Source organism: Sphingomonas changnyeongensis (assembly GCF_009913435.1).
Classification (GTDB): Bacteria; Pseudomonadota; Alphaproteobacteria; order Sphingomonadales; family Sphingomonadaceae; genus Sphingomonas_B; species Sphingomonas_B changnyeongensis.
This window is the reverse complement of sequence record NZ_CP047895.1, coordinates 939284-996762: the sequence shown is the minus strand read 5'-3', so window position 1 is coordinate 996762 and position 57479 is coordinate 939284. Positions and strand designations below refer to the sequence as shown.

Genomic DNA, 57479 nt, shown 5'->3' with positions numbered 1-57479 from the left:
TTTCTCGCTGCTCCACCCGAAAACGCGCATCCCGCCGCACACCGGCGTCACCAATGCGCGCACCATCGTCCATCTGGCGCTGATCGTCCCCGAAGGCTGCGGCTTTCGCGTCGGCGGCGAGACCCGGCAATGGGTCGAGGGCCAGGCCTTCGCCTTTGACGACACGATCGAGCATGAGGCGTGGAACGACAGCGATCAGCTGCGCGCGGTGCTGATCTTCGACGTGTGGAACCCCCATATCGGCGCGGGCGAACGCGCGCTGATCAACCGCTTCTTCACCGCCGCCGACACCAGCGGCATGGACCCGTTCCCCGAGGAACATTGAGCGCATCAACCGGCCCGACGGCACGGGCACGCGGATCAGCCCGGCGGCAGATCCGCGGCGGCGACCAGCCGGTCGCGCAGCTGGCCGAGCGCGGTGCGCAGCGCCTGCAGCTCGTCGACCGGGCAGCCGGTCGCGGCAAAGATGTGCAGCGGCACCTGCCCGGCCCGGTCCGCCAGTGCGCGCCCGGCATCGGTCAATGCCACGCGCACCTGCCGCCCATCGGCCGTGCCGCGCCGCCGGATGACCAGCCCGGCGCGTTCCATCCGCTGGAGCAAGGGGTAAGCGTGCTCGTCTCCAGCATCAGCCGCTCGCCGATCGCCCCGACCGTCTGGTCATCCTCCGCCCACAGCACCAGCATCACCAGATATTGCGGATAGGTCAGCCCCAGCCGGTCGAGCAGCGGCTTGTAGAGCCGGTTGAACGCATGGGCGGTTGAATAGACGGCAAAGCACAGCTGGGTGTCGAGCGCGAGCGCGGCACGCGCCGGATCGCCGGCGGGCGGGACGGGATCGGACGGTTCGGATGCGGCCATGCCCCATGCTATCGCCGCCCGCCCGGCTTGGCGAGCAATGGGCAAAACACAGCGGCAGGGCACAGCCGGCGGGCACGCCTTGAAATATATCGTGCACGATATATCTTGGATGCAGTGGGAGTGAAGCCCGCCCCCGTAACCAAGGAGACCGTCATGACCATCCTCTACACCGCCCATGCCAGCGCCACCGGCGGCCGCACCGGCAGCGCGCGCAGCGACGATGGCGCGCTCGACGTCCGGCTCGACACGCCGCGCGCGCTGGGCGGTCAGGGCGGGGCCGGCACCAATCCGGAACAATTGTTCGCCGCCGGCTATGCCGCCTGTTTCCTGAGCGCGACCCGCTTCGTCGCCCAGCAGCAGGGGATCGCCGTTGCCGGGGATGCGGCGGTCGCCGCCAGCGTCGGCATCGGTCCCCATGCGACGGGCGAAGGTTTTGGCCTGACGGTCGCGCTGTCGGTCACCCTGCCCGGCATGGAGCGCGCCGCCGCCGAGGCGCTGGTCGCCGCCGCCCACCGCGTCTGCCCGTACAGCAACGCCACGCGCGGCAATGTCGAGGTCAGCCTGACCGTTGTCTGATCCGGCGACGATCGCCGGCGCTTTTGCTGCGCGCGGCTTTTTAACGGCCGCGCGCAGCGCTATCTCCGGGCGGCGATGTCCCGCGCCCGCATCCTCCTGACCAACGCCGCCCTTGGCCCGCTCGATTACCGGGTGCCGGCCGGCATGGCCGCGCCGCCGGGCACGATCGTCATCGCCCCGCTGGGGCCGCGCCAGCTGACCGGGGTGGTGTGGGAGGCCGAGCACATGCCCTCGGCCGGCGAAGTCGGCGACAACCGGCTGCGCAACCTGATCGCGCGGCACGATGCGCCGCCGCTGCGCCCCGAGCTGCGCCGGCTGATCGAATGGACAGCCGATTATTATCTCGCCCCGCCGGCTGCCGTGCTGCGCATGGCGCTGCCCTCCGCCTCGGCGCTGGATGGCGGGCGCACGGTGCTCGAATACCGGCTGACCGGCGCGGTGCCCGACCGGCTGAGCGCGCAGCGCGAACGCGCGCTCGCCCGGCTGGCCGGCCGGCAGGGGCTGGTGCGCGAACTCGCCGCCCATGCCGAGGTGTCGGACGCGGTCATTCGCGGCCTGATCAAGGCCGGTGCGCTCGGCCCGGTCGAGGTTGCGCTCGACGCCCCCTATCCCGCCCCCGATCCCGATCATGCGCCGCCGCTGCTGTCACCGGTGCAGGCGGACGCGGCCGGGCGGCTGGCCGCCGCCGTCAACGCCCGCGCCTTCCAGCCGGTGCTGCTCGACGGGGTAACCGGATCGGGCAAGACCGAGGTGTATTTCGAGGCGATCGCGGCGGCGCTGCGCGCCGGGCGGCAGGCGCTGGTCCTGCTGCCCGAAATCGCGCTGACCGAGCCGTTCCTCAAACGCTTCGCCGCCCGGTTTGGGGTGATGCCGGTCGCCTGGCATTCGGATCTGCGCCAGTCGGAACGGCGGCGGGCATGGCGGGCGATCGCCGAGGGCCAGGCACAGGTCGTGGTCGGCGCGCGTTCTGCCCTGTTCCTGCCCTATGCCGATCTGGGCGTGATCATCGTCGATGAAGCGCACGAGACCAGCTTCAAACAGGAAGAGGGCGTGGCCTATCACGCCCGCGACGTCGCGGTGATGCGCGGCCGGTTCGAAGCGATCCCGGTGATCCTCGCGTCCGCCACCCCGGCCATCGAGACGCGCCATCAGGTCGAACTGGGCCGGTATCAGGAGCTGCGCCTGCCCGGCCGGCATGGCGGGGCCGAACTGCCGGCGATCACCGCGATCGATCTGATCGCCCAGCCGCCGCCGCGCGGCAGCTGGCTGGCGCCGCCGCTGGTCGCGGCGCTTGGGGAAACGCTGGCGCGCGGCGAACAGGCGCTGCTGTTCCTCAACCGCCGCGGCTATGCGCCGCTGACGCTGTGCCGCAGCTGCGGTCACCGGTTCCAGTGCCCGAACTGCACCGCCTGGCTGGTCGAGCACCGGCTGGTTCACCGGCTGCAATGCCATCATTGCGGGCTGGTCGCCCAGCCTCCCGCAATCTGCCCCGAATGCAAGGCCGAGGACAGTCTGGTCGCCTGCGGCCCCGGCGTCGAGCGCATCGCCGACGAGGTCGCGGCGCTGTTTCCCGATGCGCCGCGCGCCATCGTCACGTCGGACACGCTGTGGTCGCCGGCGCGGGCGGCGGAGTTTGTGCGGCGGATGGAGGCGGGCGAGATCGCGGTGGTGATCGGCACCCAGCTCGTCACCAAGGGCTATCATTTCCCCGATCTGACGCTGGTCGGGGTGGTCGATGCCGATCTGGGGCTGGCCGGCGGCGATCTGCGCGCGGCGGAGCGGACGTTCCAGCAGATCGCGCAGGTCGCGGGCCGCGCCGGGCGCGGGGCCAAGCCCGGCCAGGTGTTCATCCAGACCCATGACCCGGCAGCCCCGGTGATCCAGGCGCTGGTCAGCGGCGATGCCGACAGCTTCTATGCCGCCGAAACCGAGGCGCGGCGGCTGGCGGGCGCGCCGCCCTTTGGCCGGATGGCGGCGATCATCGTGTCGTCCGAACAGGCCAATGCCGCCGTCGAGACCGCCCGGATGATCGGCCGCGCCGCCCCCGATGACGGCCAGATCCATGTGTTCGGGCCGGCCCCCGCGCCGCTCGCCATGCTGCGCGGCCGCCACCGCCACCGGCTGCTTGTCCATGCGCCGCGCAGCGCCGACCTGCAGGGCATGATCCGCAGCTGGCTGGGCGGGCTGAACTGGCCGGGGAGCGTGCGGGTCGCGGTCGATGTCGATCCATACAGCTTTCTTTGACCCCGCTCCCGGCCTAGAAGTGGGCGCGCAACCCTTGGAAAAAGGCTGATCTACAATGCGCCACCTGTTTGCCGCCCTCGCCCCCGTCGCCATGATGGCGGGCATCGCCGCACCGGCAGCAGCCGCCGATTTCGCCTCGGACCGGATCAGCGTGACGGTCAGCGGCAGCGGCCCGGACGTGATCCTGGTGCCGGGCCTGACGTCCAGCCCGCGCATCTGGGCGGACCTGACGGCGGCGCTGCCCGGCTATCGCTATCATTTCGTGCAGGTGCGCGGCTTTGCCGGGACGCCCGCGGGCGGCAACCAGAGCGGCGAGGTCGTCGCGCGCGTGGCCGATGAGGTCGCCCGCTATGCCGCCGAGCAGAAGCTGACCGCCCCCGCACTCATCGGCCATTCGATGGGCGGCACGATCGGCATGATGGTCGCGTCACGCCATTCCGGCCGGATCGGCCGGCTGATGGTGGTCGACATGGTGCCGTTCATGGGCACGTTCATCGGCGGCCCGACCGCGACGGTCGAGAGCATCCGGCCGATGGCGCAGCAGATCACCGCGCAGATGGCCAAGGCCCCGCCCGAACAGCGCCGCCAGAATGCGGTGATGACGCTTGCCACGATGATCAAGACCGAGGCCGCCCGCCCCGGCCCGATCGAGGACAGCGAGAAGAGCGACCCCGCCGTCGTCGCCAGCGCCTATGCCGAGCTGATGCTGACCGATCTGCGCCCCGAACTGGCGCGCATCGCCGTGCCGACCACGGTTCTGTATGTGAAGCCGCCGCAGCTGCCGATCACCGACGCGCAGATGAACGCCTTTTACCAGACCCAGTTTGCCGGCATCGCCGGGGTGAAGCTGGTGCAGGTGCCCGACAGCTATCACTTCATCATGCTCGATCAGCCGCAGCGCTTCCGCGAGGACGTAAAGGCGTTCCTCGCCAACTGACGGCGCGGGTGACGACGATGCTCCCCCGGCGGCGCGGGTGGCGGGCGGTGCGCCCGGCCCTTATGCGCACGCTCCTGCTCCCGCTCCTGCTCGGCCTGATCGCCGGCGCACCGGCGCGGGCGCAGGACAATCTCGATGTGCAGGCGGCAAGCCGCAGCGTCGTGCGCGTCGTCGTCGTCGGGCTGGAGGGCGGCAGCCCGAGCGGCATCGGCACGGGCAGCGGCGTCGCCGTCGCGCCGGACCGCATCCTGACCAACGCCCATGTGCTCGCCGAAGCGGCGGAGGGCACGGCGATCATCGGCATCGTGCCGTCCGAGGGACGCCAGCGTTTCACCGGCCGGCTGATCGCCATCGACACGCGCCGCGACCTGGCGCTCATCCAGCTGACCGAGGGCAGGGTCGAGCCGGCGACGATCGCGACCGGGGCGGTGCCCGACGGGGCGGCGGTGGCGGCGGTCGGCTATCCCTATTCGGTCGACCGGGCACGCGAGCTGTCGGCGGAAGGCTTTGTCACCCCCCAGGCCCCGGTCAAAAGCTGGGGACGGGTGTCGTCGGGCGCGTCGTCGCAGCGGTTCGACACCGTGCTCCACGACGCGTCGATCGGGCGCGGCAACAGCGGCGGCCCGCTGGTCGACAGCTGCGGCCGCGTGGTCGGCATCAACAGCTTCGTCAGCAACTCCGAAGGGATTGACGCGGTGTTCGGCTTTGCCGTGTCGGCGCGCGAGCTGGTGCCCTTTCTGCGCGAGGCCGGGGTCAAGCCGCGCACCACCGCCATTGCCTGCCGGTCGGCGACCGAGCAGGCGGCGCTCGACGACCAGCTGGCGCGCGAGGAGGCCGAGCGTGCGGCCGCCGAACGCGACCGGGCGGACACGGCGGAGGACCGCGACGAAGCCCGCCGCCAGACGATCCGCGACCGGATCGCCGCCGAGCGCGAGGCGCGGATCGGCGTTGCAATGCTGGCACTGGCCTTTGCGACCTTCGGGGCCAATGCGGCGCTGATGCTGGCGATGCGGCGCGACCGGCGGCTGGCGCTCGCCACGCTCGCCGGCACGGGGCTGATGCTCGCCGGCGGGGCGATCGCCTGGGGCACGCGGCCCGATTTCGACGAGGTCGATGCGCGGCTGGCCGCCGAACGCCGCGCCGCCGCGCCGCCGGCCCGCGCCGCCGCGATGCCCGGCGGCACCGGGCCGCGCCAGTGCCGGCTCGATCTGGCCCGCAGCCGGGTGACGATTTCAGACCCGGCCGATTTCGCGCTCGACTGGAGCGGAACCGGCTGTGCCGACGGGCGCAGCCAGTTCGCCGAGGTCGAGGGCACATGGCTGCGCGCCGATCTGCCCGCGGGCCAGGCGGCGGCCGATATCAGCAGCTTTGATCCCGCGACCGGCCAGTACCGGATCGAACGCTATTTGCTGTCGGCCGATCAGGCAGCGGCGGCGCGCGCGCTCGCCGCCCGCTACCCGGCGCGCGCCTGCAGCCCCGAAACGGTGGGCATGGTCGCGACCCTCGCGACCGCGATCCGCGACGTGCTGCCGCCCGCGCCCAATGAACGGCTGCTCTATCGTTGCGATCCGCAGCAAGGCGCTGGACCCGCAAAACCGCCAACCGGCCGCTAGCGCGGTTTCCAGTCAGATGGACTGACCTGACGGTTCGGAAAACGCGGGCAAACCAACAAATCAGAGCGGTCAAAGCCTGCGGTCCGAGGCCGCGGGACTTTTGGCGCTATTCAGGATCGGGCGCCGCGCCCCGCTCCAGCGCCAGCAGGGCGCGTTTGCGGTCCAGCCCCCAGGCATAGCCGCCCATGCTGCCGTCGCCGCGCAGCGCGCGGTGGCAGGGAATGAGGACCGCGACCTGATTGGCCCCGCACGCGCTGCCCGCCGCGCGCGCCGCGCCGGGGCGGCCCGCGCGGGCGGCGAGGGCCGCATAGCTGACCGTTTGCCCCGGCGGCACGCGCGACAGTTCGCGCCACACTGCCTGCTGAAAGGCGGTGCCGGCGATATCGAGCGGCAGATCAGGCGCGGCATCCGGCCGGGCGACCGCCGCCACTGCCGCGGCGACCAGCCCGTCAAGCGCCGCGCCGCCCGGCTCGATCACCGCATTTGGAAACCGGGCGCGCAGCCCGGCCTCGTCCTCTTCGAAGGCCAGCCGGCAGATTCCCCGCCCGGTCGCGGCGAGCAGCATCGGGCCGAGCGCGGTGTCAGCGACGGTGAAGCGGATCGTGACACCGCGCCCGCCGTCCCGCCACGCCCGGGGCGTCATGCCCAGCCGGTCCCCGGCCTCGGCATAAAAGCGGCTGGGCGCGGCATAGCCGGCCTCGTAAATCGCATCGGTCACGCGGGTGTCTCCGGCAAGGGCGGTTTCGGCGCGGCGGGCGCGCAGCGCGCGCGCATAATCGGCCGGGGTAACCCCGGTCGCGCGCCGGAACAGCCGGTGGAAATGCGCCGGCGAATAGCCGACCGCGGCGGCGAGCGTGCCAAGCGCGGGCGGCGCATCGGCGGCCGCGATCAGATCAATGGCGCGGGCCAGCGCCGCCGCATCGCGCGCCACCTCGTCCGGCCGGCAGCGCAGGCAGGGGCGCAGCCCCGCCGCCCGTGCCGCCTCACCATCGGCAAAGAAACGGACATTGGCCCGGCCCGGATGGCGCGCGGCGCAGCTTGGCCGGCAATAGATGCCGGTCGTCATCACGCCGGTCACGAACCGTCCGTCAAAGCCCCGGTCACGGCGCAGCACCGCCGCCCAGGCCAGATCCGCATCGATCCCGCCCGGCGCGGCGGCACCGGGCGTGTCGGGCAGGTCGGCAGGCGGGTCTGGCAGCGGGGCCGCGCGGTCGGGCATGGCCGCCAGCTTGTGCGCCGCCGCCGGCGCGGTCGCAAGCTGCGAGGCTGGAAGGCCCGGGGACGCGGGGCGCTGGAGGATCGGGCAGGTATCGGGTGCGGGCATGGCGGCGGGCCTTGGTCTGTCGGATGGCCATCATGCCCCGGCGGCGCGCAAGCCGCGTCCCGCCGCTTGCGGTCAAACCCTCGCGCTCAGGCCGCCCTGACCGACGCCATCAGATCCTGAACCTCGCGGCTGAGCAGATCCGACTGGCGGGCGATTTCCTCCGACAGCGCCGACAGGTCATCGGCATTGCGGCGCGCGACCAGGGCGCGGTTCTGCAGCTGGCCCATGCCGGCGGCGACATTACTCGTTCCCTGTTCGACATCGGCGATGGCGGTCGAAATCGCGGCACTCGCCCCGCTTTGCTGGGTCACGGCATCGGCGATCCGGCAGGCGGCCCCGTCCAGCGCCTCGACCAGCCGCTGCACATCGCCGCTCGACTGGACGACGCCGCGCGCCATCCCGTCAATCTCGCGCAGCCGCGCATTGATCTGCGCGGCGGCGGCCTGGGTCTGGCGGGCGAGCGCCTTCACCTCGTCGGCCACGACCGCAAAGCCGCGCCCCGAATCGCCGGCCCGCGTCGCCTCGATCGCAGCGTTGATCGCCAGCATATTGGTCTGGCTGGCGATCGCGCCGATCAGCGACAGCACATCGGCCACCTCGCGCAGCAGCGCATCGAGTGCGGCGGCGCGGGCGCGATTCGCCGCCGTCTGGTCGCGCACCACGGCGACATGGCCGCGCGTCTGATCGGCCTCGGCGCTGATTTCGCCCATCGCCTCGACGAGCGCGGCGGCGTTGGTTGAAATCACCCGCATGCCGGCCGCCGTGTGCCCGGCCATGTCGGCGGCCATCCGCGCGCTCGCCTCGGTATCGTCGGCGCGCTGCAGCGTGCCCGATGCCGCCTCGCGCATCTGCCGCCCGGCGGCGGCCAGCGTGCCGACAATCCGCGCCAGATCCTGTTCGAACCGGGCGAACACCGCATCGAGCCGCGCCGCCCGCGCATCGCGCGCCAGCAGCGCCGCGCGCTCGCGCTCCGCCAGATCACGGGCCATGCGCTCGCGCTGCTTCTCCAGCCGCCGCGCCTCGATCGCGCGGTCGCGCGCATAGGCAAGCGCGCGGGCCAGTTCGCCAATCTCGTCATCGCGGTCGAGGAACGGGATCGGCTGGTCGCGCGAATCGATCCGCCGCGTCGCCTCGGCAATCGCGGCCAGCGGGTCGCTGATCCGCCGCCGTCCCACGCCCGCCGCCCACCAGGCGACGCCGGCCGCCCCGGCGAGCAGCGCCGACACGGCGATGCCCGCGATCAGGAAAAACCGGTTGAGCCGCGCCTTTTCATGCGCGGCATCGGCGCGCAGCGCGGCGATCAGCAGCCCGCTCGACACGGTCAGCGGATCGATCCCGGCGTAAAGCTCGCCATTCACGAAGAAGTCGAGATCCTCCATCTGCCCCCGGCGCAGCGTCCTGAGCAGCGCATCGGTCGCGGCGCGGGCGGTGACGATATCCTCGGCCACCAGGCGGACGGCATTGCGATGGGCGCGCGGCATCGGCCGGGCGGCAAAGCGCCGCCACTGCGCATCGATGCGCGGCAGCGAACTGTTGATCGCGCTGATCGCGCCGGCAGGGGCCAGCAGCCCGCCTTTGACCTTGTGGGCCAGCGCCAGCGCATCGGTATAGCCGTCAACCACCGCCTGCAGCTCGCCAATCGGCTCGATCCGGTCGTCGACCAGGGTGTAGAGCGTGTGGCGCGCCGTCAGCGTGCCGGCCGCCAGCGCGAGCGCGAGCAGCGCCTGCAGCGCGATCATCGCCGCGGTCAGCCGGGCGATTCGCCCGCGGATGGACCGGTCGCGCACGAGTCTGGTCAAGATTGCGTTCACCGCATTCATGCCCCGTCCCTGCCGCGCCAATGGCCAACAAAGGGTTATCCGGGCGTGACGCTTTGATGAAACACGCCCGATGATGCGGGGAAGGCCAGCCGCGCCCGGCTGCGCGAGCGGCTTGCATCGCGGGGGGCGCTTTGCTAACCGCGCCGCGACCTCGCCGGGCGCGTCCGCGCGCACCCTTTGTCGCGGGGAAGCTATCCTGTCTTGGAGGACATTGAGCGCGTGGAGACATCCGGCGGCATTGGGGCCAGCCTCGCAGGGCGCTATGCGACGGCATTGTTCGAGCTTGCGCGCGAACAGGATCGCATCGGCCCGGTCGAAACCAGCCTGGCGACGCTCAGCGACGCGCTCGACCAGTCGGCCGATCTGCGCGCGCTGACCACCAGCCCGGTGCTGTCGCGCGCCGACGCGCTCAAGGGCGTGGCCGCCATCGCCGCGCCGCTCGGCCTTGATCCGCTCGCCGCCAGCTTCCTCGGCGTCCTCGCCCAGAATCGCCGCCTGGCCGAACTGCCGGCGGTGATCCGCGCCTTCGGCATCCTCGCCCGCCAGCATCGCGGCGAAACCAGCGCCGAGATCGTCTCGGCCCATCCGCTCGACGACGCGCAGGTGGCAAGCCTCAAGGCCGAACTGGCCCGGCGCGTCGGCCGCGACGTCTCGGTCTCGCTCAAGGTCGATCCCGCGCTTCTTGGCGGTCTGGTCGTGCGCATCGGCAGCCAGATGATCGACAGCTCGATCCGCACCCGTCTCTCCTCCCTCGCGCACGCGATGAAAGGCTAATCATGGATATCCGCGCCGCAGAAATCTCGAAGGTCATCAAGGACCAGATCGCCAGCTTCGGCACCGAGGCCCAGGTCTCGGAAACCGGCCAGGTGCTGTCGGTCGGCGACGGCATCGCGCGCGTCTGGGGCCTGGACAATGTGCAGGCCGGCGAAATGGTCGAGTTCGCCAACGGCATCCAGGGCATGGCGCTCAACCTTGAAGCCGACAATGTCGGCGTCGTCATCTTCGGCTCCGACGCCGGCATCCGCGAAGGCGACACCGTCAAGCGCACCGGCACCATCGTCGACGTGCCGGTCGGCAAGGGCCTGCTCGGCCGCGTGGTCGACGGCCTTGGCAACCCGATCGACGGCAAGGGCCCGATCGAGTTCACCGAGCGCCGCCGCGCCGATGTGAAGGCCCCCGGCATCATCCCGCGCAAGTCGGTGCACGAACCGGTGCAGACCGGCCTGAAGGCGATCGACGCGCTCGTTCCCGTCGGCCGCGGCCAGCGCGAACTGATCATCGGCGACCGCCAGACCGGCAAGACCGCCGTCGCCATCGACACGTTCATCAACCAGAAGACGGCCAACGCCGGCACCGACGAATCGAAGAAGCTGTACTGCATCTACGTCGCCGTTGGTCAGAAGCGCTCGACCGTCGCGCAGATCGTGCGGATGCTCGAAGAAAACGGCGCGATGGACTATTCGATCGTCGTCGCCGCGACCGCGTCCGATCCGGCCCCGCTGCAGTTCCTCGCGCCCTATACGGCGTGCGCGATGGGCGAATATTTCCGCGACAACGGCATGCATGCGCTGATCGTCTATGACGATCTGTCGAAGCAGGCGGTCGCCTATCGCCAGATGTCGCTGCTGCTGCGCCGTCCGCCGGGCCGCGAAGCCTATCCGGGCGACGTGTTCTACCTGCACAGCCGCCTGCTCGAGCGCGCGGCCAAGCTCAACGACGACAATGGCAATGGCTCGCTGACCGCGCTGCCGATCATCGAGACGCAGGCGGGCGACGTGTCGGCTTACATCCCGACCAACGTCATCTCGATCACCGACGGCCAGATCTTCCTTGAAACCGACCTGTTCTTCGCGGGCATCCGCCCGGCGATCAACGTCGGCCTGTCGGTCAGCCGCGTCGGCTCGTCGGCGCAGACCAAGGCGATGAAGAAGGTGTCCGGCTCGATCAAGCTGGAGCTGGCCCAGTATCGCGAAATGGCGGCCTTCGCCCAGTTCGGCTCGGACCTCGACGCCTCGACCCAGAAGCTGCTCAACCGCGGTGCGCGCCTGACCGAGCTGCTCAAGCAGCCGCAGTTCAGCCCGCTGCCGTTTGAAGAGCAGACGGTGTCGATCTTTGCCGGCACCAGCGGCTATCTCGACGCGATCCCGGTCGATGCGGTCACCCGCTATGAAGCCGCGATGCTCGCCGACATGCGCGCCAACCATGCCGGCATTCTGGCGGCGATCCGCGACAGCCGCGATCTGGGCGACGATGTGAAGACGAAGCTCAAGGCCGCGCTCGACCAGTTCGCGAAGACCTTTGCGTAAACTCTGAACGGGAGGGGCGTTCCCTCCCGTTTGCGGCAGGCGGCCGGGGCGACAGCGCACCCGGCCGGCCCGCCAGACCGGAAGCTTGACCAGATGGCCAGTCTCAAGGCGCTCAAAATCCGCATCGGCTCGGTGAAGTCGACGCAGAAGATCACCAAGGCGATGAAGACCGTCGCCGCCGCCAAGCTGAAGCGCGCGCAGGACGCGGCCATGGCCGGCCGTCCCTATGCCGAACGGCTGGGCGCGGTGATGGCCTCGCTTGCCGGGCGGGTGACGATCAGCGCCGCCACGCCGCGCCTGCTGGCGGGCACCGGGCGCGACGCCGTGCACCTGATCGTCGTCGCGACGTCGGAACGCGGCCTGGCGGGCGGCTTCAACACCAACATCGTCCGCCTGGCGCGCCGCAAGGCCGAAGAGCTGATCGCCGCCGGCAAGACGGTCCGCTTCTACATCGTCGGGCGCAAGGGCCGTGCGGCGATCCGCCGCTTCTTCCCGTCGATGATCCTTGCCGATCACGACATGAGCCATGCGAAGACCGCGCGGTTCGACGATGCGCAGGCGATCGCGCGCGACCTGATCGCCCGCTTCGACGCCGGCGAGTTCGACGTCGCGCACCTGATCTTCTCGCGCTTCCAGTCGGCGCTGGTGCAGGAACCGGTCGCGCGCCAGATCATCCCGGCGGCGATCGACACCGGCAATGCGGCGGCAGCCACCGGCGCGTCGGCGGCGGTCGAATATGAGCCGGACGAGGAAGCGATCCTCGCCGATCTGCTGCCCAAGAATGTGGCGATCCAGATCTATTCGGCGCTGCTTGAAAACCAGGCCGGCTTCTTCGGCGCGCAGATGACCGCGATGGACAATGCGACGCGCAACGCCGGCGACATGATCAACCGCCTGACCATCCAGTATAACCGGACCCGCCAGGCGGCGATCACGACGGAGCTGGTCGAAATCATCTCGGGCGCGGAAGCTCTATGATGCAAGCTTTGAAAGTCGCGCCGCTGTTCGCTGTCCTGGCGTTTGCGAGCCCTGCGTCTGCGGAAAGCGATGCACGCGCCGTGGAAGCGATGCGGCTGTTCAAAGCTTTTTGCGTCGTCACCGAGGGCTCGTCGGCGAAAGCCAATTTGGTTCTGGGCGTTACCAATCCTATTGCGGCGAAACTTCCGGACGCGGTCGTTACCGGCATATACGGAGTGCCGGGGGGCTTAGGCTGGGCCATCCGGAGCCCATCCGATGGCATTTTTCTTTTGGGCTATAACCCTGCCGGGATCTGCGAAGTTCGGATCGCTGAAGCAGCGGAAGGTTCCGTTGTAGCCGCTTACGAGGCGCTGGTTGGAGAGTTAGCCGGAAACGCCGAGCCGACGGTAGGACAAAGCCGAAAACAAGGGGATGCCACACTGACATTCCGATCGGCTCAGCTCAAAAGTTCGGGGCGCACCTCAGCGATTGCTCTTACGTCGTCCGACAGACGTATAGGTGAGCACCAACACCTGATTACATTCGCGTTCGTGAAACCCCAAAACTGATTTAGGATCGCGGCGCCCAAGCGCTGTAAGCTGTAAGGAAAGTCGTAATGCTCGAGCCCCAAGCGATGAACAGAAGCGTGGCCCCGGCTACTAACACCGGCCGCATCTCGCAGGTGATCGGCGCCGTCGTCGACGTCGCCTTCGATCAGCAGCTGCCGGCGATCCTGTCGGCGCTCGAAACCGACAATAACGGCCAGCGCCTTGTGCTCGAGGTCGCCCAGCATCTGGGAGAAAACCTCGTCCGCACCATCGCGATGGACTCGACCGAGGGTCTGACCCGCGGCCAGCCGGTGACCGACACCGGCGCGCAGATCCGCGTTCCGGTCGGCCCCAAGACGCTCGGCCGCATCATGAACGTGGTCGGCGAGCCGATCGACGAGCGTGGCCCGATCGGTGCCGACACCCATGCCCCGATCCATGCCGAAGCGCCGGCCTTCATCGATCAGTCGACCGAGGCGAGCATCCTCGTCACCGGCATCAAGGTCATCGACCTGCTCGCGCCCTATGCCAAGGGCGGCAAGATCGGCCTGTTCGGCGGCGCGGGCGTCGGCAAGACCGTGCTCATCCAGGAACTGATCAACAACATCGCCAAGGGCCATGGCGGCACCTCGGTGTTCGCGGGCGTGGGTGAGCGCACCCGCGAAGGCAATGACCTGTATCACGAGTTCCTCGACGCCGGCGTCATCGCCAAGGACGCCGACGGCAACCCGACCAGCGAGGGGTCGAAGGTCGCGCTCGTCTATGGCCAGATGAACGAGCCGCCGGGCGCGCGCGCCCGCGTCGCCCTGTCGGGCCTGACCATCGCCGAATATTTCCGCGACGTCGAAGGCCAGGACGTGCTGTTCTTCGTCGACAACATCTTCCGCTTCACCCAGGCGGGTTCGGAAGTGTCGGCGCTGCTCGGCCGCATCCCCTCGGCGGTGGGCTATCAGCCGACGCTCGCCACCGACATGGGCGCGCTGCAGGAACGCATCACCTCGACCAACAAGGGCTCGATCACCTCGGTGCAGGCGATCTACGTGCCCGCGGACGACCTGACCGACCCGGCGCCGGCCACCTCGTTCGCGCACCTCGACGCGACGACCGTGCTCAGCCGCGCGATCTCGGAACTGGGCATCTATCCGGCGGTCGATCCGCTCGATTCGACCAGCCGCGTGCTCGAACCGCGCGTCGTCGGCCAGGATCATTACGACACCGCGCGCGCCGTCCAGTCGATCCTGCAGAAGTACAAGTCGCTGCAGGACATCATCGCCATCCTCGGGATGGATGAGCTGTCGGAAGAGGACAAGCTGACCGTCGCCCGCGCGCGCAAGATCCAGCGCTTCCTGTCGCAGCCCTTCCACGTCGCCGAAGTGTTCACCGGCATTCCGGGCAAGTTCGTCCAGCTGGACGACACGATCCGGTCGTTCAAGGCGGTGGTCAACGGCGAATATGACCATCTGCCCGAAGCTGCCTTCTACATGGTTGGCGGCATCGACGAAGCGGTCGAAAAGGCCAAGAAGCTGGCTGAAGCGGCGTGATTGCGCTCGCTGTCGCGCTCGCGGCGGCGGCCGCTCCGCCGCCCGAGCAGGCGGCGGGGACGGCGCTGATGCAGTGTGTCGGCCATGCCCTCGGGAACGCGCCGATCGTCGCCGAGAACGCAACGGCGATGGCAAGCAACGGTTTGATCTTCAGTCCGGAGCCGCCGCCGCAACTTAAGGTGATGAAGAGCACGCTCTACGGGTCCGCCCAGTTCGCCGGCGCGCCCTCCACCGAGGGTCAGGCCTGGGCGGTCGGCTACGACAGCGGCGTCTGCATGGTGATGGTGTTCGGCACTGAGCCTGCTCCAGTCGAGAAGCGTCTGACGGACATGTTCGCGATCCCCGGCACTTGGAAGCCGGAGCCGGTCAAGCAGCAGGACTCGCAATCACGCAAGACGCGGTTCGGCTGGGATCTGAAGGATCGCCGGCTTACCGCGCGGATGACGGTCCAGCCCGAGCCGGAGCCGGTCAAGGGCTTCATCATGGTGACGATCGCTCCAGAAGAGAAGAAGTGACATGCCCCTGCATTTCGAACTCGTGACCCCGGAAAAGCTCGTGCGGTCCGAAGACGTCCATATGGTGACGGTGCCCGGCACCGAGGGCGATTTCGGCGTGCTCGAAGGCCATGCGCCCTTCGTCTCGACGCTGCGCGACGGCGTGTTGCTGGTGTTCGCCGCGCCGGGCGCGGAGCCGGTGGCGATCCCCGTCGAAGGCGGCTTTGCCGAGATCAATGATCGCGGGCTGACGGTGCTCGCCGACCGGGCGGGCTGAACCCGGCGATAAGCGGGGCCGCGCGGCGGCCCCGCACGCGCCATTGCTTTCGTACGGACATCCGGGCGGCCTATCTGTCCCGTGGCGGTGCAGTGCCGCCGGCGGTCATCAAAGCTTAACCATTTTCCTTGCCAGCGGCCCGATCGCTCCGCACCTTTTCTCCTGAAAACAACAAGGAGAGGAGGACGAACATGATCCGTGCCCTGAAGATGGCGGCCACAGCCTGCGCGGCACTGCTGGCGGCACATGGTTCTGCCGCTACGGCAAACCCGCGATTCTCGGCGCTCTATGTGTTCGGCGACAGCCTGGTGGATGCCGGCAACATCGCCGTCGTTACCGGCGGCGCGACGCCGAATCAGGCGGTGGGCTATTTCCCCGGCCGGTTCACCAACGGCTATAACTATGTCGACTATATCAACTACCAGCTGTTCGGCACGGCCACGACCGCGTCGCTGCGCGGCGGCAACAATTTCGCCTTTGGCGGCGCGCGCATCGTCAGCGACACGACCGACACGATCCCCGACCTGACGCCGCAGCTGGGTGCCTATGCCGCCCGGCAAGGTGCGGCCGCGGGCGATGCCGACGCGCTCTACATCCTGAACATGGGCGGCAACGATATCTTCGCACTGGGCCGCTTCGCTGCCGGCAATCCCAATGCGCTCAATCCGGTCGGCAATGCCGAAGCCTATATCGAGGCGCTGGTCAGCATCTATGCCAATGCGGTGACGACGCTCGACCAGCTGGGGGCGCGCAACATCCTGATCACCGGCATCCCGAACTCGACCGACCCGCTCGCGCTGAAGGTCGACCAGCTGCTTCAGGCGCGGCTGGACGGGCTGACGCTCGCGTCCGACACCAATCTGATGCGCTATTCCTATATCGACTTTTTCGGCCGCGTGGCGAACGATCCGGGGTCGCTCGGCCTGCCGACCATGCGCACCGACACCACCTGCATCCAGGCCCGTGCCCAGGCGACCGGCTGCGCCGGCATCTTCTCGTTCGACGGCGTCCACCCGACAGCGGCCGTCCAGTCGGCGCTGTTCCGCGACATGGTCACCCAGTTCAACCTCGCCCCGGTGCCCGAACCGGCAAGCTGGGCGATGATGATCGCCGGGTTCGGCGTGGTCGGCACCGCGATCCGGCGGCGTCGCGCCGGCATGACGGTCGCGTCCGCACGCCTCGCGCGCGCGCACGCGTAGAGGCCCCTTGCCCTCCCCCGCCTTGCCTGCCTGACCCCGGTTAGCACTTCCGTAAAAGTTTCCGGCTTATTCACCGGGACAGATATGGAAGGTGACGCACAGGGATGAGCGCTTTTGGCAAACGCGGGGGAGCGGCCGGCCTGCCCAGCCGTCCCGCCTTCGGGGTCGCCCGGCCGATGCAGGGCGGCGCGCCCGCACCCGCGCCGCGCCCGGTCGACACGCCGCCCAGCGCCGAACAATTCCCGCCGCTGCCCGGCATCGATGGCGACACCGCCGCGCCGGTGCAGATGGATGCGATGGCCCGGCTGGCGAGCCGCGAGGCATCGTCCGGCGAGGCCGCGGCGTCCCGCCAGGAAGGGTTCGAAGCCTCCATCCACCGCATCAAGGAGCAGGTGCTGCCGCGTCTGCTCGAACGCGTCGATCCCGAAGCCGCCGCCGCCCTGTCGAAGGACGAGCTGGCCGAGGAGTTCAGCCCGATCATCGGCGAGGTGCTGGCCGAGCTGAAGCTGACGCTCAACCGCCGCGAGCAATTCGCGCTCGAAAAGGTGCTGGTCGACGAGCTGCTCGGCCTCGGCCCGCTCGAGGAGCTGCTGGCCGATCCCAACATCTCCGACATCATGGTGAACGGCCCGGACCAGACCTTTGTCGAGCGCAAGGGCAAGCTGGAGGTGGCCAATATCCAGTTCCGCGACGAGGAGCATCTGTTCCAGATCGCGCAGCGCATCGTCAATCAGGTCGGCCGCCGCGTCGACCAGACCACCCCGCTCGCCGACGCGCGCCTGAAGGATGGCAGCCGCGTCAACGTGATCGTGCCGCCGCTGTCGCTGCGCGGCACGGCGATCTCGATCCGCAAATTCTCCGCCAAGCCGATCACCCTCGACATGATGGCGGGCTTTGGCTCGATGAGCCCGAAAATGGCGACCGCGCTCAAGATCGCGGGGGCCTGCCGGTTCAACATCGTGATTTCGGGCGGCACCGGATCGGGCAAGACGACGATGCTCAACGCCCTGTCCAAGATGATCGATCCGGGCGAGCGCGTGATCACCATCGAGGACGCAGCCGAGCTGCGGCTGCAGCAGCCGCACTGGCTACCGCTTGAAACCCGCCCGGCCAATCTTGAAGGCCAGGGCGCGATCACCATCCGCGATCTCGTCATCAACGCGCTGCGTATGCGCCCGGACCGGATCATCCTGGGCGAAATCCGCGGCTCGGAATGTTTCGACATGCTCGCGGCGATGAACACCGGCCATGACGGGTCGATGTGCACCCTGCACTCCAACAGCCCGCGCGAGGCGCTGGCGCGTATGGAGAACATGGTGATGATGTCCGACATCAAGGTGCCGAAAGAGGCGATCAGCCGCCAGATCGCCGACTCGGTCGACCTGATCGTGCAGGTGAAGCGCCTGCGCGACGGTTCGCGCCGCGTGACCAACATCACCGAGGTGATCGGGATGGAAGGCCCGGTGATCGTCACCCAGGAACTGTTCAAGTTCGAATATCTGGACGAAACCGCCGACGGCAAGATCATCGGCGAATATCGCGCCATGGGCCTGAGGCCCTACACGCTTGAAAAGGCGAAACAGTTCGGGTTCGAACAGCCGTTCCTCGAGGCATGTCTGTAAACTTGACGGGTTGAACCGCGAAGGTTTGCCGGGCCGTGTGCGTTCAGCCATGCGGAGGTGACATGACCCGGACCATCGCCCCTGCCCTGATCCCCCGCCTGATCCCTGGCCTGATCCTGGCGCTCACCCTGGCGGGCTGTGGCGGCGGCGGCGCGCCTGCGCCTGCGCCCGCTCCGGCACCCGCACCGCCGGCTGTGCCGCCGCCCACCCTGCCCCCGCCCGGCCCGACGCCCGCCCCACCCCGGCCCCTATCCGGCGGGGCTGAGCGCGGCGACCATCCGGGTCGACGGGGTCGAGCGCAGCTTCCTGATCCATATGCCGCCATCGGGCCGGCCGCGCGCGCTGGTGCTGGTGCTGCATGGCGGCGGCGGCAACGGCCTCAATGCGGCGACCCAGTCCGCCCAGTCGGTGTTCCGCACGGTTGCCGACCGGGCCGGTTTCGCCGCCGTCTATCCAAGCGCGATCGACGGCAACTGGAACGACTGCCGCAGCGACGCCCCGGCGGTCGAGGAACAGGCGCGCGACACCGCCTTTCTCGACGCGCTGATCGCGCGGCTGCAGAGCGAGCTGGGGCTGGGCGCGGGCGCGGTGTTCATGACCGGGCATTCCAACGGCGCGCTGATGACCTTCCGCTATGCCTTTGAACGCGCCGACCGCATCGCCGCCATCGCGACCTCGGCCGGCCAGCTGCCCGAACGGCCCGAGGCCGGGCTGTGCACCACCGGGCCGCAGCGCGCCGTGCCCGCGCTGATGACGATGGCGACCGGGGATACGGTGCTGATGCCCTATCCGGGCGGCTGTGTTGCCGATGCGCCGCTGTGCGTGCGCGGGCGGGTGATTTCGGCGGTGGCGACGCGCGACCGCTTTCTCCAGATCAATGCGCTCGCCGGCGTCACGCCGATCATCCGCACGGTCGAGCGCGACACCGGCGATGGCGGCCCGGCGGTCGAGCATGTCTATGCCGGCACCGCCCCGGTGATCTGGTGGCGGCTCGACGGCGGCGGGCACAAGGTGCCAAGCCTGTCGGTCCGCCAGGACGCCGACACCGCGCCCCAGAATCGCGACATCGAGTTCGCCGAGGAGGCCTGGGCGTTTTTCGACCAAAGGATGCGCTGACCGACGAACCGCACGGGCCCGACTTGCAACTGTCATGGCGAGCCACCAATGTCGGCCACACAGCGACAATGGAGGAATGCCGATGCGAGCGAAGATCATCGCGGCCCTGCTTGCGGCCGTGGCCCTGGGCGGGGCGGGCGCAACCATGGCCGGGGCAGCGGGCAAACCCGCGTCCGGCGTCGAGCGCAAGGCGCTGGAACAGGCGGCGGCGGGCGCGCATCGCAGCGCCGCGAACCGCGCCCGCGACCAATATCGCCACCCGGTCGAGACGCTGAGCTTTTTCGGCGTCAAGCCGACCGACACGGTGGTCGAAATCTGGCCGATGGGCGGCTGGTACACCGAGATCCTCGCCCCTATCTGGCGGCAAGAGGCAGACTGATCGGCGCCCAGCCGCTGCGCGCCGCCGACCGCTATGCCAAATTCCTCGCCACCGATGCGGCGCTGTACGGCAAGGTCGGCCAGGCGAGCTTTCCGGGCTTTCTGGGGGGCACGCCGGTCGCGCCCGGCACCGCCGATGTCGTGCTGACCTTCCGCAACGTGCATAACTGGCGGATGGGTTCGGGCGATCCGGCCAAGGCCGATTATGCCGAAAAGGCGTTCCGCGAGATGTTCGAAATGCTCAAGCCCGGCGGCGTGCTCGGCATTGTCGAGCACCGGCTGCCCGAGGCGGCGGACGCCGCGCGCGAACAGTCGAGCGGCTATCTGAAGACGTCGACCGTCCGCCGCCTGGCCGAAGCCGCCGGCTTCCGCTTTGCCGGCGCGTCCGAGGTCAACGCCAACCCCGAGGACACCGCCGATTACCCCAAGGGCGTGTGGACGCTGCCGCCAAGCTTTGCCGAAGGCGACACCGACCGCGCGCGCTATGCCGCGATCGGCGAGAGCGACCGCATGACGCTCAAGTTCGTCAAGCCCGCCAAATGACCGCCCGGCCGGGCCGCGCAGACCATGTCGCGGCCCGGCCGCTTGCCCGATGATCAGCTGGGACGATTTCGCGCGGGTCGACATCCGCGCCGGCACCATCGTCGCCGCCGAACCCTTTCCCGAAGCACGCAAGCCGGCGATCCGGCTGGTGATCGATTTCGGACCCGAACTGGGGCGCAGGAAATCGAGCGCCCAGATCACCCGCCATTACGCCCCCGAAACGCTGATCGGCCGGCAGGTGCTGGCCGTGGTCAACTTCCCCCCCGCGCCAGATCGGCCCGATGATGTCGGAAGTGCTGACGCTCGGCCTGCCCGATGCCGACGGGGCGATCGTGCTGGTCGCACCTGACAGACCGGTCCCCGACGGAGGGCGGTTGTTCTGAACCGCAACCCTCTTTAGCAGATGGGCCCAGCGACAAGCGGAACGACAGGGGGGATGAACCGCGTGGCAAGCCTGGCAGCCCGACCGGACGAGGAAATGAGCACCAGCGATGTGCGGCTGGTGATCACCGCCTCCGCGCTCGGCACCGTGTTCGAATGGTATGATTTCTTCATCTACGGCACGCTGGCCGCGATCATCGGGCGGACCTTCTTTCCCGCCGACAGCGAGGTCGCGCAGCTGCTGCTCGCGCTGGCGGGCTTTGCGGTCGGCTTCGGCGTCAGGCCGCTGGGCGCGGTGCTGTTCGGCTATCTGGGCGACCGGCTGGGGCGCAAATACACATTTCTCGTCACCATCACGCTGATGGGGCTGGCAACAGCGGCGGTCGGCATGGTGCCATCGGCCGCGACCATCGGCGTGGCGGCGCCGGTGATCCTGCTCCTCCTCCGCGTCGTCCAGGGGCTGGCGCTGGGCGGCGAATATGGCGGTGCGGCCATCTATGTTGCCGAACATGCAAGCGCCGCGCGGCGCGGCTTTTACACCAGCTTCATCCAGGGGTCGGTCGCCGGCGGCTTCATCCTGTCATTGGCGGTCGTGCTGGCGACCGAGATGGTGCTGGGCGAGGCGGCGTGGAACGCCTGGGGCTGGCGGATCCCGTTCCTGTTCTCGCTCGTGCTGCTCGCCATCTCGCTGTGGATGCGGCTGAAACTGTCGGAAAGCCCGGTCTTTCGCGCGATGAAGGAAGCCGGGGAGACGGCGCAGAACCCGCTCAAGGAAACCTTCACCTATCCGGGCAATGGCCGTCGGCTGTTCGTCGCCCTGTTCGGGATCGCGGCGGGGCTGACGGTGATCTGGTACACGGCGATGTTCCAGGCGCTCTATTTCCTCCAGAACGCGATGAAGCTCGAACCGGCTGTCGCGCAGCTGCTCGTCGGGCTGGGTGCGGCGGCGGGGCTGATCTTCTTCGTGCTGTTCGGCTGGCTGTCGGACAAGGTCGGCCGCAAGACGCCGATCCTGGTCGGCTATCTGCTGACGCTGCTGTTCCTGTTTCCGATCTTCACGATGATGGGCAATGCCGCCAATCCGGGGCTGTCGGATGCCGCGCGGCGCGCGCCGATCGTCGTCGGCGGCGCGGATTGCCGCTACAACCCCTTTGCCAAGACCCAGGCGACGCCGTGCGGCCAGGCGCTCGACATGCTGTCCAAACGCGGCGTTCCCTATTCGACCGACGCCAGCCTGACCGGCGTGATCATCGGCGATGCGCGGATGAGCGCGGGCGACTATCCGACCGCCGCGGAGCTGGACAAGGCACTGGCCGAGGCGGGCTATGATCTCGGCCGGGTGCGGCCGGGCACGACCGACATCCTCGTCATCCTGGCCGGCATCATGGCGCTGAGCGCGCTGTCGGGCATGACCTATGGCCCGGTCGCGGCGCTGCTGACCGAGCTGTTCCCGGCGCGCATCCGCTACAGCTCGATGTCGATCCCCTATCATATCGGCACCGGCTATTTCGGCGGCTTCCTGCCCTTTGTCAGCCAGCTGATCATCGCCAAGACCGGCGATCCCTATTCGGGCCTCTGGTATTGCTGGGCGGTGGTGGCGATGGCGGCGCTGGTGACGGCGCTGTTCCTGAAGCGCGGCGATCTCGACCTGCATGGGTGAGGAGCGGGCGGGCCGGGCCGGGCTGACACCGGCCGGCCCGCTCCGGGCTGTTGCGTGGCCGCATTTTCCCGGTCGCCGGGTGATTCCACCCGGCTTCAAAATGCTCTAGCCCCGGGGGTGTGACGATCGCTGCCCCGCTCCGCCTGCGCCTCGACGGCGCTGCCCTTGTCGCCAACTGGCGCTGGCTCCGCGCGCGGGGCGGCGCTGCGGCCTGTGGTGCCGCGATCAAGGCCGATGGCTATGGCCTTGGCGCGCGCGCGGTGATGGAGCGGCTGGCGGCCGCCGGGTGCCGCGATTTCTTCGTCGCAACCTGGGCGGAGGCGGCGGCGCTGATGCCGCTGCCCGCCGGGGTCGCGCTGTCGGTGCTGCACGGGATCAGGGCCGAGGATATGGCGCTGGCGGCCAGCGTCGATGCGCGGCCGGTGCTCAACAGCCCCGAACAGGTGCAGCGCTGGCGCGCCGCCGGGGGCGGGGCATGCGATTTGATGGTCGATACCGGGATCAGCCGGCTGGGCCTGTCGCCGGCTGACGTGGGTGCCGGGCTGCTCGACGGGATCGCGGTCGACACGCTGATGAGCCACCTCGCCTCGGCAGATGAGGACCGGGCGTCGAACGCCGCGCAGCGCGCCGCTCTGCACGATGTCGCGCCGCATGTCGCGCACCGGCGGCTGAGCCTCGCCAACTCGGCCGGCATCTGTCTGGGCCCCGATTATGCGTTCGACCTGACCCGGCCGGGCCTCGCGCTTTATGGCGGCGTGCCGCGCGGCGAGGCGGCGGGTGCGATCGCGCAGGTGGCTTTCCCCGAGGCGCAGATCATCCAGCGCCGCCTTGTCCCTGCGGGGGCAGGCGTCGGCTATAACGCGCTGTGGACCGCCCCGGTCGACAGCGAGATCGCGATCCTCAACCTCGGCTATGCCGATGGCTATCCGCGCGCGCTGACCGGGCATGGCGTGGCGCTGGCCGGAGACCGGCGGCTGCCGTTGCGCGGTCGGGTGTCGATGGATCTGGTCGCGGTCGATGTGACCAACGCCCCCGACCTGCGCGAGGGTGACTGGCTGGGCCTTGATTTCGCCTTGCCCGCGACCGCCCAGGCGGCGGGGATCAGCCAGTATGAGCTGCTGACCGGCCTTGGCGGGCGTTTCGCGCGCATCTGGGCCTGACCTGCGTCCCGCTCACGGGCGTGATTCCGCTTTGCTGCACGGCAGCCCGGTGCTGCCCACTGCCTTGTTTCAGCTTCGCCATAACGGCGTGAGATGCCGGCCGACGGGCCGGTGCGGCGCATCTGATCCGCAAAACAGAAAGGGCCGGTCAAACGACCGGCCCTTTCCATGTTCGGCGTGAATGCCGGATCAGAACTTATGGATCAGCTGGAGCGCCGCGCGCCGACCCAGCGTATCATAGGCACCGATCGCCGCACCCGCCAGCGGATAGGGCGGATCGATGTCGAACAGGTTGGTCACCGTCAGACGGATGACGCTGTTCTCACGCAACTTGTACGACAGCGTGGTGTTCCACAGGATCTGTTCGTCGAAGCGGATACGATCACGGGTCTCGAACACGTCGAGAATATTGATCGCCGCCGCGCTGACGAAGTTGGCCTGGATATCCCAGCCGAACCGGCCACGGGTGTAGCCAAGGTTCAGCTGGCCCTGCCAGCGCGAGTTGCCCAGTTCGGCAACGCTCGGATCCGGCACGATCCCGTTGATGTTGAAATCAAGCCGGTCGAGATGGAACAGGGTAGCGTTGATGTCGAACTGACCGACCTTGTCGATGCTGAAGTTGTAGCCGATCTCGGCGGTCGCGCCGCGGAAATCGATCCGTTCGCCATTGACGAAGCCTGTGCGGATGCCCGGGGTCTGCGGATCGCTGACGATCTGGCCATTGGGCAGACGGGTGATGCGCTCGCAGAAGCTGTTCGCCCGGGTGACATCGGTCGTATCGAAGTTGGTGTTGTCGAAGCACCCGGATGCAATCTGGGCCGCGGTCAGATTGGCGATCGGGCCACGGATCGTGATCTGCTGCCAGTCAGCAGCCAGGCGAAGGCCCGGCACACCGCGCGGCTGCAGCACGACGCCGACCGTCCAGCTGTTCGACCGTTCATTGTCGAGATTGGGATCACCGCCGGAGATGCCCGGGATGGTCGCATCGTTCGCCGACGACTGGAAGCTCGCCGGGTTGAGGTTGAACTGCCGATAGAAGGCCGCACAGTTCGCCCGGCGCACATCCGGCCGCGCACCGCCATTGACGTTGCGCGAGTCGCACGGATCCGGAACCGCCGTGAAGATGTTCGAGATCGGCGTGAACAGCTCGGTGATCGCCGGGGCGCGCAGCGAACGGGTGAAGTTCCCGCGGATCTGCATGTCGCGAACCGGTTCCCACCGGCCGCCCAGCGTATAGGCGGTGAAGCCGCCGTTCACCGTATTGTCGACGTAGCGGATCTTCCCTTCAAACTCGAGGCGGTGGAAGAACTTGATGTCGTTCTGCGGCGAGATCAGCGGCACCAGCACTTCGCCGAACACTTCCCGGGTCGAGAAGCTGCCCTGGTTGCCGAGGATCGCCACCGCGCGGCCGCGACCGGCGATCTGGAACGCATCCGGGCGGAACGCGCCGCTTTCGACACGGTGCTCGAAGCCGGCGACGACGCTGACATCCCCTGCCCAGAGCGAGAACGGCGAGCCGCTGACGTTGATGTTGTAGACCTGCTGTTCGAGCACGGCGCGCGTGCGGGTGCGGGTCGTCACATAATCAAGCGCGGCCTGCGACGGGATACCTTCGCCGAACACGTTGAGCGGCACGCACGCGGCATCGGCGATCGGGGCCACCCCGCCCGGCGCGACGTTGCGCGTCGGCGTCGGATTACAGACGATCTGGCCCTGCGCGTTGGTGGTCACGTTGATCGCATTCGAGAAACGCTGCTGATCGAGAACCGTCTGGGTGTAGGTGCCGGTCGAGCGGCCATAATTGGCCGAGGCTTCCCAGTAGAACTTACGACCGCCGATCTCGAACGAGCCGTCAAAGCCGCCAACGATGCGGTACAGCTGGTTGCGACCGCGAGCGTTGTTTTCGACGATGTCGCGCGACGCACGGGTCAGACGAAAATCGGTGACGCCCAGCGCCGCCAGCCGCGCCCGATCGTCCGGGTGCAGGCGCGGGTCATTCGCGGAGAAGGTCAGCGGGCCCGACAGACCGCCGAACAGGTTCGACTGGTAGATCGGCTGGTCGACGAGCTCGAGCGAATCGGCCCGGTAGAAGGTGCCTTCACTGAAGAACCGGATATTGTCCGCCACTTCGTAATGCAGCTGCGCGGTCGCGGTGTAACGCTCGAGCGGGCTGAGCAGCGGCAGGGTTTCATTCAGGTTGAAACCATCGCCGCCGCTGGCATTGTTGTTGCCGAACGGCGTGCCAGGATTGAAGTCGAAAAGACGGCCCTGGCTGTTGAACGCCAGATTGGTGGTGCCGGCCGCACCGAAGCCGCGCGGCGCACCGGTCGCAAGGTTGAACGCGCCCGTCGCCGGGAACAGCAGGCCGCCGCCGGTGAACACGCTGAACCGGTCGTCACGGATGTAGACCGAGTTCGGGATATTGTCGTTGTTGCCGGTGTTGAACGGCGTGTTGAAGAGACGGCCGTCATTGCCCGGCGTACGGCCGGCGGCAACCGACGATGCCAGCGGGTTCGGGCGCGCGGTCAGCCCCTGCGCGAAACGACGACGCTCGGTCGAGATCAGGCCGTTCGCCTTGTCATAGCTGCCCGAGATCATGAAGTTGCCGCGATCATCGGCGCCGAAGTTGAACCCGGCCAGAGCCTGGAACGAATAACGCTCGGCGTCACCGCGCTGGGTAATGCCGCCCAGGGCACGAACCTCAAAACCCTGGAACTTTTCACGCAGGATGATGTTGACCGTGCCCGCGATTGCGTCCGAGCCATAGGTCGGCGCACCGCCGATGCTCAGATTGTCGATGCGGTCCACCATGATCGACGGAATGACGTTCAGGTCGACCTGAAGCCCCGCCGCCGCCGGACCGAAAATGGTCGGGGCGTTCGACGACACGAAGCGACGGCCGTTCACCACCGTCAACGTGCGGGCCGAGCCGAGGCCGAACCGGTTGACGAAGTTCTGGCCGACGCCGAAGCCGGACTGACCGCCTTCCGGCGTGACGCCGACACCAAAGCCCGGCAACTCGTTGAGCGCGTCGGCGACGTTGGTCAGCGCGCGGCTGTCGAGATACTCGGCGCTGATGACGAGCGCCGGCTCGAGCGTGTCGAATGCGGTCGAGCGACGGATACGCGAGCCGGTGACCGTGATCACTTTTTCTTCTTCGGTCGACGCCGCCGTCGTAGTGGCGTCACTGACCTGCGCCTGCGCTGGCGCGGCAACTGCGATCAGAGAAATACCGGCGAGCGCAGTGGCCGCCAGAAAGCGATAAGATGACATAAATCCCCCGGTCTTGAGCAGCGCCGAAGCGCTTGAACCGCCGTTTACGAACGAAAATTTCACGGACATTGCAAGATCGTGAATCCAAAGGAATTCACAAACTGTTCATAACCCGCCCGGGTGTTGCATTTCCGCAACGCAAAACGCCCCGGCCGCGCGGGGGCGCGACCGGGGCGACGTTCAGAAACAACAACTTAGGTTAAGGCCGATCGCAAATCACAGCGATCAGCACCGGCAATGAGTCAGCGCTCCACGCAAAGCGCGACGCCCATGCCGCCGCCGATGCACAAGGTGGCAAGCCCCTTTTTCGCGTCGCGGCGCTGCATTTCATGGAGGAGCGTGACGAGGATTCGCGCCCCGCTGGCCCCGATCGGGTGGCCGATCGCGATCGCGCCGCCATTGACGTTCACCCGCTCCGGATCCCAGCCCAGTTCGCGGCCCACCGCCAGCGCCTGGGCGGCAAAGGCCTCGTTCGCCTCGATGAGATCAAGGTCGCCGATGCTCCATCCCGCGCGGGCAAGCGCGCGGCGGCTGGCGGGGGCGGGGCCGATCCCCATCACCGCCGGGTCGACGCCCGAAGAGGCCCAGCCGGCGATGCGCGCCAGCACCGGCGCACCGCGCCGTTCCGCCTCAGCCCGGCTCATCAGTACCAACGCGGCCGCGCCGTCATTGATGCCCGATGCATTGCCGGCGGTTACGGTGCCGTCCTTCTTGAATGCCGGGCGCAGGCCCGACAGGGCGTCGGCGGTCACGCCGTCGCGGATGAACTCGTCCCGGTCGACCACCACATCGCCCTTGCGGCCCTTGACGGTGACGGGCGCGATTTCGCCCGCAAAGCGGCCATCGGCGCGGGCGCGTTCGGCCTTGTTCTGGGACTGGGCGGCGAACGCATCCTGCTCGGCACGGCCGATCTGGTAACGCTCGGCCAGATTTTCAGCCGTGATGCCCATGTGATAGCCGTTGAACACGTCGGTCAGGCCGTCCCTGATCATCGTGTCGACCAGCTCGACCGCGCCCATTTTCGCCCCGGCGCGCAGCGCCTGGGCATGGGGCTGAGCGACATGTTTTCCTGTCCGCCCGCCACCATGATCGTTGCATCGCCGGCGGCGATCATCTGCGCAGCCGTCGCCACCGCGCGCAGGCCCGAGCCGCAGACCTGGTTGACGCCCCAGGCCGGTACTTCCTGCGGGATGCCGGCGGCCATTGCCGCCTGGCGGGCCGGGTTCTGCCCCTGGGCTGCGGTCAGCACCTGGCCCAGGACGACTTCGGACACATCCTCTCCGGCGACGCCCGCATCGGCAAGCGCGGCCATGATCGCAACGCGGCCCAGTTCATGCGCGGGGGTGGCGGCAAAGCTGCCCATGAAGCTGCCGACGGGGGTGCGCCGCGCGGCGGTGATGACGATATCCTGTTTAGGGTCGGTCATGGCGGGGATCCTCAAGCGTTCGGTGCTGTAATGTGTTGTCGCCCGGCCGCGTATCAGCTTTGCCGCACCTGCGAAAGCCAGTCGGCCAGCGGCTCCCACAGCACCGCCCGCGCCCGCCCGCCGACAATCATCCCGACATGGCCGAGATCGATCCGGTGCGATTCCGCCAGCCCCGCCGCCGCGCCGGGGGGCACGATCCGGTCGGTGCGCGACACGAACTCGGCCGCCGGACAGGTCAGCGCCTCTGGCGTCACCGCCATGCCGCCCACGCGCCAGCGACCGCTGCCGGGCAGGTCGGCGGCATAGAAATCGTCGAACAGCTCGCGCCCGGCGGCGAAGGTCAGCGGCGCGCCGTCATTGGCCCAGTCCTCGAGCGCGATGAACGCCCGCGCCTCGGCGCTGCCCGGCGGCATCGCGGCAAAGCGCGCATATTTGGCGACCGTGCGGACCGGATCGAGACGCCAGAAACCGGTCTGCAACACCTCGACCGGCACAAGGCCGAGCGTCGCACAGGCCGGGTGCGCGGCATCCCACAGCGCCGAAATCGCCGCGCGCGCGCCGTCGTCATAACCGGAAAAGCGCCAGGGGGCGGCGATCAGCGTCAGGCTGAGCGGGCGGACATGGACCGCCGCCGCCAGCGCCATCGTGCCCCCAGGCAATAGCCGGCCAGATGCAGCGGCGTGCCGAGCGCGGCGATCAGCGGGATGAGCAGCGCCTCGACATGGCTGGCGACATCATGCGGATCGTGCGGCGCGGGAACACCCCAGTCGACCAGCAGCGGGCGCACCCCCCGGCCCGCCAGCCAGCGCAGCAGCGACTGTTCCGCCGTCAGGTCGAGGATGTCCGGCGGGTTGATGAGCGAGGGCACGAACAGCATTGGCGGCCCCGCTCCCCCATAATCGCGGACACAGGCCCGCCCCACCCGCGCCACTTCAGGCATGGTGGGCAGCGGCGCGGCGCGCGGCGCGGCCTGGAAGGCGCGCAGCCCGGCGAGCGCGGCCGCCAGCCGCACCGGTTCCCCGGCCAGTTCGGCGCGGAGCAGATCGATAAACAAGGGTAATGGACGCGGGCCATGTTGCGCCGCATCAACAGCCGGTGCTACCGGGCCTGAACTTTCTTGCGGGACAATCTGCATGGCCAAGAATCCGAACCGCGCCCAGGGCGTCGTGATCATCAAGAAATACGCGAACCGCCGGCTCTACAATACCGAAACGTCGAGCTACATCACGCTCGACCATCTGGCCCAGATGGTCCGCGAGGGCCGCGAATTCGAGGTTCGCGACGCCAAGAGCGACGAAGACATCACCCACAGCGTCCTGACCCAGATCATCATGGACGAGGAACAGCGCGGCCAGACGATGCTGCCCGTCAGCTTTCTGCGCCAGCTGATCGCCATGTATGGCGACTCAATGCAGGCGATGGTGCCCCAATATCTGGAAGCGTCGATGGAGGCGTTCCGCCGCAACCAGGCGCAGTTCCACAAGGCGATGCAGGGCGCGTTCGCCGGCGGCCCGTTCGCCGAGATCGCGCGCCGCAACATGGAAATGTTCGAAGCCGCCGCCAGCGCCTTCCAGACCCGCCAGGGCCAGGACGACGCGCAGCCGGGCGACCGCAAGGACGACGACATCGCCGCGCTCAAGGACCAGCTGGCCGCACTTCAGGCCAAGATCGACCGGCTGAGCTGACCCGCACGCCCCGGCGCATCACGACGCAGCGCCCGAAGGAGCTTTATGGGTCGAGGCGCCTCAGCCTCTGCAAGAAACACCGCCGCGTCTGCCGGCCACAAGCTGTCGCGACACCATCGGCGTGATTTCGCATGAGAGGGTCGGTGAGAGGGAGAGGCTGCAACAACCAAGCGGTCCCGTTTCGAAACACCGCTGAAGAGCCGCTGGACAGAAACAGCACACCTGCCTTAGCCTGTTATTGCTATCGTCTTCGGGGGAAATATGAGATTTTTTCTGGCTCTTCTCGCCGCAATGACTGTTCACAGCGCGGCTCAAGCGGAGGTCGTTATCCAACGTTGGCCTGCCGCAGGCTTTCGGCCGGCGGATACAGAGTTCTTTTTTGACAATCCGTCCCTTTTTTCGGGCGACTCTCAGATAGGACAGACCTACACTGCGGAATATACTGGCAAGCTGCTGTCAGTCGACCTCCTGCTAACCCGCGGATTTATACCGAACGGCCCCGATCCTGAATTCGAACTAAGTTTGTTTGATCGGCCCGGCGGCTCGCGTCTTACCAAAACGACGTTCACAGCCCCGGCGGACCTGGGCCCGTCTTTTCGTTGGGTTTCGGTCGACGTCAGTAGCGCGAACATATTTCTCACAACGGGAGCGAAGGGCTTCATCGTGTGGAACGAGGCCGGCTTGATCCCAGGCCTGGGTCGCAATCAAACCATCGACTGGGTCGGGCTTTATGGTCCTTCCGAGTCGCTCTATGCTGGTGGAAAAGCCTTTAAGAAGCTGTCCCAAAATCCGAATTGGGAGCGGACTCGAAAATTGTCGGTCGACGATTTTACAAAGAATGACGTCGATCTGGCTTTCCGTCTGCACATCGACACGAGCTTCGCCGCCATTCCGGAACCAGCGACCTGGGCGATGATGATCGGCGGGTTCGGCCTGACAGGCATGACGCTACGTCGCCGGAACGGCACCTCGGTACGCTGCGCCTGACCGCGTCGCGGATCTGAAAATATTGTACCCGCCGGCTTGGACGCTGGCGGGTGCAACGCGGCACGATAATGCTGCCATCGGTCGCGGCTTAACGCCCTGAGCGCTGAACGACCCGAGCCCCTCCACACTGACGGATGACGCCACGACCAGGCTGGTTGCGGCAAAATCCGTCATCAGGGGTTCAGCGGCACCCAGCCGGTCAAATCATCACTCGACGGTGACGCTCTTCGCCAGGTTGCGCGGCTGGTCGACATCGGTGCCCTTGGCGACTGCGACATGGTAGGCGAGCAGCTGCACCGGCACCGCATAGACGAGCGGGGCGATCAGCGGGTGGACGCGCGGCATTTCGATCGACGCCAGCAGCCCGTCGCCCGCTTGGGCCAGCCCGTCGGCGTCGGAAATCAGCACCACCTTGCCGCCGCGCGCGCGGACTTCCTGCATGTTCGACACCGTCTTGTCGAACAGCGGCCCCGACGGCGCGATCACCACGACAGGCACCTGATCGTCAATCAGCGCGATCGGCCCGTGCTTCATCTCGCCGGCGGCATAGCCTTCGGCGTGGATGTAGCTGATTTCCTTGAGCTTCAGCGCCCCTTCCAGCGCCAGCGGATAATCCGGCCCGCGCCCCAGATAAAGCACGTCGCGTGCACCGGCGATCGTCGGCGCCATCGCCTCGATCTCGGCATCATGGGCAAGGGCGGCATTCATCGCCGCCGGCACTTCGGCCAGCTGGCGGACGATCTCCGCCTCCTCGGCGGGGTTCAGCCGGCCCCGCGCGCGGGCGAGGTTGACGGCCAGGGCGGCCATCACCGCCAGCTGGCAGGTGAACGCCTTGGTCGAGGCGACGCCGATTTCCGGCCCGGCATGGGTCGGCAGCAGCAGATCTACCTCGCGCGCCATCGAGCTGGTCGGCACGTTGATGATGCCGGCAACCGTCACCCCCTCGGCCTTCATGTGCCGCAGGGCCGCAAGCGTATCCGCCGTCTCGCCCGACTGGGAAATGACGAGGCCGAGCATGTCGGGGCCGAGCACGGGTTCGCGGTAGCGGAACTCCGAGGCGACATCGACCTCGACCGGCACGCGCGCCAGCTGCTCGATCCAGTATTTGCCGATCGCACCGACATAGGAGGCGGTGCCGCAGGCGACGATCGCGACGCGGCCGATACGGCTGAGATCAAAGCCGAGATCGGGCAGCGCCACCTGTTCCTCGACCGGGCGCAGATAGGAGCTGAGCGTCTGGGCGACGACGACCGGCTGCTCGTAAATCTCCTTCTGCATGAAATGGCGGTGATTGCCCTTGTCGATCAGCGCGCCGGTGATGCCCGACAGCGTGACCGGCCGGTCGACCGGGCGGTTGTCGCGATCATAGACCGTCGCGCCGCCGCGCCGGATGACGACCCAGTCGCCTTCGTCCAGATAGGCGATCTTCTGAGTGAGCGGCGCCAGCGCGAGCGCATCGGAGCCGAGATAGATCTCGCCCTCGCCTTCGCCCTCGCCATGCCCAAGCACCAGCGGCGAGCCGAGCCGCGCGCCGATCAGCAGATCGGGATGATCCTGGAACAGCACGGCGAGCGCGAACGCGCCGTGCAGGCGCGGCAGCACCCGGCGCACCGCCGATTCCGGATCATGGCCCGCCGCCAGTTCGCGGTCGATCAGATGGGCGACGACCTCGGTATCGGTCTGGCTGGTGAACACGCGGCCATCGGCGATCAGCTCGTCGCGCAGCGGCTTGAAATTCTCGATGATCCCGTTGTGCACCAGCGTGACGCGCCCGGCGGCATGGGGATGGGCATTGTCCTCGGTCGGCGCGCCGTGCGTCGCCCAGCGGGTGTGCGCGATCCCCACCAGACCGGGCAGCGGATCGCCGGCCAGCTTGCGGGCAAGATTGACCAGCTTGCCCTCGGCGCGGCGGCGGTCGATCCGGCCGTCATGCACGGTCGCGACGCCGGCGGAATCATAGCCGCGATATTCAAGCCGCCTCAGCCCGTCGACCAGCCGGTCGGCGACGTCATGGCTGCCAAGGATCGCGATGATGCCGCACATAGATCAAGGCTCTTTCAGTTGATTGGTTTCAGGTCCGCGCGCCCAACCGCATAGCTGCGCCGCCCGGTCCGCGCCAGCCGGCCCCGCCCATGCGGATCACGCAGCGCGCTCAGCCAGCACGATCAGCCAGCATGATCAGGAGGCGCGCCGCGCCGCCATCATCGTCCGGAACCGCGCCGCCCAGCCGGGCTTGACCGTCTGCCCGGCCCGGCCGAGCGCCAGCGCATCTGCGGGCACATCGGCGGTCACCACCGATCCGGCGGCGACGATCGCACCGTCGCCGATCGCGACCGGGGCGACGAGCGCGCTGTTCGAGCCGATGAACGCCCCCGCGCCAATCTGCGTGCGGTGCTTGAGAAACCCGTCATAGTTGCAGGTGATCGTCCCCGCGCCGACATTGGCCCCCGCGCCGATTTCCGCATCGCCCAGATAGGACAGGTGATTGGCCTTGGCCCCGTCGCCCAGCCGCGCCTTTTTCACCTCGACGAAATTGCCGATCTTCACACCGCGGCCAAGCACGGTGCCGGGGCGCAGCCGCGCATAGGGGCCGATTTCCGCCCCTGGGCCGACCGACGCGCCCTCCAGATGGCTGAATGCGCGGATCACCGCGCCGTCGGCCACCTCGACCCCGGTGCCGAACACGACATGCGGTTCGATCACCACGTCACGGCCAAGCTGCGTGTCGTGCGAAAACCATACCGTTTCGGGCGCGACCAGCGTGACGCCATCGGCCATCGCGCGGGCACGCCGGGCCTGCTGCCACCGCGCCTCCATCGCCGCCAGTTCGCCCCGGCTGTTGACGCCCGCCACCTCGTCGGCATCGGTTTCGATCACCGCACAGGCCCGGCCATCGGCGGTCGCCAGCATGACGATGTCGGGCAGATAATATTCGCCGGCGGCATTGTCGTTGCCCACCCGGGCGAGCAGCGCGAACAGGTCGGCGGCGCGGACCGCCATCAGCCCCGAATTGCACAAGGTCACCGCGCGTTCGGCGGGCGAGGCATCCTTGTGCTCGACCATCTTTTCGATCCGCCCGTCGGGCGTCGCGATGATGCGGCCATAGGCCCCCGGATCGGCGGGCCGGAAGCCGAGCACCGCCACCGCGGGCCGGTCGTCGGCGTCGAGCCGCGCCGCCAGCCGCGCCATGGTTGCGGACGAAACCAGCGGCGCGTCGCCGTAAAGGATCAGCACCGTGCCGTCGAACCCGGCAAGCGCGGCTTCCGCCTGCTGGACGGCATGGCCGGTGCCGAGCTGCGGTTCCTGCACGGCAAGGCTGACGTCGCGCCCTGCCAGCGCCCGTTCCAGCTGGTCGCGGCCGCTGCCGACCACCGTCACCACCCGCGCCGGGCCGAGTGCGGCAAGGCTGTCGAGCAGGTGCATCAGCATCGGCCGCCCGGCGAGCGGGTGGAGCACCTTGTGCAGCGCGGATTTCATCCTTGTGCCCTTGCCGGCGGCGAGCACGATGGCGGCGAGATTGGCTGGCTGTGTCACACGGCCGCGCTTGCCATGGCGGGCCGGGGCGGGGCAAGGGGCGGCGATGGGGACCGGGCCGATCGCGCGGCACCCGGCCCAGCAGGGAGAACCCATGGCGACAGTCCCGCCCCGGCCATTGGCGACATCGGCTTTGATATTGTCGGCTTCGATCTCGACGGCACGCTGATCGACACCAGCGCGACGCTGGCGCGCGCGGTCAACCATGCGCTTGCCGCCGGCGGGCGGCCGCTGATCGCCCCCGATCAGGTCAGGCCGATGATCGGCGGCGGCGCGAAGCTGATGCTGGAACGGGGCCTGGCCCTGAGCGGCGGGGCCGAGGAGGCGGAGTTCCGCCGGCTCTACCGGCTGCTGCTCGACTGGTATGGGGCCAATCTCGCCGACGGGTCGGTGCCCTATCCGGGCATGGTCGCGGCGCTCGACGCGCTGGCGGCGCGCGGGACGAGGCTGGCGGTCGTGACCAACAAATTCGAAAGCTTCGCGCGCACGCTGCTGACCGATCTGGGGCTGATCGACCGGTTCGACACGCTGATCGGCGGCGACACGCTGGGCAAGGGCAATGCCAAGCCCAGCCCCGCCCCCATCCACGCAATGATCGAGCGGCTGGGCGGCGGCCGGGCGGCGTTTCTGGGCGATTCGGTCTATGACGTCGCCGCCGCCCGCGCCGCCGGGGTGCCGGTGATCGCGGTCAGCTTCGGCTTTCTGTCCGGCCCGGTCGAGGATCTGGGCGCGGATGCGGTGATCGACGGCTATCACGAGCTGATCCCCGTGCTCGACCGGCTGGCCCTGGCCGTGCCCGCTCAGGAGCCGCGCTGATGGACCGCATCCTGCTTGCCGTCCTGATCCAGCTGGGTGGGCTGATCGCGGGCGCGCTGCTCGGCGCGTCGGGGCTGGTGCTGGGGGCCAATCTGACGGTCGGCATCGCCATGCTGGTCGCGCTGTGGCCGCAACAGATGCCGGAGCCGGCTGTGCCCCGGCCCCCGCGCCTGCCCCGTCGGGCAGCGCCGACGATCCGCTGGAGGCCATTCTGGACGCGATTGCCGATCCGGTGCTGCTGGTCGGCGACGGGCGGGTGGCAGCGGCCAACCGCGCGGCGCGGACGCTGCTTGGCGAACATGTGGTGGGCGAGGATGCACGCATCGCCATCCGCCACCCGGCGGCGGCCGAGCGGCTGCTGGCCGGCGCATCGCCCGCCGATGCGCAGCCGACCGAGCTGGTCGGGCTGGGCGGGCGCGACACGCGTTGGGAAATGCAGGTGGCGATGCTCCCCGACGCGCGGCGGCTCGTCCATCTCGTCGACCGCAGCGCCGGCCATGCGGCGGAAAAGATGCGCGTCGATTTCGTCGCCAATGCCAGCCACGAACTGCGCACGCCGCTGTCGGCGATCCTCGGCTATGTCGAGACACTGGACGATGAAAAGGCCGGCGGCGACGTCGCCGTGCGCAAGCGGTTCCTGAAGATCATGCATGACGAGGCGCAGCGGATGCAGCGGCTGGTCGATGATCTGATGTCGCTGTCGCGGATCGAGGCCGAGAAATACCGGGCGCCCGACACCGCGATCGACATGGCCGGCCTGATCGCGGAAACCCATGCCGTGCTGCGCGACCAGCGCGGCGAGCGCGGCCGCGACATCGTGACCGACATTGATGAAAGCCTGCCCTTTGTCGCCGGCGACCGGGCGCAACTGTCGCAGGTGCTGCACAATCTGATCAACAATGCGATGAAATATGGCCGGCCGGGCACGCCGATCACCGTCAGCCTGGCGCGCGGGCCGGGGTCGATGATCCGGCTGAGCGTCGAGGACGAGGGCGAAGGGATCGCGCCCGAACATCTGCCGCGCCTGACCGAGCGCTTCTACCGCGTCGATTCGAGCCGCAGCCGGGCGCTTGGCGGCACCGGCCTTGGCCTTGCCATCGTCAAGCACATCATCGAACGGCATCGCGGGCGGCTCGACATCCAGTCGACACTGGGCAGGGGCACGACGGTCAGCGCGCTGCTGCCGCCCGCGCCGCTGCGGCTGTCATCAAACGGTAACAGCACTGTAACAGGAAGCGTCTGATTGGCTGCTAGCCGCGAATGACGGGGGCTGGCGGGTCGCACACCGCCACCAAGCGATTGGGACTGAGTTTCAGATGAAAGTGACCAGGGCGTTTCTGGCCGCGGGGCTGGGTGTTGCCGCGGCTGCGCTGTCGGCCTGCCAGGATGCGGCCGATGACGGCGGCACCGGCGCGCGCGCGCAGATCCGGGTCGTGGGATCATCGACCGTCTATCCCTTCACCACGGCGGTCGCGGAACAGTTTGTCCGCAAATTCACGCAGTTCCAGGCGCCGATTGTCGAATCGACCGGCACCGGCGCGGGGATGAAGCTGTTCTGCGCCGGCGTGGGTGCGGCCTATCCCGATATCGAAAACGCATCGCGGCGCATCAAGGCCTCCGAACATGCCGATTGCGTGCGCAACGGCGTGACCGAGGTGATCGAGCTGCAGATCGGCGTCGATGGCCTGGCATTTGCGCAAGCGAAGAACGGCCCGCGCCTCGCGCTCAGCGAAGCCGATGTCTACCGCGCCATCGCCGCCGCCCCGTTCGGGCGCCCCAACACCGCGCGCACCTGGCGCGACATCAACCCCGCGCTGCCGGCGGTGCCGATCAAGGTCTATGGCCCATCGAGCACGTCGGGCACGCGCGATTCGCTGGTCGAGCTGGTGCTGAAACCGGGGTGCGAGACCGATCCGGCGACCCGCGCGCTCAAGAGCAGCGACCCGAAAAAGTTCGAGAATATCTGCGCAAAGCTGCGCGACGACGGGGCCTATGTCGATTCGGGCGAGAATGACAATCTGATCGTCCAGAAGCTCAACGTGAACCCGACCGCGATCGGGGCCTTTGGCTACAGCTTTCTCGAGGAAAATCTCGACACGCTGCGCGGGGTGGCGATCCAGGGGGTGATGCCGTCGGTCGCGACGATCCAGGACGGCAGCTATCCGGGCGCACGGCCGCTGTTCATCTATGTCAAAAAAGCGCATCTGGCCGCGGTGCCGGGGCTGCGCGAGTTCATCGGCGAATATGCGATTGGCTGGCGACCCGGTTCCTACCTGTCGCGCCGCGACCTGATCCCCGCGCCGCCTGCGGTGATGGCTGCCAATGCGCGGGTGGCGACCGAGCTGACCCCGCTTGATCCGGCGGAGCTGAAATAACGATGACGCCGCTGTCGACCCTTATCCTCATTCTCGGTCTCGGCCTGGTCGGCTGGGCAGCCGGGCGTGCCCGCGCCCGGGCGCGAGCATCGGTGCCGGGCGTGCGCGCCCATTCGCTGCCCGGCTATCATGGCTGGTATGTCGCGATCTGGACGGTGGTGCCCGCGCTCGCCTTCCTCGCGCTGTGGAGCAGCTTTGCCCCCGCGCTGGTCACCGACGCCGTCCTGCAGACGCCGGCGGCACAGCTGCTGCCTGCCGAAACGGTCGACCGCGCGGCGATCCTGAGCGAGGCGCGGCGCATCGGCACAGGGGGTCAGGCCAATGCGTTCAACCCGCTGTCGGCGCAGCTGGCCCCGGCCTATGCGGCGGCAACCGCGCGGTTCGGCTTTTATGGCGGTGCCACGGCGATCCTGATCGCCTTTGCCTGCGGTGCGTTCGTGTTCACCCGCATCCGCGCCGATTTCCGCGCGCGCACCCGCGTCGAACGGCTGGTGATGGGCGGTCTGCTGCTCGCCTCGCTGATCGCGATCCTCACCACCGTCGGCATCATCGCGTCGCTGCTGTTCGAATCCGCGCGCTTCTTCCAGATGGTGTCGCCGGCCGGGTTCCTGTTCGGCACCAGCTGGAGCCCGCAACAGGCCGGGTTCGGCGACATCAACCGCGTGTTCGGCGCGGTGCCGCTGTTCTGGGGCACGATCTTCATCGGCGCGATCATCGCGATGCTGGTCGCGATCCCGCTCGGGCTGATGAGCGCGATCTACCTGACCCAATATGCCGCCCCGGGGTGCGCGCCTGGATGAAGCCGGTGCTCGAGATCCTGGCCGGCGTGCCGACCGTCGTTTACGGCTATTTCGCGGCGCTGACCGTGGCCCCGGCCGTGCGCGACGCGGCGGCCGCGCTCGGCCTTGCCAGCGCGACATCGGAAAGCGCGCTGGCCGCCGGGCTGGTCATGGGGGTGATGATCATCCCGTTCGTGTCGTCGATGGCCGATGATTCGATCGCCGCCGTGCCGCGCGCGATGCGCGACGGCTCGCTTGCCATGGGCGCCACCCAGTCGGAGACGATCAGCCGCGTGCTGCTGCCCGCGGCCCTGCCCGGCGTCGTCGGCGGTGTGCTGCTGGCGGTCAGCCGGGCGATCGGCGAGACGATGATCGTGGTGATGGCCGCCGGGCTGACCGCGAACCTGACCGCCAATCCCTTTGCCAGCGTGACGACGGTGACCGTCCAGATCGTCCAGCTGCTGACCGGGGATCAGGAGTTTGACAGCCCCAAGACGCTCGCCGCCTTCGCGCTCGGGCTGGTGCTGTTCATCGTCACGCTTTTGCTCAACATCGTCGCCCTGCGCGTCGTCAAAAAATATCGGGAAGCCTATGAGTGACACGGTTCTTGCCGGCGTGCGCCCGCGCGGCACCGAGGCCGGGCGCACGCCGACCGACTGGAAAGGTGCGGCGATGCAGCGCCGCATCAAGCGGCGCTACGCCGCCGAACGCCGGTTCCGCCTGATCGGGCTGGGCGCGGTGATGCTGTCGGCGGCGTTCCTTGCCTTTCTGCTGGTCGTGATGATCGCCAATGGCTGGCGCGGCTTCACCCGCACCGAGGTCAGGCTGGACGTGGATTTCGCACGCGCCGGGCTGACCGTCACGCCGGCGATGCTGGGCGGCGCGGATGCCGACCGGCTGCTCGCGACCGCGGGGCTGGAGGATCTGGTCAACCGCACGGCGGTGCAGCAGTTCGGGCCGGGCGGCGAGCGGCTGCTGTCCGAGGCGGGATGGCTGGAACTGCGCCGCGCGATCAAGGCCGATCCGTCGGTGCTGTCGCGCACCGCCCCGCTCTGGGTGCCGGCAGCCGACGCCATCGACGTCGCGGCCAAGCATCAGGGCACCGCGCGCGCCGAGGCGGATTATGCCCGGCTGGCCGCAAAGGGCGCGGTGCGCACCGGCTTCAACCTCACCTTCCTGAGCGATGCCGATGCGACCGACCCGGCGATGGTCGGCATCTGGGGAGCGCTCAAGGGTTCGCTGCTGACCATGCTGGTCACGCTTGCGCTCGCCTTTCCGATCGGCGTGCTGTCGGCAGTCTATCTGGAGGAATATGCACCCCGCAACCGCTGGACCGACCTGATCGAGGTGTCGATCAACAATCTGGCGGCGGTGCCCTCGATCATCTTCGGGCTGCTGGGCCTCGCCATCTTCCTCAACACCTGGCACCTGCCGCGCTCGGCCCCGCTGGTCGGCGGGCTGACGCTCGCGCTGATGACCATGCCGGTGATCGTGATCGCCGGGCGCAACGCGATCAAATCGGTGCCGCCGTCGATCCGCGACGCGGCGCTGGGCATCGGCGCCAGCCGCATCCAGGTGGTGTTCCACCATGTCCTGCCGCTGGCCCTGCCGGGCATCCTGACCGGCACGATCATCGGCATGGCCCGCGCGCTCGGCGAAACCGCGCCGCTGCTGATGATCGGCATGCGGGCGTTCATCGCCTCGCCGCCCGGCGGCATTTCCGATCCGGCGACCGTGCTGCCCGTGCAGATCTTCCTGTGGTCCGACGAGGTCAGCCGCGGTTTTGTCGAAAAGACCTCGGCCGCGATCATCGTGCTGCTGGTGTTCCTGCTCGCGATGAACGCCGTCGCCATCTATCTCCGCAACCGCTTCGAACAACGCTGGTGATCCATGTCTGAGCCGACCACCCCCACCCGTCCCAAGATGACGGCGCGCGACGTCAGCGTGTTCTATGGCGCCAAGCAGGCGATCCGGAACGTGTCGATCGATGTCGACATGGAAAATGTCACCGCGTTCATCGGCCCGTCGGGCTGCGGCAAATCGACCTTTCTGCGCACGCTCAACCGCATGAACGACACGATCGGCAATGCCCGTGTCGAAGGCCGGATCGCGCTTGACGGCGAGGACATCTACGCGCCCGAAATGGACGTGGTGCAGCTGCGCGCGCGCGTCGGGATGGTGTTCCAGAAACCCAATCCCTTCCCCAAGTCGATCTTTGAAAACGTCGCCTACGGGCCGCGCATCCACGGCCTGTCGCGCAGCAAGAGCGAGCTTGAGGGCATTGTCGAACAGTCGCTGCGCCGCGCCGGGCTGTGGGACGAGGTCAAGGACCGGCTGTCGGACAGCGGCACCGCCCTGTCGGGCGGCCAGCAGCAGCGGCTGTGCATCGCCCGCGCCATCGCGGTCGACCCCGAAGTGATCCTGATGGACGAGCCGGCATCGGCGCTCGATCCGATCGCGACCGCCAAGATCGAGGAGCTGATCCACGAACTGCGCGGGCGTTATGCGATCGTGATCGTGACCCACAACATGCAGCAGGCCGCGCGCGTGTCGCAGCGCACCGCCTTTTTCCATCTGGGCGAACTGATCGAATATGGTGTGACGTCGGAACTGTTCACCAATCCCCGGCAGGAACGCACCAAGGACTATATCACCGGACGCTATGGCTGAGGACGCGGGACATGCAGGAACATACGGTCAAGGCGTTTGACGAAGACATCGTCAAGCTGCGCGGCCTGATCTCGGAAATGGGCGGCCGCGCCGAGGCGGCGATCGACCATGCGATGGCCGCGCTCACCCGGCACGATCTGGATGCGGCCAGCCGCATCATCGCCGAGGACAAGCGCATCGACGAGCTGGAGGCCGCGGTCGAAAAGCTCGCGGTCCAGATCATCGCCCTGCGCGCGCCGCTGGCCGATGATCTGCGCGAGGTGGTCGCCGCGCTCAAGATCGCCGCGGTGATCGAGCGCATCGGCGATTATGCGAAGAACATCGCCAAGCGCGTGCCGCTGATCGGCCGCCAGCACCAGATCGAGGCGCTGTCGGTGCTGCCAGCGATGGCGCAGCTGGCAAGCGACATGCTGCACGACGTGCTCGACGCCTTTGCCGCGCGCGACTGGGAAGCGGCGATCGAGGTCAACAAGCGCGACCGGGCGGTCGATGATTTCTACAACAGCCTGTTCCGCACGCTGCTGACCTTCATGATGGAAAATCCTGCGACCATCGGCGAGGCGGCGCATCTGCTGTTCATCGCCAAGAATCTGGAGCGGATCGGCGACCATGCAACCAACGTCGCCGAAATGGTCTATTTCGCCGCCAAGGGCGTGCACATGGCCGAACGCGAGCGCGGCGACGATGTGACGGAGGCGCAGTGATGGCCCGGGCAAAGATGCTGCTGGTCGAGGACGACGCCGCGCTGGCCGAGCTGCTCGTCTGGCATTTCCAGCGCGAGGATTTCGAGATCCGCCACACCGCCGATGGCGAGGAGGCGCTGCTGATCGCGCAGGAAAACACCCCCGATCTCGTCCTGCTCGACTGGATGATCGAAGGGCTGTCGGGCATCGAGGTGTGCCGCCGCCTGCGCCGCATGCCCGAGACGCAGAATGTGCCGATCATCATGCTCACCGCGCGCGGCGAGGAGGAGGACCGGGTCCGCGGGCTTGAAACCGGTGCCGATGATTATGTGACCAAGCCGTTTTCGCCGCGCGAACTGGTTGCGCGCGTCGGCGCGGTGCTGCGCCGCGTGCGGCCGGCGCTGGCGGGCGAGCAGCTGACCTATGCCGATCTGGAAATGGACACGGTCGGCCACAAGGTGCGCCGGGGCGGGCAGCTGGTCGCGCTCGGCCCGACCGAGTTCCGCCTGCTCAAGCATTTCCTCGAACATCCGGGCTGGGTGTTCTCGCGCGAGCGGCTGCTGGACAGCGTCTGGGGCCATGACGCCGATATCGAGCCGCGCACCGTCGACGTGCATATCCGCCGGCTGCGCCAGGCGATCAATGCCGGCGGGCGGCCGGACATCATCCGCACGGTGCGCAGCGCCGGCTATGCGCTGGACGCCGACGGCAAGCTGTGAAGAGCGGTTTCCGGGGCGGCTGATCCCGCGACGGACACGGCGGCAGCGCGAAGAATGACAGCGGGGGCAGCGCATCCGGCCCCGACACGCCTATAGGGTGAGGCATGGCTGCCCAATCCCCTGATCTCGCCCGCATCATTGCCCGCCTTGCCGCCGACATGGCGCACGAACCCCAGCGCGGCCGCGTCGCCGACTATATCCCCGCGCTCGCCCGCGCCGATGCCGACCGGTTCGGCATCGCCGTGCTGACCGCCGACGGGCAGATGCATGTCGGCGGCGATGCCGATCACGGATTTTCGATCCAGAGCATTTCCAAGGTCTTCACGCTGACCATGGCGCTCAACCGCATCGGCGCGCGGCTGTGGCAGCGCGTCGGGCGCGAGCCGTCGGGATCGGCGTTCAACTCGATCGTCCAGCTCGAACATGAACAGGGGCTACCGCGCAATCCGTTCATCAATGCCGGGGCGATCGTCGTCAGCGACGTGATCCTGGCCGGGCAGACGGCAGCGGCCGCGACCGCCGAGATCCTCGATTATCTCAGGATGCTCGCCGGTGATCCCGCGATCGCGATCGACGCCGAAGTCGCCGCTTCGGAGGCGGAGACCGGCCACCGCAATGCCGCCCTTGCCAGCTATATCAAGAGCTGCGGGCGGCTCGACCATGCGGTCGCCGATGTGCTGCAGGTCTATTTCGGCCAGTGCGCGATCACGATGAGCTGCCGCCAGCTCGCCCGCGCCGGCCATTATCTGATGGCGGGCGGGCGCGGCCCGCATGGCGAGGTGCTGGTGCCGCCGGACCGGGCGCGGCGGATCAACGCGTTGATGCTGACCTGCGGCCATTATGACGGATCGGGCGAGTTCGCCTATCGCGTCGGCATTCCCGGCAAATCGGGGGTGGGCGGCGGCATCCTGGCGGTCGTGCCCGGCCGGGCGTCGATCGCCGTCTGGTCGCCGGGCCTCAATGCGCGCGGCAGCTCGATGATCGGCAGCCTGGCGCTCGAACGGCTGGCCGAGGCGATGGGCTGGTCGGTGTTTGCGGCCTGAGGGCCGGCGCTCAATAGGCGCGGGCGACGGCGAAGGCGACGGCTTCGGTCAGTGCGGCCTTAGCCGCGCCCTGCCCGAACCCGCCCAGCGCATCGACCGCGCGCTGGCCATAGCGGCGCGCCGCCGCCAGCGTGTCGTCGATCGCCCCGGTCGCGCGCAGCAGCGTCTGGGCGTGGGCAAGATCGGCGTCGCTCGCCCGGAACCCCATCATCGCATCGCGCCAGAACGCCTTGTCCTCGGCCGAACCGCGCGCATGGGCGAGGATGACCGGCAGCGTCACCTTGCCGTCACGGAAATCATCGCCCACGCCCTTGCCCATGGTTTCGGCGTCCGAGACGAAATCGATCGCGTCGTCGACCAGCTGGAAAGCGATGCCGAGATTGCGGCCATAGGCGTCGAGCGCCAGTTCCTCGGCCTCGTTGCGTTCGGCGACGACGGCGGCGATCCTGCAGGCGGCAGCGAACAAAGCGGCGGTCTTCGCGCCGATAATGTCCAGATAGCGCTCTTCGCTGGTCTCGACCTGGCGCTGGGCGGTCAGCTGGTTGACCTCGCCCTCGGCGATCACCGCGCTGGCGTTGGACAGGATCTTGAGCACCTTGAGGCTGCCGTCCTCGACCATCAGCTCAAAGCTGCGGCTGAACAGGAAATCCCCGACCAGCACGCTCGCCGGATTGCCCCAGATGATGTTGGCGGTGCGCTTGCCGCGCCGCAGGTCCGATCCGTCGACGACATCGTCGTGCAGCAGGGTGGCCGTGTGGATGAACTCCACCGCCGCGGCGAGCTTGTGGTGGCGGGTGCCCGGATAGTCGAGCAGCCGCGCACAGGCGAGCGTCAGCATCGGGCGCATCCGTTTGCCGCCGCCGGCGATCAGATGCCCGGCCAGCTCAGGGATCAGCGGCACATCGGACTGCATCCGGTCGAGGATGACCGCATTGACCGCATTCATGTCGGACGCGACGAGCGCCATCATCGGGTCGAGCGATGGCGGCCGGCCCGCGTCGATACGGTGGAGTGTTGCGCTCATGCCCCGCCCCTGTGGCCGACCGGGGCGCGAAAGACAAGGCAAAGCGGCGGCCGGACCAGGCGAAGACGGGCGCACGACTGAGAAAAGCCTTGCGCCCCCGCCGGCCAGTGTCTTGTCTGGCGCGGATGGGCATCAGATGGGGATGATGATGACGGCCGATGAACAGCTGCGCCGGTATCGCGAGAGCATCGACAATATCGATGCCGCGCTCGTGTTCATGCTGGCGGAACGCTTCAAGATCACCCAGGCGGTCGGCGCCTACAAGGCCGAACACGGGCTGCCCCCCGCCGATCCCGGCCGCGAGGACCAGCAGATCGCGCGGCTGCGCCGGCTGGCCATCGAAGCACGGCTGGACCCCGAGTTTTCGGAGAAATTCCTGCGCTTCGTGATCGACGAGGTCATCCGCCACCATGCGCGGATGCAGCAGGGCTAGGGCGAGGTTGTGGTGCCGCGCCATGCGGCGCGGGGGCGGTGTGTTTGTGCTGCGCCTTGCGGCGCAGGGTCGGCACCGGCCCGCACCCCCACCCGGCCTCCCAACGGCAGGTTACGCTATGGGAGGCCGGGTGGGGGAGCGGGCCGGCGCCGCGAACAAACAACTCCCCGGTGCCGTTCTCCTCAGCCCAAAACACCCGCCGGTTACAGCCGGGGCAACGTCACCCCGCGCTGGCCCATATATTTGCCCGCCCGGTCGGCATAGCTGACCTCGCAGGGCTCATTGCCTTTCAGGAACAGGAACTGGCACGCGCCTTCGTTCGCATAGATTTTGGCAGGCAGCGGCGTGGTGTTGGAAAACTCCAGCGTCACATGGCCCTCCCAGCCCGGTTCGAGCGGGGTGACGTTCACGATGATGCCGCAGCGCGCATAGGTCGATTTGCCGAGGCAGATGACCAGCACGTCGCGCGGCACGCGGAAATATTCGACCGTCCGCGCCAGCGCGAAGCTGTTGGGCGGGATGACGCAGATGTCGGTCTTGCGGTCGACAAAGCTGTTCGCGGCGAAATCCTTGGGATCGACGATCGCGCTGTCGACATTGGTGAAGATCTTGAACTCGTCGGCGACGCGCGCGTCATAGCCATAGCTGGACAGGCCATAGCTGATGCAGCCGTCGCGGCGCTGCGCCTCGACGAACGGTTCGATCATCCGCTCGGACAGCGCCTGCTCGCGGATCCAGCGGTCGGATAGAATGGCCATGGGGTCGCTCCGTCAAAGCCCGAGATCGGCGGGGCCGAAGGCATGGGGCAGCAGCGCCGACAAAGCGAGGCTGATCACCTCGCCACCCTCGGCCGCGGCGCAGTGGATCATCAGGTCGCGGCGACCGAGCTGCGCGGCCTCGTTCAGCATTTGGCGGCAGCGGCCGCAGGGCGTGACCGGGGCGGTGCCGCTGATCCGCCCGTCGGGGCCGAGCGCGCCGCCGATCACCGCCACCTCGACGACATCGGCCAGATGGCCTTCACAGTTCGCGCGCGCCAGCGCCACCGTCTCGGCGCACAGCGACAGGCCATAGCTGGCATTTTCCATGTTGCTGCCGGTGATGATCCGGCCATCGGCCAGGCGCAGCGCCGCCCCGACGCCGAACCGGGAATAGGGCGCATGGGCAAAGGCCGCGGCGGCGCGGGCGGCTTCGATCAGGTCGTTCATCTCATCCCTTGATGTGGAGCACGCAGATCAGCGTGAACAACCGGCGGGCAGTGTCGAAATCGACGGTGATCTTGCCCTCCAGCCGTTCGACGAGCAGCTGCGCGGCGTCGTTGTGGATCGCCCGGCGGGCCATGTCGATGGTCTCGATCTGCTGCGGCGAGGCCTGGCGGATCGCCTGGTAATAGCTGTCGCAGATCGCGAAATAATCCTTGATCGGCCGCCTGAACCTGGCGAGCCCGAGCACCAGCGTTTCCAGATGCGTGGAATCGTCGCGGAACATGTCGATCGCCAGCCGCCCCTCCTCCACCCTCAGGCGGATGCGGTAGGGCCCGGCATAGCCGTCGGCGGCCGGCCGCTGCGGCGCGAAATGATTGCCCTCGAGCAGGTCGAAGATGGCGATGCGGCGTTCCTGCTCGACATCGGCGCTGCGCCACAGGATCGTGTGCTCGTCCAGATCGACAGCGATGATGCGCGGATCGCCCATTCACCCCGGTTTAGGCACGAACCGCGGCGCGCTCAACGGGAATCGGGCGGGTGGCATGAGAGGGCGCGGGTTGCCCACAAAATCATCCACAGACTTGCTGGCTTGAGCCTGGCGCGCGAACGCGCGACACTGGCACCGACTTCCGCCACGGTCCGCGCCCCGCCCGCATCCGCGGGTCTGGCGGGCCGGACCGCGCGGCACCCGCACCAGACCGGAACCAACATGGCCGAACCGCTTCGTCTCCTTCCCCCCGCCGAGGGCCAGCCGCCCAGCCTGCCGCGCAACGTCGAGGCCGAGGCCGCGCTGCTTGGCGCGCTGATGATCGACAACCGGCTGGTCGAGGATGTCCAGCTGAAGCTGAAGCCCGAACATTTCTTCGAGCCGCTGCACGGGCGCATCTATGATGCGATCCTGCGGCTGGTCGACCGCAACATGGTCGCCAATCCGGTGACGCTGAAGCCGATGTTCGACGCCGATGAGGCGATGCGCGAACTGGGCGGCCCGGCCTATCTGGCGCAGCTGACCGGCAATGGCGCGGCGCTGATCGGCGCGCGCGACTTTGCCCAGCAGGTCTATGATCTGGCGCTGCTGCGCGAGCTGGTCGGCGTCGGGCGCGACATGGTCGAAAAGGCGCTCGACACATCGGATGCGATCGATCCCAAGGGGCTGGTCGAGGACGCCGAGACCGCGCTCTACCGCGTCGCCGAACAGGGGGCGAGGGCGGCGGCACCAAAAGCTTCGTCCAGGCGACGCGGATGGCGGTCGAACTGGCCGAGCGGGCGCAGAACTCCGGCGGGCATATTTCGGGCGTCACCACGGGGCTTGCCGATGTGAACGCCCGCACCGGCGGCCTGCAGCGGTCCGACCTGCTGATCCTGGCCGGCCGTCCCGGCATGGGCAAGACGTCGCTGGCGACCAACATCGCCTTCAACGCCGCCCAGCGCTGGATGCGCGACATGGCCGACGGCATTCCGCCCGAAAAGTCGCTGGGCGCGCGCGTCGCCTTTTTCAGCCTCGAAATGTCGGCGGACCAGCTGGCGACCCGCATCCTTGCCGAACAGTCGGGGGTGATCGGCTCCAAGATCCGCAAGGGCGAGCTGAGCCGGGACGAGTTCAACAAATTCGCCCGCGCCGCCGCCGAGCTGGAGGAACTGCCGCTCTACATCGACGACACGCCGGGGCTGACCATCGCCGCGCTGCGCACCCGCGCCCGGCGCATGCAGCGCAAGCATGGCATCGGTCTGATCATCGTCGACTATCTGCAGCTGCTGACCGGATCGTCGCGGGGCGGCGGCGACAACCGCGTGCAGGAAATCTCAGAGATCAGCCGCGGGCTCAAAACGCTCGCCAAGGAACTGCATGTCCCGGTGATGGCGCTGTCCCAGCTCAGCCGCGCGGTCGAGCAGCGCGAGGACAAGCGCCCCCAGCTGTCGGACCTGCGCGAATCCGGCTCGATCGAGCAGGACGCCGACATCGTGCTGTTCGTGTTCCGCGAGGAATATTATGTCGCCGCGCGCGAGCCCAAGGCCGACAGCAGCGATCCCAAGATCGACGAAGCCTATCGCCAGTGGCAGCAGGACATGCAGGACGCGTTCCAGCGCGCCGAACTGATCATCGCCAAGCAGCGCCACGGCGCGACCGGCAAGGTCAGGCTGAAGTTCGATTCGAGCATCACACGGTTCAGCGACTATGTCGATGACAGCTATCTGCCCGCGCAGATGCCGTAAGCGGGCCGGGACCAAATACGGCCCCATCCCGTCGCCCGTTGACCGGCGGCCCCGCGCTCGCCCATAGCTGCCGCCATGACGGAACATGCCGAAGTGGAATCCCTGTCGTTCGAGGATGCGCTGAAGCGGCTGGAGGCGATTGTCGGCCGGCTGGAGCGCGGCGACGTGCCGCTCGACGAATCGATCTCGCTTTATGCCGAGGGCGACCGGCTGCGCGCCCAGTGCGAGGCCCGGCTGGCCGCCGCCCAGGCGCGGATCGAGAAGATCACGCTCGGCCCGGACGGCCAGCCCGCCGGCACACAGCCATTCGACGCCTGACCAGATAGTTTGCCAGTAGCTTTGGGGGAGATCATGCACGGCATCGCCGCGACCAGCCTGACCGCAGCGATGCAGCGCATCGCCGCCGACATCGATCATCAGTTCGACCTGCTGCTGCCGCTGCCGGAAGATCCGCGCCGCCCGCTGTACGAGGCGATGCGCCATGCCGCGATCGGCGGCGGCAAGCGGCTGCGCCCGCTGCTCGTCTGCGCGGCTGCCGATCTGTTCCTGGTCGACCGTCAGGCGGCGCTGCGCGTCGGCACGGCGATCGAGTGCATCCATGTCTATTCGCTGATCCATGACGATCTGCCGGCGATGGACGATGACGATCTGCGCCGCGGCAAGCCAACCGTGCACAAGGCGTTCGGCGAGGCGACGGCGATCCTCGCCGGCGATTCGCTGCATGCGCTGGCGTTCGAGCTGCTGGCCGACGAACGCACCCATGCCGATCCGTTCGTGCGCGCCGAGCTGTGCCTTGAACTGGCACGGGCGAGCGGCCCGTCGGGCATGGCCGGGGGCCAGATGATGGACCTGGCGGCCGAACAGGCGCTGTTCGACCTGCCGACCGTCACCCGGCTGCAACAGCTGAAGACCGGGGCGCTGATCTCGGTCTCGCTGGAAGCGGGCGCGATCCTTGGCCGCGTTCCGCCCGAGGGGCGCACCGGCCTGCGCGCCTATGCCCGCAATCTGGGGCTGGCGTTCCAGATCGCCGACGACCTGATCGATGCCGAAGGCACCGCCGAGGCGGCCGGCAAGGCGGTCGGCAAGGATGCGGCGGCGGGCAAGGCGACCTTTATCGGCCATCTGGGCCGCGAACAGGCGCGCGCCCAGGCCGAGATGCTGGTCGAACAGGCGATCGCGCATCTCAACTCCTTTGGCGAGAAGGCCGATCTGCTGCGCGCGCTCGCCCGCTACACGATCGCGCGGGACCGGTGACGATGCGCATCGGCGTCTATCCGGGCACGTTCGATCCGGTCACCCTCGGGCATATGGACATCATCCGGCGCGGGGCGAAGCTGGTCGACCGGCTGGTGATCGGCGTCACCACCAACCCGTCCAAATCGCCGATGTTCAGCGTCGAGGAGCGGATGGCGATGGTCCGCCGCGAAACCGCCGAGGTCGACGGGGCGATCGAGGTCGTCAGCTTCGATTCGCTGCTGATGGAGTTTGCCGAGCGGCAGGGTGCGGGCATCATCGTGCGCGGGCTGCGCGCGGTCGCCGATTTCGAATATGAATATCAGATGGCGGGGATGAACCAGCAGCTCAACGACCGCATCGAGACGGTGTTCCTGATGGCCGATGTCTCGCTGCAGCCGATTGCGTCGCGGCTGGTGAAGGAAATCGCCCTTTATGGCGGCGATATCAGCCGGTTTGTGCCGCCGCTTGTCGCAGGCGAGGTGGCGGCGCGCGTCGAAAGGCTTGGCCGCCGGGGCAGCTAGCCCTATTCAGCGCGCTTCGACCCCGGCGGTTCGCCCCCGGCAGGGCGTCGCCACACCCGCTTTCCGATCGGAGCCAGACATGCGTTTGATTGCCGCCCTGTTCGCCCTGCTCGGCGCGCTGTTCGCGACCGCCTGTGCCAAGGCGGACCGGCCCGCCGCTGCCGCCGAGACGGCCCCCGCCGCCCCGCCCGAAGTGCCGGCGGCAACGCCCGACAATATCTGGGTGCTGGAGCTGTCGACCGGCGGGCGCGTGCGCATCCAGCTGCGCCCCGACAAGGCCCCCAATCATGTCGAACGGATCAAGACGCTGACCCGCAAGGGCTTTTACAACGGCTTGATCTTTCACCGGGTGATCGAAGGCTTCATGGCGCAGGGCGGCGATCCTGAAGGGACCGGCCAGGGCGGATCGGACCTGCCCGACCTGAAGGCGGAGTTCAACGATCTGCTGCACGTCCGCGGCGTGACGTCGATGGCGCGGTCGAACGACCCGGATTCGGCCAACAGCCAGTTCTTCATCATGCTGATGCCGACCTTCCGGCTCGACAATCGCTACACGGCGTTTGGCCGGGTGCTGACCGGCATGGCCTATGTCGATGCCATGCCGCGCGGCGAGCCGCCGGCCGAGCCGGGCCGCATCCTGCGCGCCTGGATCGAGGGCGATGGCGAGCCGACTGCGGTCGCCCTGCCCCCGCCCGCTCCGGCGATCCCCGCTTTGCCGCTCAAGGCCCCGGCCGGATCGCGCCGGCCCGGCAACTGATGCGCGTCGACCTGTTCGATTTCGACCTGCCGCAGGAGCTGATCGCGCTCCGCCCGGTCGAGCCGCGCGATGCCGCCCGGATGCTGGTGGTGACGCCGGCTGGCCTTGCCGACCGGGCAGTGCGCGACCTGCCGGCCTGTCTGCGGCCCGGCGACTGTCTGGTGTTCAACGACACGCGGGTGATCCCGGCGCGGCTCGAAGGCCGGCGCGGCGAAGCGCGGATCGAGGCGACGCTGCACAAGCGCGAGGGGCTGCGCAGCTGGATCGCCTTTGTCCGCAATGCGCGCCGGCTGCGCGTGGGCGACAGCATCGATTTCGGCGCGGGCGTGACGGCGCTGGTCGAGGCCAAGCTTGACGATGGCAGCGTGCAGCTGGGCTTTCCGGGCGACGAACCGGTCGAGCTGCTGCTGGAGCGCGCCGGGCAGATGCCGCTGCCCCCCTATATCGCCTCCAAGCGGCCGACCGATGCGCGCGACCGCGAGGATTACCAGACGATGTTCGCGCGCAGCGACGGCGCGGTCGCGGCACCCACGGCGGCGCTGCATTTCACCCCGCGGCTGATGGAGGCGGTGGCCGCCGCCGGCATCGCGCATGAAACGCTGACCCTGCATGTCGGCGCGGGCACGTTCCTGCCGGTCAAGGCCGAGGACACGGCCGATCACCGGATGCATGCCGAATGGGGCCGGATCGACGCCGCCACCGCCGACCGGCTGAACGCGGTGCGCGCGCGCGGCGGACGCATCATCGCGGTGGGCACGACCAGCCTGAGGCTGCTCGAAAGCGCCGCCGATGCCGGGCGCGTGATCCGGCCGTTCGAGGGCGATACCGACATCTTCATCACCCCCGGCCACCGGTTCTGCGGCATTGACGGGCTGATGACCAACTTCCACCTGCCCAAATCGACGCTGATGATGCTGGTGTCGGCGCTGATGGGGCGCGAGACGATGCTTGCCGCCTATGCCCATGCGATCGCCCAGGGCTATCGCTTCTACAGCTATGGCGATTCGTCGCTGCTGCTGCCCGAGGGTTAGGGATCGGGCGCTGGGCAGGGACCGGCCCGTGCAGCGGGCGTGGCCCCGGGCCGTCCGGTTTCGCTTGAAAGCGCGCGGCTTTCACCCGATATTCCGGCTATCCGGCATCGTGCCGGGCAAAGGAGCGTTTTTCGATGGCGAACTGGACTGACCCCCGCGCGACCGTTGCGGCGCCGACGTCGGTCGCAAGCGGTGCGGCTGCTTATGATGCCGGCCTGCGCCGCTACATGCTGTCCGTTTACAACTATATGGCCTCGGGCGTGCTGCTGACCGGCATCGTCGCGCTGGCCTTTGCATCCTCGGGGCTGGCCGCACAGCTGCTCGCGACGCCGCTGCGCTGGGTGATCATGCTCGCGCCGCTCGCATTCGTGATGGTGATGAGCTTCGGCATCAACCGCATCTCGACCGCGACGCTGCAGCTGCTGTTCTGGGCGTTCGCGACGGTGATGGGCCTGTCGATGGCGTCGATCTTCCTGGTCTTCACCGGCACCTCGATCGCGCAGACCTTCTTCGCGACCGCGGCGGCCTTTGCCGGGCTGAGCCTGTGGGGCTACACCACCAAGCGTGACCTGTCGGGCTTCGGCACCTTCCTGGTCATGGGTCTGGTCGGCCTGATCGTCGCCAGCATCATCAACATCTTCCTTGCCTCGAGCGTGATGAGCTTTGCGATCTCGGTGATCGGCGTGCTGCTGTTTGCCGGCCTGACCGCCTATGACACGCAGAAGATCAAGAGCGTCTATGCCTATGTCGCGGGCACCGAGATGATGGGCAAGGCGGTCATCATGGGCGCGCTGAACCTGTATCTCGACTTTGTGAACATGTTCACCTTCCTGCTCAACCTGATGGGCAGCCGCGACTGATCCGGTCGCGCGCGTGACACGACAGGGGCCGGTGCCGGGTGGCACCGGCCCTTTTTTTGTCAGAACATCGCCCTGATGCCGGCCGAGCCGGACAGGGTTTCGCCGCCTGCCACGCCCAATGTGCTAACAAGGCTGAGGTCGATGGCCAGCCCGTCGCTGAGGCCGACCGTGCCGACCGCGCCGAACTCCAGCCAGCCATCGCTGCCCCCCACCCCTTCGAGCAGCCGCTGGCCAGTGCCGCTGAAGCGGGTGACCGCGGCGCTGTTCGACGTCGCGGTGAAGGCGGCGAGCAGCCCGAGGCTCGAACGCGGCCCGATCGCGCGGTCGAGCGTCAGGCCCAGCGATCCGGTCGTCCCGCTCTGCCGCTGGACCAGCGGCTCCGCCACCGGTCGGCCGCCCGGCCCGAGCACGGGACGCGCGACATCGATCCGGCTGCGGTCGACAAAGGCATAGGGCGACAGCGACCAGCGTTCGGCCAGCGCAAAGCTGGCACCGATGCTGGCGCCAAAGCTTGAAATATCGCCGTCGCCGCCGACCGTCACCGTGTTGCCCGAGCGCAGCCGCACGGCCTGGTCGCGGAACGAACGGCTGCCGAGCGCGCCATGCGCCTCGAGCGTCACCACGCCGATCTGGCGGCTGTAGGACAGGTTGAACAGGCTGGTCCGCGTCGTCGTGCGCAGTTGCCGGAACTGGTCGCCGCCGCTGAACAGCGTGGCACCGATCCTGATCGTGTTCGCGCCGAAGCTGCGGGCGAGGGTGACGCCGCCAAAGCTCTGGCTGAGATCCGGGCCGAGGCGGGTGACGCCGCCATTCACCCCCGCCGTCCAGGGGCGGGGTTGCGCAGCGCCCTCCTGCGCCGATGCCGGGGCGGCGGCGAGCAGCACGAGCAAACAGATTCGTGTCATCGGATCCCCCTCCTATGATGGTCCACAGGCGAAACGAACGGGGCGGACAAAACCTTTGATGGTGCCGCGAAGGTTTTTCGGCGACCGTCCGTTTGGTCCTGGGGAGGGCAATGGTGGACGGGCCTGAGCGCCAGACCGATGATGAACAGGCACTGGTTGCGCGCACCGGGCGCGGCGACCAGATCGCGTTCAGGCTGCTGGTCGACGCCCATGCGCGCCGGCTGCATGCGCTTGCCTGGCGGATGCTGATGGACGGAACGGAGGCGGAGGATGTGGTCCAGGAAAGCTTTGCCAGGCTGTGGACGGGCGCACCGCGCTGGCGCGCCGGTTCGGGCAGCGTCGGCGGCTGGCTTGCCCGCGTCTGCACCAATCTGTGCATCGACCGGCTGCGCCGCCGCCGCTTCTGGGCCGATGAGGAGGTGCCCGACATGGCCGACGACCGGGTGGCGGCGACCGAGGCCATCGACGCAAGGCGGCTCGACCAGGCCGTGGCGGCGGCGCTGGCGGCGCTGCCGGACCGGCAGCGGACCGCCATCGTGCTAACCTATCACGAACACTGGCCGAATGCCGAGGCCGCGCAGATGATGGGCCTGCATATCAAGGCGTTCGAATCGCTGCTGCTGCGCGCGCGCACCGCGCTGCGCCGGGCGCTCACGGCACGCGGCTTTGACGGCAGCGAAGGACAGGCGGCATGACCGATCCGCTCGACCGGATGCTGGACGCGCTGCGCGTCCCCGAACCCGATCCGGGGTTCGAGGCGCGGATCGCCGCCCGCGCGGTGGCCGGGGCGCAGGACCGTCCCGGCTGGCGGCGCGGCGGCCAGGCCGGGCGGCGGCGCTGGCTGGCGCGGCACCGCACGCTCGCCAGCTTTATCGGGGCCAATCTGGTCGCGGCCGGTGCGGTCGCCGCCGCCTTGGTGTCGGGGGTCGAGATCGCCAAGCTGCCGCTGATCGCGCCGGCGATCGAGGCCGTTGCGCCTGAGCGCACCGCATCGCCGCCGCGCAACCCCCGCCGGCCCGTCCGGCAGGCCGCCGATGCCGGCGCAGCACCGGTCGATCCCGCTGCCGTGCCGGTTGCACCCGCGGCGGCGACGATGACCGGGCCAGAGGCTGCGATCGCGCGGATCAGGGAGCTGGAGGCGGCGGGCGTCACCATCCCGCTGAGGGTGCAGGAACGGGTGCGCCTTTATGAAGACCGCAAGGCGGCGCGTGACCTGCGCGCCCAGAATCTGCCGGTGCCTATCGACCTGCAGACCAGGATCGTGCGCGCCCGGCTGAACCTCGCGCCGCCGCCGGTTCGGGACCGGATGGTCGAGCGGATCGAACGCCGCCGCGCCGCCGGCCTGCCGGTGCCGGCTGCGCTTGATGCCGCCGTGCCGCTACGCGGACCGGGGTTGATCCCCGCCGACAGGACGGTCCAGCCGGCCCCGGTGCGGGTCGAAGGCGGCGCAAGCCGCTCCGCCCTGCCCGCCCGGCCCCCGGCAATCCGGCCGGCGGTCGAACGATCGGCGGGCGACCCCGGGTTGGTCGTGCCCGCAATGCCGGATGGCGGCACCGATGGGGCAGGCCCGGCTGTATCGGTGCCCGGCCAGCCAGCCACCCCGGCGGCCGGGTCGCCCCCGGGTCCGGGCACAGCCGCGACCGGCGGTCAATGGCGGGCGCGGCTGCAGCAGCTGCCCCCGGCGCAGCGCCGCCAGCTGATCGAGCGCTGGCGCGCGCGTCAGGCGGCGACCGGCCGCCCGCACTGATCCGCGTCCAGCTGCACCGCGCGGCAGCACAAGCGAAGGATCAGCCCGACATCCGCGTTGAATGGTCAGGCCGCCCCCGCGGCCCCGTGCAACGAGGAGAAGGACGATGCGCAAGACGCTGTTTCTGGTGCCGGCCATGCTGTGGGCGGGCAGCGCCATGGCCCAGCCGGTGGTCACCACCAAGCCGATCGAAACCGAAAAGGTCAGCGGCACGCGGACGCTGACCGTCGACGAAGCCGCCGGCACGCGGCGGATGCAGCTGGACGTGACCCGCAAGGCCGATGGCGCGACGGCGAGCCGCGACGTCACCCGCCAGCGCACCGACACCGGCGCAACGGTGACCGGCAGCGCGCGCAACTTTGCCGGCGAAACCGCAAGCTGGTCCAAGACCCGCGAGCGCACCGCCGACGGCTTCACCGCAAGCGGCACCGGCACCGGCTTTAACGGCAGCGCCTACACCTATGCGGGACAGGGCAGCCGCACGGCCAATGGCTATACCACCAATCACAGCGTGACGGACGCAAACGGTGCAGTGGTGCGCAGCCGGGCGGCCAATGTCTCGCGCCAGAACGGCCAGGTCACGCGGCAGATTTCGACCACGCGGCCTGAGCGCCTCGGCCGCCGCCGCTAATCCCTCTACCCCCGGGAGTGGCGGCGGGGGCCGGCGGCGATGGTCCGTGCCGCCGGTCCCCTTTTTTTCCGCCGGGCCGGTGCCTGAGGGCACCGGCCCGTTTTCGCATCAGTAAACGCGCTTCTTCGGCTTGATGTAATCGACATCGTCGGTGAGCGTGTATTCGTGCACCGGGCGATAGTCGATCGACACGCCGCCTTCGGGCTTCAGCCACGTCACCGTGTGCTTCATCCAGTTGGCGTCGTCGCGGTCGGGGAAGTCCTCATGCATATGCGCGCCGCGGCTTTCCTTGCGGTTGGCGGCGGAATGCATGGTGACGACCGCCTGGCCGAGCAGATTGTCGAGCTCGAGCGTTTCGATCAGATCGGTGTTCCACACCATCGACCGGTCGGTCACGCGCACATCCTCGATCGAACGCGCGATCGCGTCGATCTTGGTCTGCCCTTCGGCGAGCAGGGCCGAATCCCGGAACACCGCGGCATGGGCCTGCATCGTCTTCTGCATCTCGCGCCGGATCTGTGCGGTCGGCGCGCTGCCGGCCGCGTGGCGGAACCGGTCGAGCCGGGCCAGCGCCTGCTCCTCGGCACCCTTGGGCAGCGGATTGTGCGGCGTGTTGGGCTTCAGGATGTCGGCGATCCTGAGGCCGGTCGCCCGGCCGAACACCACCAGATCGATGAGCGAGTTGGAGCCGAGCCGGTTGGCACCGTGCACGGACACGCACGCCGCCTCGCCGACGGCGAACAGGCCCGGCACCACCGAATCGGGGTTGCCGTCCTTCAGCGTCACCACCTCGCCATGATAATTGGTCGGGATGCCGCCCATATTGTAATGGACGGTCGGCACCACCGGCAGCGGCTGGCGGGTCAGATCGACCCCGGCAAAGATCTTGCCGGTCTCGGTGATGCCCGGCAGGCGTTCGGCCAGCACCTTGGGGTCGATATGGTCGAGGTGCAGATAGATGTGATCGGCTTCCTTGCCGACGCCGCGGCCCTCGCGGATCTCCATCGCCATCGACCGGCTGACGACGTCGCGGCTGGCCAGATCCTTGGCCGAGGGGGCATAGCGTTCCATGAACCGCTCGCCCTGGGCGTTGGTCAGATAGCCGCCCTCGCCGCGCGCGCCCTCGGTGATCAGCACGCCCGCGCCGTAAATGCCGGTCGGGTGGAACTGCACGAACTCCATGTCCTGAAGCGGCAGCCCTGCGCGCAGCACCATCGCATTGCCGTCGCCGGTGCAGGTATGGGCCGAGGTCGCCGAGAACCAGGCGCGGCCATAGCCGCCGGTCGCCAGCACCACGGCATGGCTGCGGAAGCGGTGGATCGTGCCGTCTTCCATGCACAGAGCGATCACGCCCCGGCACACGCCGTCTTCCATG

Annotated in this window: 49 protein-coding genes and 8 pseudogenes (2 of these 57 running past the window's edge); 42 read left to right on the top strand and 15 right to left on the bottom strand. The window is 68.5% G+C overall.

Annotated features, from left to right (window positions below):
• Positions 1 to 325 carry the 3' end of an aspartyl/asparaginyl beta-hydroxylase domain-containing protein gene (locus GVO57_RS05065; protein WP_233281479.1) on the top strand. 971 nt of this gene lie to the left of the window's left edge, so the window shows 325 of its 1296 coding nt (coding positions 972–1296); its start codon lies beyond the left edge, outside the window; its stop codon occupies positions 323 to 325.
• Positions 326 to 360: 35 nt separating this feature from the next.
• Here GVO57_RS05065 and GVO57_RS15380 read toward each other — a convergent pair whose 3' ends face one another.
• Both GVO57_RS15380 and GVO57_RS05060 read right to left on the bottom strand, forming a co-directional pair.
• A complete protein-coding gene (locus GVO57_RS15380) occupies positions 361 to 528 on the bottom strand; it encodes a hypothetical protein (protein WP_327785541.1) in 168 nt (55 codons plus the stop codon).
• Positions 519 to 857: a MarR family winged helix-turn-helix transcriptional regulator gene (locus GVO57_RS05060; RefSeq protein WP_327785540.1), complete on the bottom strand. Its 339-nt coding sequence runs from the start codon at positions 855 to 857 to the stop codon at positions 519 to 521. The genes GVO57_RS15380 and GVO57_RS05060 overlap by 10 nt, the downstream gene beginning before the upstream one ends.
• Positions 858 to 1010: 153 nt before the next feature.
• On the opposite strand from GVO57_RS05060, the gene GVO57_RS05055 reads away from it, so the two are divergent.
• From GVO57_RS05055 to GVO57_RS05040, 4 genes are all read left to right on the top strand, one after another.
• Entirely contained in the window at positions 1011 to 1433 is a 423-nt protein-coding gene (locus GVO57_RS05055) for an organic hydroperoxide resistance protein (protein ID WP_160592247.1), read from the top strand.
• Positions 1434 to 1508: 75 nt separating this feature from the next.
• Entirely contained in the window at positions 1509 to 3677 is a 2169-nt protein-coding gene (locus GVO57_RS05050; protein ID WP_160592246.1) for a primosomal protein N', read from the top strand.
• Between the two features lie 55 nt (positions 3678 to 3732).
• Complete coding sequence (locus tag GVO57_RS05045; protein ID WP_160592245.1) at positions 3733 to 4614, top strand: alpha/beta fold hydrolase; 882 nt, start codon at positions 3733 to 3735, stop codon at positions 4612 to 4614.
• Positions 4615 to 4631: 17 nt separating this feature from the next.
• On the top strand, positions 4632 to 6227 hold the full coding sequence (locus GVO57_RS05040; protein WP_233281540.1) for a S1C family serine protease: 1596 nt from the start codon (positions 4632 to 4634) through the stop codon (positions 6225 to 6227).
• 106 nt (positions 6228 to 6333) lie between these two features.
• Here GVO57_RS05040 and ada read toward each other — a convergent pair whose 3' ends face one another.
• Together ada and GVO57_RS05030 are read right to left on the bottom strand one after the other, a co-directional pair.
• Entirely contained in the window at positions 6334 to 7551 is a 1218-nt protein-coding gene (gene ada / locus GVO57_RS05035) for a bifunctional DNA-binding transcriptional regulator/O6-methylguanine-DNA methyltransferase Ada (RefSeq protein WP_233281478.1), read from the bottom strand.
• 86 nt (positions 7552 to 7637) lie between these two features.
• Entirely contained in the window at positions 7638 to 9338 is a 1701-nt protein-coding gene (locus GVO57_RS05030; protein WP_160592243.1) for a methyl-accepting chemotaxis protein, read from the bottom strand.
• Between the two features lie 252 nt (positions 9339 to 9590).
• On the opposite strand from GVO57_RS05030, the gene GVO57_RS05025 reads away from it, so the two are divergent.
• The 15 genes and pseudogenes from GVO57_RS05025 to GVO57_RS04960 all read left to right on the top strand — a co-directional run bounded on the left by GVO57_RS05025 (position 9591) and on the right by GVO57_RS04960 (position 23553).
• On the top strand, positions 9591 to 10145 hold the full coding sequence (locus GVO57_RS05025) for a F0F1 ATP synthase subunit delta (protein ID WP_160592242.1): 555 nt from the start codon (positions 9591 to 9593) through the stop codon (positions 10143 to 10145).
• A gap of 2 nt (positions 10146 to 10147) precedes the next feature.
• Positions 10148 to 11677, top strand: a complete 1530-nt coding sequence (atpA, locus tag GVO57_RS05020) for a F0F1 ATP synthase subunit alpha (RefSeq protein ID WP_160592241.1) — start codon at positions 10148 to 10150, stop codon at positions 11675 to 11677.
• Between the two features lie 93 nt (positions 11678 to 11770).
• Positions 11771 to 12655, top strand: a complete 885-nt coding sequence (locus GVO57_RS05015) for a F0F1 ATP synthase subunit gamma (RefSeq protein ID WP_160592240.1) — start codon at positions 11771 to 11773, stop codon at positions 12653 to 12655.
• A complete protein-coding gene (locus GVO57_RS05010; protein ID WP_160592239.1) occupies positions 12652 to 13203 on the top strand; it encodes an NMCC_0638 family (lipo)protein in 552 nt (183 codons plus the stop codon). Before GVO57_RS05015 ends, GVO57_RS05010 begins: the two co-directional genes overlap by 4 nt.
• A 65-nt stretch (positions 13204 to 13268) precedes the next feature.
• Complete coding sequence (atpD, locus tag GVO57_RS05005; RefSeq protein ID WP_160593832.1) at positions 13269 to 14723, top strand: F0F1 ATP synthase subunit beta; 1455 nt, start codon at positions 13269 to 13271, stop codon at positions 14721 to 14723.
• Positions 14720 to 15238, top strand: coding sequence for a hypothetical protein (locus tag GVO57_RS05000; RefSeq protein ID WP_160592238.1), 519 nt, complete (start codon positions 14720 to 14722; stop codon positions 15236 to 15238). Before atpD ends, GVO57_RS05000 begins: the two co-directional genes overlap by 4 nt.
• Before the next feature lies 1 nt (position 15239).
• A complete protein-coding gene (locus tag GVO57_RS04995; RefSeq protein ID WP_160592237.1) occupies positions 15240 to 15494 on the top strand; it encodes an ATP synthase F1 subunit epsilon in 255 nt (84 codons plus the stop codon).
• A gap of 191 nt (positions 15495 to 15685) precedes the next feature.
• Positions 15686 to 16480, top strand: a pseudogene (locus tag GVO57_RS04990) (SGNH/GDSL hydrolase family protein); the annotation flags it as partial.
• Between the two features lie 87 nt (positions 16481 to 16567).
• Positions 16568 to 16693, top strand: a pseudogene (locus GVO57_RS15580) (PEPxxWA-CTERM sorting domain-containing protein); the annotation flags it as partial.
• A gap of 104 nt (positions 16694 to 16797) precedes the next feature.
• Positions 16798 to 18315: a CpaF family protein gene (locus tag GVO57_RS04985; RefSeq protein WP_160592235.1), complete on the top strand. Its 1518-nt coding sequence runs from the start codon at positions 16798 to 16800 to the stop codon at positions 18313 to 18315.
• Positions 18316 to 18453: 138 nt separating this feature from the next.
• Positions 18454 to 19431, top strand: a complete 978-nt coding sequence (locus tag GVO57_RS04980) for an alpha/beta hydrolase family esterase (protein ID WP_160592234.1) — start codon at positions 18454 to 18456, stop codon at positions 19429 to 19431.
• A gap of 82 nt (positions 19432 to 19513) precedes the next feature.
• A pseudogene (locus GVO57_RS04975) lies at positions 19514 to 20352 on the top strand (class I SAM-dependent methyltransferase).
• A gap of 49 nt (positions 20353 to 20401) precedes the next feature.
• Positions 20402 to 20735: pseudogene (locus GVO57_RS04970) on the top strand (tRNA-binding protein).
• Between the two features lie 95 nt (positions 20736 to 20830).
• Positions 20831 to 22393, top strand: coding sequence for an MFS transporter (locus tag GVO57_RS04965; RefSeq protein WP_160592233.1), 1563 nt, complete (start codon positions 20831 to 20833; stop codon positions 22391 to 22393).
• Positions 22394 to 22518: 125 nt separating this feature from the next.
• On the top strand, positions 22519 to 23553 hold the full coding sequence (locus GVO57_RS04960; RefSeq protein ID WP_160593831.1) for an alanine racemase: 1035 nt from the start codon (positions 22519 to 22521) through the stop codon (positions 23551 to 23553).
• Positions 23554 to 23742: 189 nt separating this feature from the next.
• On the opposite strand, the gene GVO57_RS04955 is transcribed toward GVO57_RS04960, so the two are convergent.
• From GVO57_RS04955 to GVO57_RS15575, 3 genes and pseudogenes are all read right to left on the bottom strand, one after another.
• Entirely contained in the window at positions 23743 to 26700 is a 2958-nt protein-coding gene (locus GVO57_RS04955) for a TonB-dependent receptor domain-containing protein (protein WP_160592232.1), read from the bottom strand.
• A gap of 368 nt (positions 26701 to 27068) precedes the next feature.
• Positions 27069 to 28252: pseudogene (locus GVO57_RS04950) on the bottom strand (acetyl-CoA C-acetyltransferase).
• A gap of 53 nt (positions 28253 to 28305) precedes the next feature.
• Positions 28306 to 29387: pseudogene (locus GVO57_RS15575) on the bottom strand (alpha/beta hydrolase).
• Between GVO57_RS15575 and phaR the strand changes: the two are divergent.
• Both phaR and GVO57_RS04935 read left to right on the top strand, forming a co-directional pair.
• On the top strand, positions 29386 to 29937 hold the full coding sequence (phaR, locus tag GVO57_RS04940) for a polyhydroxyalkanoate synthesis repressor PhaR (protein WP_407695710.1): 552 nt from the start codon (positions 29386 to 29388) through the stop codon (positions 29935 to 29937). The pseudogene GVO57_RS15575 and the gene phaR sit on opposite strands and share 2 nt — an antisense overlap.
• 261 nt (positions 29938 to 30198) lie before the next feature.
• Positions 30199 to 30924 carry a PEPxxWA-CTERM sorting domain-containing protein gene (locus GVO57_RS04935; protein WP_201752691.1) on the top strand — a complete coding sequence of 242 codons (726 nt, stop codon included), beginning with the start codon at positions 30199 to 30201 and terminating at the stop codon, positions 30922 to 30924.
• Between the two features lie 207 nt (positions 30925 to 31131).
• Here GVO57_RS04935 and glmS read toward each other — a convergent pair whose 3' ends face one another.
• Both glmS and glmU read right to left on the bottom strand, forming a co-directional pair.
• Positions 31132 to 32967 (bottom strand): glutamine--fructose-6-phosphate transaminase (isomerizing), encoded by a 1836-nt coding sequence (gene glmS, locus GVO57_RS04930; protein ID WP_160592231.1) that lies wholly within the window; start codon positions 32965 to 32967, stop codon positions 31132 to 31134.
• A gap of 135 nt (positions 32968 to 33102) precedes the next feature.
• Positions 33103 to 34401, bottom strand: a complete 1299-nt coding sequence (gene glmU / locus GVO57_RS04925; protein ID WP_233281539.1) for a bifunctional UDP-N-acetylglucosamine diphosphorylase/glucosamine-1-phosphate N-acetyltransferase GlmU — start codon at positions 34399 to 34401, stop codon at positions 33103 to 33105.
• Positions 34402 to 34575: 174 nt separating this feature from the next.
• On the opposite strand from glmU, the gene GVO57_RS04920 reads away from it, so the two are divergent.
• The 9 genes and pseudogenes from GVO57_RS04920 (at position 34576) to GVO57_RS04880 (ending at position 43543) form a co-directional block, all read left to right on the top strand.
• Positions 34576 to 35274 (top strand): HAD-IA family hydrolase, encoded by a 699-nt coding sequence (locus GVO57_RS04920; RefSeq protein WP_233281538.1) that lies wholly within the window; start codon positions 34576 to 34578, stop codon positions 35272 to 35274.
• A gap of 124 nt (positions 35275 to 35398) precedes the next feature.
• The gene (locus GVO57_RS04915; protein ID WP_160592228.1) at positions 35399 to 36517 is read left to right on the top strand and encodes an ATP-binding protein; all 1119 of its coding nucleotides are present in this window, start codon (positions 35399 to 35401) and stop codon (positions 36515 to 36517) included.
• Between the two features lie 73 nt (positions 36518 to 36590).
• Positions 36591 to 37649, top strand: a complete 1059-nt coding sequence (locus GVO57_RS04910; protein ID WP_160592227.1) for a substrate-binding domain-containing protein — start codon at positions 36591 to 36593, stop codon at positions 37647 to 37649.
• A 2-nt stretch (positions 37650 to 37651) separates the two neighbouring features.
• Positions 37652 to 39027, top strand: a pseudogene (pstC, locus tag GVO57_RS04905) (phosphate ABC transporter permease subunit PstC).
• Positions 39020 to 40315: a phosphate ABC transporter permease PstA gene (gene pstA, locus GVO57_RS04900; RefSeq protein WP_160592226.1), complete on the top strand. Its 1296-nt coding sequence runs from the start codon at positions 39020 to 39022 to the stop codon at positions 40313 to 40315. Before pstC ends, pstA begins: the two are co-directional and overlap by 8 nt.
• 3 nt (positions 40316 to 40318) lie before the next feature.
• Positions 40319 to 41098 (top strand): phosphate ABC transporter ATP-binding protein PstB, encoded by a 780-nt coding sequence (pstB, locus tag GVO57_RS04895; protein WP_160592225.1) that lies wholly within the window; start codon positions 40319 to 40321, stop codon positions 41096 to 41098.
• An 11-nt stretch (positions 41099 to 41109) separates the two neighbouring features.
• Entirely contained in the window at positions 41110 to 41802 is a 693-nt protein-coding gene (gene phoU, locus GVO57_RS04890; protein WP_160592224.1) for a phosphate signaling complex protein PhoU, read from the top strand.
• Positions 41802 to 42500, top strand: a complete 699-nt coding sequence (gene phoB / locus GVO57_RS04885) for a phosphate regulon transcriptional regulator PhoB (RefSeq protein ID WP_160592223.1) — start codon at positions 41802 to 41804, stop codon at positions 42498 to 42500. The genes phoU and phoB overlap by 1 nt, the downstream gene beginning before the upstream one ends.
• 104 nt (positions 42501 to 42604) lie before the next feature.
• Entirely contained in the window at positions 42605 to 43543 is a 939-nt protein-coding gene (locus tag GVO57_RS04880) for a glutaminase (protein ID WP_160592222.1), read from the top strand.
• Between the two features lie 10 nt (positions 43544 to 43553).
• On the opposite strand, the gene GVO57_RS04875 is transcribed toward GVO57_RS04880, so the two are convergent.
• On the bottom strand, positions 43554 to 44567 hold the full coding sequence (locus tag GVO57_RS04875; RefSeq protein ID WP_160592221.1) for a polyprenyl synthetase family protein: 1014 nt from the start codon (positions 44565 to 44567) through the stop codon (positions 43554 to 43556).
• Between the two features lie 136 nt (positions 44568 to 44703).
• Between GVO57_RS04875 and GVO57_RS04870 the strand changes: the two genes are divergently transcribed.
• Positions 44704 to 45000: a chorismate mutase gene (locus GVO57_RS04870; protein ID WP_233281477.1), complete on the top strand. Its 297-nt coding sequence runs from the start codon at positions 44704 to 44706 to the stop codon at positions 44998 to 45000.
• 203 nt (positions 45001 to 45203) lie between these two features.
• Here the strand turns inward: GVO57_RS04870 and dcd are convergent, their stop codons facing one another.
• The 3 genes from dcd to GVO57_RS04855 are packed head-to-tail and all read right to left on the bottom strand — an operon-like array spanning position 45204 to position 46689.
• Positions 45204 to 45758 carry a dCTP deaminase gene (gene dcd, locus GVO57_RS04865; RefSeq protein ID WP_160592220.1) on the bottom strand — a complete coding sequence of 185 codons (555 nt, stop codon included), beginning with the start codon at positions 45756 to 45758 and terminating at the stop codon, positions 45204 to 45206.
• 12 nt (positions 45759 to 45770) lie between these two features.
• On the bottom strand, positions 45771 to 46205 hold the full coding sequence (locus tag GVO57_RS04860) for a cytidine deaminase (protein ID WP_160592219.1): 435 nt from the start codon (positions 46203 to 46205) through the stop codon (positions 45771 to 45773).
• Between the two features lies 1 nt (position 46206).
• Complete coding sequence (locus tag GVO57_RS04855; RefSeq protein ID WP_160592218.1) at positions 46207 to 46689, bottom strand: UPF0262 family protein; 483 nt, start codon at positions 46687 to 46689, stop codon at positions 46207 to 46209.
• A 222-nt stretch (positions 46690 to 46911) separates the two neighbouring features.
• Here GVO57_RS04855 and GVO57_RS04850 point away from each other — a divergent pair.
• The 7 genes and pseudogenes from GVO57_RS04850 (at position 46912) to GVO57_RS04820 (ending at position 52821) form a co-directional block, all read left to right on the top strand.
• Positions 46912 to 48416, top strand: a pseudogene (locus GVO57_RS04850) (replicative DNA helicase).
• Positions 48417 to 48491: 75 nt separating this feature from the next.
• Positions 48492 to 48734: an exodeoxyribonuclease VII small subunit gene (locus GVO57_RS04845; protein WP_160592217.1), complete on the top strand. Its 243-nt coding sequence runs from the start codon at positions 48492 to 48494 to the stop codon at positions 48732 to 48734.
• 33 nt (positions 48735 to 48767) lie between these two features.
• Positions 48768 to 49670 (top strand): polyprenyl synthetase family protein, encoded by a 903-nt coding sequence (locus GVO57_RS04840; protein WP_160592216.1) that lies wholly within the window; start codon positions 48768 to 48770, stop codon positions 49668 to 49670.
• A 2-nt stretch (positions 49671 to 49672) separates the two neighbouring features.
• Positions 49673 to 50173, top strand: coding sequence for a pantetheine-phosphate adenylyltransferase (gene coaD, locus GVO57_RS04835; protein WP_160593827.1), 501 nt, complete (start codon positions 49673 to 49675; stop codon positions 50171 to 50173).
• Between the two features lie 79 nt (positions 50174 to 50252).
• A complete protein-coding gene (locus GVO57_RS04830) occupies positions 50253 to 50930 on the top strand; it encodes a peptidylprolyl isomerase (protein WP_160592215.1) in 678 nt (225 codons plus the stop codon).
• A complete protein-coding gene (gene queA / locus GVO57_RS04825; protein ID WP_160592214.1) occupies positions 50930 to 51961 on the top strand; it encodes a tRNA preQ1(34) S-adenosylmethionine ribosyltransferase-isomerase QueA in 1032 nt (343 codons plus the stop codon). Before GVO57_RS04830 ends, queA begins: the two co-directional genes overlap by 1 nt.
• Positions 51962 to 52095: 134 nt before the next feature.
• Positions 52096 to 52821, top strand: a complete 726-nt coding sequence (locus tag GVO57_RS04820; protein WP_160592213.1) for a Bax inhibitor-1/YccA family protein — start codon at positions 52096 to 52098, stop codon at positions 52819 to 52821.
• A 59-nt stretch (positions 52822 to 52880) separates the two neighbouring features.
• Here the strand turns inward: GVO57_RS04820 and GVO57_RS04815 are convergent, their stop codons facing one another.
• A complete protein-coding gene (locus tag GVO57_RS04815) occupies positions 52881 to 53726 on the bottom strand; it encodes a hypothetical protein (RefSeq protein ID WP_160592212.1) in 846 nt (281 codons plus the stop codon).
• Between the two features lie 110 nt (positions 53727 to 53836).
• Here GVO57_RS04815 and GVO57_RS04810 point away from each other — a divergent pair, with 110 nt between their 5' ends.
• The 3 genes from GVO57_RS04810 to GVO57_RS04800 all read left to right on the top strand — a co-directional run bounded on the left by GVO57_RS04810 (position 53837) and on the right by GVO57_RS04800 (position 56104).
• On the top strand, positions 53837 to 54421 hold the full coding sequence (locus GVO57_RS04810) for a sigma-70 family RNA polymerase sigma factor (protein WP_160592211.1): 585 nt from the start codon (positions 53837 to 53839) through the stop codon (positions 54419 to 54421).
• Positions 54418 to 55473, top strand: coding sequence for a hypothetical protein (locus GVO57_RS04805; protein ID WP_160592210.1), 1056 nt, complete (start codon positions 54418 to 54420; stop codon positions 55471 to 55473). Before GVO57_RS04810 ends, GVO57_RS04805 begins: the two co-directional genes overlap by 4 nt.
• Before the next feature lie 106 nt (positions 55474 to 55579).
• Positions 55580 to 56104 carry a hypothetical protein gene (locus GVO57_RS04800; RefSeq protein ID WP_160592209.1) on the top strand — a complete coding sequence of 175 codons (525 nt, stop codon included), beginning with the start codon at positions 55580 to 55582 and terminating at the stop codon, positions 56102 to 56104.
• A gap of 108 nt (positions 56105 to 56212) precedes the next feature.
• Here the strand turns inward: GVO57_RS04800 and sdhA are convergent, their stop codons facing one another.
• Positions 56213 to 57479 carry the 3' portion of a succinate dehydrogenase flavoprotein subunit gene (gene sdhA / locus GVO57_RS04795; RefSeq protein WP_160592208.1) on the bottom strand. The gene runs 524 nt beyond the window's last position, so the window shows 1267 of its 1791 coding nt (coding positions 525–1791); its start codon lies off the right edge, out of view; its stop codon occupies positions 56213 to 56215.

Coding starts and splice junctions, on each gene's coding strand:
- GVO57_RS04875 (WP_160592221.1), bottom strand. CDS start 44,567: ATGAGCGCAACACTCCACCGTATCGACGCGGGCCGGCCGCCATCGCTC.
- GVO57_RS05055 (WP_160592247.1), top strand. CDS start 1,011: ATGACCATCCTCTACACCGCCCATGCCAGCGCCACCGGCGGCCGCACC.
- GVO57_RS04815 (WP_160592212.1), bottom strand. CDS start 53,726: ATGACACGAATCTGTTTGCTCGTGCTGCTCGCCGCCGCCCCGGCATCG.
- GVO57_RS05060 (WP_327785540.1), bottom strand. CDS start 857: ATGGCCGCATCCGAACCGTCCGATCCCGTCCCGCCCGCCGGCGATCCG.
- GVO57_RS04840 (WP_160592216.1), top strand. CDS start 48,768: ATGCACGGCATCGCCGCGACCAGCCTGACCGCAGCGATGCAGCGCATC.
- GVO57_RS05050 (WP_160592246.1), top strand. CDS start 1,509: ATGTCCCGCGCCCGCATCCTCCTGACCAACGCCGCCCTTGGCCCGCTC.
- GVO57_RS04985 (WP_160592235.1), top strand. CDS start 16,798: ATGAGCGCTTTTGGCAAACGCGGGGGAGCGGCCGGCCTGCCCAGCCGT.
- queA (WP_160592214.1), top strand. CDS start 50,930: ATGCGCGTCGACCTGTTCGATTTCGACCTGCCGCAGGAGCTGATCGCG.
- phoU (WP_160592224.1), top strand. CDS start 41,110: ATGCAGGAACATACGGTCAAGGCGTTTGACGAAGACATCGTCAAGCTG.
- phaR (WP_407695710.1), top strand. CDS start 29,386: ATGGCCAAGAATCCGAACCGCGCCCAGGGCGTCGTGATCATCAAGAAA.
- GVO57_RS04805 (WP_160592210.1), top strand. CDS start 54,418: ATGACCGATCCGCTCGACCGGATGCTGGACGCGCTGCGCGTCCCCGAA.
- GVO57_RS04845 (WP_160592217.1), top strand. CDS start 48,492: ATGACGGAACATGCCGAAGTGGAATCCCTGTCGTTCGAGGATGCGCTG.
- pstA (WP_160592226.1), top strand. CDS start 39,020: ATGAGTGACACGGTTCTTGCCGGCGTGCGCCCGCGCGGCACCGAGGCC.
- pstB (WP_160592225.1), top strand. CDS start 40,319: ATGTCTGAGCCGACCACCCCCACCCGTCCCAAGATGACGGCGCGCGAC.
- ada (WP_233281478.1), bottom strand. CDS start 7,551: ATGCCCGCACCCGATACCTGCCCGATCCTCCAGCGCCCCGCGTCCCCG.
- GVO57_RS04995 (WP_160592237.1), top strand. CDS start 15,240: ATGCCCCTGCATTTCGAACTCGTGACCCCGGAAAAGCTCGTGCGGTCC.
- GVO57_RS05040 (WP_233281540.1), top strand. CDS start 4,632: ATGCTCCCCCGGCGGCGCGGGTGGCGGGCGGTGCGCCCGGCCCTTATG.
- GVO57_RS04935 (WP_201752691.1), top strand. CDS start 30,199: ATGAGATTTTTTCTGGCTCTTCTCGCCGCAATGACTGTTCACAGCGCG.
- GVO57_RS04910 (WP_160592227.1), top strand. CDS start 36,591: ATGAAAGTGACCAGGGCGTTTCTGGCCGCGGGGCTGGGTGTTGCCGCG.
- GVO57_RS04870 (WP_233281477.1), top strand. CDS start 44,704: ATGGGGATGATGATGACGGCCGATGAACAGCTGCGCCGGTATCGCGAG.
- GVO57_RS04855 (WP_160592218.1), bottom strand. CDS start 46,689: ATGGGCGATCCGCGCATCATCGCTGTCGATCTGGACGAGCACACGATC.
- GVO57_RS05015 (WP_160592240.1), top strand. CDS start 11,771: ATGGCCAGTCTCAAGGCGCTCAAAATCCGCATCGGCTCGGTGAAGTCG.
- GVO57_RS04830 (WP_160592215.1), top strand. CDS start 50,253: ATGCGTTTGATTGCCGCCCTGTTCGCCCTGCTCGGCGCGCTGTTCGCG.
- GVO57_RS04820 (WP_160592213.1), top strand. CDS start 52,096: ATGGCGAACTGGACTGACCCCCGCGCGACCGTTGCGGCGCCGACGTCG.
- GVO57_RS04860 (WP_160592219.1), bottom strand. CDS start 46,205: ATGAACGACCTGATCGAAGCCGCCCGCGCCGCCGCGGCCTTTGCCCAT.
- GVO57_RS05010 (WP_160592239.1), top strand. CDS start 12,652: ATGATGCAAGCTTTGAAAGTCGCGCCGCTGTTCGCTGTCCTGGCGTTT.
- GVO57_RS04965 (WP_160592233.1), top strand. CDS start 20,831: ATGAGCACCAGCGATGTGCGGCTGGTGATCACCGCCTCCGCGCTCGGC.
- coaD (WP_160593827.1), top strand. CDS start 49,673: ATGCGCATCGGCGTCTATCCGGGCACGTTCGATCCGGTCACCCTCGGG.
- glmU (WP_233281539.1), bottom strand. CDS start 34,401: ATGAAATCCGCGCTGCACAAGGTGCTCCACCCGCTCGCCGGGCGGCCG.
- GVO57_RS04810 (WP_160592211.1), top strand. CDS start 53,837: ATGGTGGACGGGCCTGAGCGCCAGACCGATGATGAACAGGCACTGGTT.
- GVO57_RS04880 (WP_160592222.1), top strand. CDS start 42,605: ATGGCTGCCCAATCCCCTGATCTCGCCCGCATCATTGCCCGCCTTGCC.
- atpA (WP_160592241.1), top strand. CDS start 10,148: ATGGATATCCGCGCCGCAGAAATCTCGAAGGTCATCAAGGACCAGATC.
- GVO57_RS05045 (WP_160592245.1), top strand. CDS start 3,733: ATGCGCCACCTGTTTGCCGCCCTCGCCCCCGTCGCCATGATGGCGGGC.
- phoB (WP_160592223.1), top strand. CDS start 41,802: ATGGCCCGGGCAAAGATGCTGCTGGTCGAGGACGACGCCGCGCTGGCC.
- glmS (WP_160592231.1), bottom strand. CDS start 32,967: ATGTGCGGCATCATCGCGATCCTTGGCAGCCATGACGTCGCCGACCGG.
- dcd (WP_160592220.1), bottom strand. CDS start 45,758: ATGGCCATTCTATCCGACCGCTGGATCCGCGAGCAGGCGCTGTCCGAG.
- atpD (WP_160593832.1), top strand. CDS start 13,269: ATGAACAGAAGCGTGGCCCCGGCTACTAACACCGGCCGCATCTCGCAG.
- GVO57_RS04800 (WP_160592209.1), top strand. CDS start 55,580: ATGCGCAAGACGCTGTTTCTGGTGCCGGCCATGCTGTGGGCGGGCAGC.